Raw genomic sequence first — 57,671 nt, 5'->3', positions numbered from 1 at the left:
GAAAGGATGTTACTGTCTAATTATCAATTTAAGCAATAGTTCAAAAATCAAAATAGGAAAAAAATTAGGTAAAATAGATTTCACTAAAGGACACTATGTTTATGTAGGTTCTGCGATGAATTCACTTGAATCACGAATAAACAGACATTTAAGAGATGAAAAAAAGCTCCATTGGCACATTGATTATTTGTTAAAAGAATCAGAAATTGAAGAAATAATATTCAATGAATCAACTGAAAAGATAGAATGTGAATTATCACAATACATTTCAAACAATGCAAAAGGGATAAAAAATTTCGGATGTTCTGATTGTGACTGTGAAAGCCACCTATATTATTTTAAAAATAGAAATGAAGCTATTGAATCTGTCCAAAATGCATACAAATCAATAGCCATGGATTTTGAATACTTTAAAATATGAAACCTTTCTTTTTCTTATGTTTATATGAAATTTCAAATGAATCTAGAGCCAATTTCCTTAAGACTTCCAAATCATCATCGTTAATGTTTACAACAATTTCCCATTCCTTTTCCAAAGTAGAAATTTCATCCAAAACATCTTTACCTTTAGAAGTTAAAGTGCAGTCATATTCAAGCCCGTTATCAGGATTCAAATCTATTTCAATCAGACCAATTTTTTCCAATTTCTGATATTTCTTAAGATACAAACCCAAATGCATATTAAACAGATCATCTTTTTTAGCTTTTTCAAATTGTTTGACTCTAATGCGTTTGTGATGAGGCTTTTCATGCTTTTTAACTTGCTTCAATAGCTTGATTTGACTTTCATGCAAGAAAATGCTTAAATTTTCACGAACATAAGTCATTTTAGACTCTTCAATAATTCCGATTAAAGATGAAGCAGGCATATTAGCCACTGCTTTTTTGTGAGGATGTACCATATAACCACCTATTTCATTTGTCCAAAGATTCCCCTCATTATTCCTTTTGTAACTTCACGTGCAACAGTATTTGCTGCCTGTGATGCTGCCCTTTCAGCCATTTTTTGAGTTTCAGATTTTTTAGCTCTTTTGCCTTTTGCAGGCTGGCTTCCTCCCATAACGGTTCCGATGATATCTCCCAAACCGAATGCAGGTTTTTCCTGTGGAGTTTCTTGGGCAGGAGCTTCCTCAACTGGAGCTTCATGATTTTGTTCAATGGCTTCTTCAACGGCTTCTTTGGTTTCAGGTGCTACTTCGCTTTCAAGATTTGAATCAGAATCAATTTTGTTTAATAATAATTCGTAAGCAGATTCAGGATCAACCGGTTCGAAGTATTTGCCTTTGAGTTCGGATAAGTTGATTAATTCTTCCCTCATTGCATCATCGATAGCTCCAATATAACTTTGCGGAGGCACAATATCCACCTTTTCAACTATTCCCGGAACACCATTTTCATCCAAAACAGACACCAATGCCTGTCCGATTCCAAGTTCTGAAATGACATCTTCAGTGTTGAACTCTGGGTTTGGTCTGAATGTTTCAGCAGCCACCTTAACCGCCTTTTGGTCTTTTGGAGTGTATGCATGAAGTGCATGCTGAACACGGTTTCCGAGTTGTGCCAAAATATCATCTGGAATATCTGCAGGAGACTGTGAAATGAAATATAATCCTACACCTTTTGATCTTATTAGCCTTACGATTTGCTCAATTTTTTTGCCAAATTCGACAGACATATCATCAAACAACAAGTGTGCTTCATCAAAGAAGAATACAAATTTAGGCTTGTCCATATCGCCCACTTCAGGTAAATTTTCAAATAATTCTGACAACATCCAAAGGAGGAATGTTGAATATAATTCCGGTGAAAGTGACAACTTTTGAGCATCCAAAATGTTAATGATACCTTTTCCATTGTCATTGACTCTAATGAAGTCATTCAAATCAAGTGCCGGTTCAAAGAAAAAGTCGTTACCTCCCTGATCTTCAAGAGCTATTAGACTTCTTAAAATTGTATTTGCTGACTTTTCAGCTATAGCACCATATTCGCTTTCATATTGTGCTTTGTTTTCAACGACATGATTAATCATTGCCTTCAAGTCTTTTAAATCAATGATAGGTAAGGAATTGCTGTCCGCCACTCTGAATACAATATTTAAAACACCAGTCTGTGCTTCAGATAAATTCAATATCTTTGCCAAAAGAGTCGGACCCATTTCAGACAATGTCACTCTTACAGGAAGACCTTTAGCCCCAAATAAATCCCAAAATTCTACAGGATATGCCTGATATTTGAATCCTTTTTCAGCAAGTCCATATTTATCAACATTGGCTTTGATTTTTTCTGTTTCAGAACCTATTTTTGCAAGTCCTGAAATGTCTCCTTTCATATCAGCCAAGAATACTGGAACTCCCAAATCAGAAAATGACTCTGCTAAAGTCTTTAAAGTAATTGTTTTACCTGTTCCAGTTGCTCCAGCTATTAAACCGTGTCTGTTAGCCAGTTTTGGTAATAAACTCACACATGTGTTTTCATTACAACCTATCAATATTTTTTCATCTGCATACATGCATTTTCACCCGTTTTCTATTTTCTTAATTAACCAATTAGTTTTTTTGACAAAATTCTGTCTATTATAAGCTTTAGATATTCTTTTAATTGCATCCAAATTTTTGACAAAGTTGTCCAGCCATGAGAATATGTCTCCAGGATAGACCTGAATTTGATATTTTCTGAATAACTTATTTGATATATCTTGTGGGTCCTTGCCTTTAAGTCTTTCGTGGACAATGACTTCTGAAATTCCCCTTTGCATACAGCTGCAAAACGGCCTGTCCTGACATCTGCATTGCATGAAATCACTTTGAAGTGCAATCAATGCATCCTGGAATTTCTTATCGACCTTTTCAATGGCTTCACCTGAAGATATGATGTCCAAAGTTGATTCGGCAAATAATCTGGTGGAAAATTTAATCTTTAGGGCATTGGAAATTTGATTGTGAATGACATTTGACAGATATGCATTTTCAAACATTTCCAAGTCCAGTGCCATTGCAAGAATCAGCACCTTAAGCTTATCATACTTATCCTTTTTCTTATACATTGGAGAGTGACCAACATAATGTTTCAGATAATTATAATCATTCAAAGTATTTTTGATGAATTCCGCATCTTCAATTGATAAAAATGATACTGATGTTGCCCTTCCATATTTTGTTACTGCCAGTTTATTATTTGGGCTTCTCTCAATCAATCCCAAGTCATCCATTTCATCCACAGCTATCTTAATACTTATCGGAACGTCAATATTCTTATAAAATTTATTTAACTCTTCAAATGATTTGATTGAAGTTGAAGAGATATCCGCAAGAATCTGTTCATAAGATGATTCCTCATCATATTCAATATATACATCCTCACTATTGCTTTCTAAAAGGTCCAATGCCATTGCCTCTTCTGATTCTCCAGCAAAATCATTGCCAATCTCAGGAATCAGATAAACAATACCTCTATCATGATAGGACGGCCTTCCTGCACGACCAAGCATTTGTGCAAATTCATTCGGATTGATCCACTTGTTTCCCATTACCAATGAATCAAATATTACCTGTGAAGCCGGAAAATCCACACCAGCTGCAAGGGCTGCAGTCGTTACAACACATGAAATCTTACCCTTATCAAAGTCCTTTTCAATCTTTTCCTTTTTATAATAGGACAATCCTGCGTGATATGCTCTTGCGTTAACATGCTTATTTGTCAGGAAGTTTGTAATCTGATGAGTTTTTCGTCTTGAATTTGTAAATATTATAGTTTGGCCCCTAAATCCTTTTTTGGATTTGGTATTGTACTCCCTTTTAACCAATCTCTGCATCAGATGACGTTTTTGAGACTCGTTTCTAACATAAACCAGGTGCCTTTCCAAAGGAACCGGCCTCTCGTCATACTTAACAAGCTTCATATTAAATTCATCCGCTAAAAATTCGGGATTTTTAACAGTAGCAGATAAACCAATAATTTGAGTTTTAGGATAAAGATGTTTTAAACGCTTAATCAAGCCATTTAGACGTGTTCCACGGTCTTCATCATCAATCATGTGAATTTCATCTATCAAAACAACACCAAGATTTGATAAACTGCTGGAATTGCCGTTTCTTAAAAGATAATCAATTCCTTCATAGGTCGCAACAACAATGTCTGACTTGGAAACATCTGAATCCGGAAGATTCAACTCACCTTTTGCCTTTACACGATTCCTTCCAACCTTAATGGCTACCTTTAAACCCAATTTAGAGTATTTCTTTTTAAAATCCCTGTATTTTTGGTTTGCAAGGGCAACCAATGGAGTTAAAAATACGAATTTTTTACCTTTCAAGGCCTCCGTAATACCTGCAAGCTCCCCAACCAGAGTCTTACCGGAACCTGTTGCACTTACAACAAGCAAATCATCACCCCTCAGAAGTCCTTCCTTAATGGCCAGATACTGAACAGGCAACAGTTTTGTGTTTCCAGAATCCAAAAGAACCTGCTTAAACTTTTTTGGAATCTTCAATCTTTTCATATCAACAGGAGGGATGATGTGCTTGGATTTTCCGGTCTTGTCAAACAATGTCAGATTTCTATTCTTTATTGCATCAAAGTGAGGAGATAAAACCGATAAGGTTTTTTCCAGACTTCCTGTTTTTTCCAATGTTTTTTTAAGATTTCTAAAAATAGCCCTGTCAAATCCCTGAAGCTTCAATTCTTCCTTTATCGTATCATGAGCACATTCTTTACAGATTAGCTGATTATTATATTTATAAGAGTAGGATGAATTGACAATTGTAATATTTCCTTCAAATGCGCAGAAATCACAAACCTGTGTTTTTCTGACTTTAATGTTATATGATTTTAGGAATTTTTCAACCTTTTCATCAGGTGTTGCAAGAAAAACAGCCTGAGAGCGAAGTAACTTAATGACTTCACCAGGAGGCAGCAATTTTTCATTTAATGTGGAGTTATCCTTAAAGTTATAATCGGCTACAAACCTTGAAATATCAAGAGAATCTCCTTCATGCTTGAACTTGATATTTCCAACAAATTCAGGTTCTCTTTTATGGTTCAGTGCCCCTTTTGGAGAACCGATTGGATATAACTTCCACTGTTTTTTGACTTTCTTTAAAACTAGCATTAATAATATTATATTGTTAATTGTTAATTAAGTTAATCCAGATTTGAATTGAATATCTAAAGATATTCACCATGAGGCCTTGAAACTTTCAATGACAAGTCATCAGACTTCCAACTGCCCCCATCAAAAGCTGGGTCATAACCGCAATTTTCGCAGTAAGGCTCATTATCTGCCAGTATTGAACTGCATTTTGGACAAATTTTCATATTATTCCCTCAAATTAATTATCTTTTTCGTTTATCTATAAGCTCTGGTTTTTCGCCGGATTTATCCCAATATTTATTCAATTCCATTCCACAATTTATGCAACGTGTTGCACTGTCACTGTTCGGATAGCTGCAGTAAAAACATTGCTTTGTCATAATAAACACTCCCACATATTTTTCAGGATTTCTTCCAGTTCATCCTCATCAACAAATCCTGATTTTAAATCATCAAAATCATACCTCAATTCATCCAATGCATATTCCACATCCCTTTTTTTATAATCATAACCGTTAACTGTGATCATATCAGAATCGGAATTAACATCATCTGTTTCACCACTTCCATCGTAACAGCATTCAGGACAGTAAGGTTCGCCTTCATCAACCCAAGAACCGCATCTAGGACAAATCCCCATAACGACCACCATGTAGTAATCTTGTTATTATCTTTGTTGCAACAATATATAATTATTATGGCAACAAAAACAAATTTGTAAAAATAAACCATTTTTACAAGAAATAATCGATGAAATTTCATGAAGAATAAAAATAATAAGTAAATACTTTGAAATATTCTTTGAAATCCAAATATCTCATCAAAAAATCAATAATTGGTCCGAAAAATTCATGACACAACAATAATTAAAAAAAAAATAGGTTTTGAGTTAAAAACTCAAAACATTACAGAAAAATTATTTTTTAACTGTAATAGTTACACTTTTACTTACTGATTTGTAGCAAGCAGTTGCTGCGGATTTAACAGTAGCGCTAAATTTACCAACTTTAGTTAATTTGGTTATTTTAAAGGTTGCTTTTCCTTTACTGTTGGTTTTTGCAGAATAGGTTTTACCTTTAACTTTAATGGTAACTTTAGTGTTTTTAAGAACTTTGTTCTCATTGGTTTTTAAAGTTACAGTGTATTTTTTAGTTTTTGTTTTAACTTTAAAAGCTTTGTTTTTTGCAGCTAATTTAGGAGTTGCTTTTTTAACTGTGATTTTATTTTTAGCTAAAGTTTGACCATATTCTGTAATGATGAAATGATCTCCAGGTTTTAAATTTTTTAAATTCACATAAACAGAACCATCTTTCCAACTGCCCACATATTCCTTATTGTCAACAGTGAATGTAACAGCTCCTGAAGTTAAAGTTTCATTTCCATGTAATATATTGACACTATATTTAGTATTTACAGTGTAAACTTTGCTTACATCAGTGGCATTAATAGAATCCTCTACAGTTTTACCGCCGAAAATATCAATTATGCTTCCTATATCAAAGCTTGTTCCATTACCTCCTATTAAACTTGAGATATTAAAGCTTGTTCCATTACCAAAAGTGAAATTAGCATTTAATAGGCTTGATGTATTGAAGCTTGTTCCATTACCGAAACTTATGGTAGTTCCATTTAATAAACTTGAGAAATCAAAGCTTGTTCCATTACCAAAGCTTATACTAGTTCCATTAAATAAACTTGAGAAATCAAAGCTTGAACCGTTTCCTGATTTAGAACCGATTGATACAACATCATCTTTTTCAACAACATTAGTGCTTACTATTTCGTCTTCACTATCTGCAGAAACTACATCTGAATCATCAGTTCCTACACTTACGATTTTATCTTCATTATTAACTGCAATAACATCTGAATCATCACTAGAAACTGCAACAGTGTCATTTATATTGTCTGCAGCGCTTACTGCACTTATGGCAATTAATGAAACAAAAATTATTGAAATAAATAATAATACTTTATTATTCTTAAAAATAATATTACCTCCATTCTTTAATTATATATTAGTATAAAAATTAACTAGGACATATGAATAAATCATTATTATCCATCTACAGATTTTACAATACTAATTAATTCACTTCTTCTTGACATCAAATGCAATTATTTTCTGTCAATTTCTTGAATTTTTCATATAAATTAATTTATACACTAAATTGATGTAAAAAAATCAATACAATAATATATATGCGACTTTATTAATAATCTTTTGCAAGAATATTTTTTTAGTTTTTTGCATTGATTAAGAAAGAATGAGTTTAATTGTTTAGTTTTTACCATTAATACAGCTTTATTGTAGCTCTACAGATTAAAACTGTTGAAAAAAAGGATATTATTATTATACTATTTTAAATTCACAATATAATAATTCTAGAATGAAAGAATCATCCATTAGCGAAGTCATGTTGTTATTCCAACTTAAATTTAATTTCAATGAGAAAAATACAAAAAAGTTTGGTGAAAAAATGAGATATGGTAAATTACCATACCTCAATATACTAATAATATGCCACGCTTTGAACTATTCAATATAGTCAAATTTTGTTTCTAAAATAATGATTAACGCAAATCCAATTACTGCAACGATTAAACATGGGAAAAGACCTGAAAAATTTAAACCTGTTGAATTCATGATTTCCACTGCAGGAACCTTTAAAGACCCAAGCATAACCCCAATAAGAAATGCCATTGTGACGTGTTCATGGTTTTTAAGCAGATAATTTAAGATTTTTGAAAATCCAAGAATACCTATCAAAGCACCTACAACAAATGTTATGATTTCTGCAAAATGAAACTCATGAAGTGCTGTCAACATGTATTCATATTGCCCTAAAAGCAATAATAAAAATGATCCTGAAACACCAGGCAAAATCATTGCACAGATTGCTATCATACCAGAGAAGAATATGATGATTAAAGAATGATGGGCAGCCATAGGATTTAAACTTACAAAAATATATGTTAAAATAGCACCTATTATGGCAAATAGAATATTTTTTAAGTTAATTTCATTTAATTTTTTAAATAGGATTACTGCTGAAGCTATAATTAAACCTAAGAAAAATGAATAAGTTAAAGCAGTATGCACATCCATACAATAGGTAACAACTTTTGCCAATGTTAAAAAAGCAACTCCAATACCTAAAACCAATGGAATGAAGAATTTGAAATCTATCTCTTCCAATATGCCATTAATAAAACCTCTGCCATCTCCCTTAAGCAGTGGTTTTATAAATCCAAACTTAATATTACTTATCGCTTCCACCAAATGTCCATAAATTCCAGTAATTAATGCAATGGTTCCTCCAGAAACCCCTGGAACAATATCCGCCGAACCCATAAGGACACCACGGATAAAAATTAAAAATGCCTCTTTTAAATCAAAACTCAATTTATCACCTAAAATAATTATTATTATATTTGATTTAATTAATTAAATAATTTATCTAAAAAAGAAAAATCGAATAAACCATTAAGTAACCTAACCACAATGAAAAAGTAGAAAAACAATATAGAAAAAATTATTTTCCTATATCTTCCACCAATTCCTTTGCATAAGGAGTAATATTCTCATCCAGCATGCGCTCCAAGAATTTACCAGTGTAAGTTCCTGCCTCGGCAATCTCTTCAGGTGTTCCAGTAGCGATTACTTCACCGCCACCGTCCCCTCCTTCAGGACCAAGGTCAATGATATGGTCTGCAGTCTTGATAACATCCAAATTATGCTCAATGACCACTACAGAATTGCCCGCATCAGTCAGTCTAGCAAGAACTTCCAGTAATCTTTTGATGTCTGCAAAATGAAGACCAGTAGTAGGTTCATCCAAGATATACAATGTCTTGCCAGTACTGGACCTTGAAAGCTCTTTAGCCAGTTTAATCCTTTGAGCTTCACCACCCGATAATGTTGTAGCAGGCTGACCTATTTTCATATAACCCAAACCAACATCATATAATGTCTGAAGCTTTTTAGTGATTTTTGGAATGTTTTCAAAGAATTCCAATGCCTCTTCAACAGTCATTTCCAAGACTTCATAAATGTTTTTACCTTTATACCGGATATCTAAAGTCTCTTCGTTGTATCTTTTACCGCCACAGACTTCACATGGCACATAAACGTCTGCCAAAAAGTGCATTTCAATCTGAACTATACCATCACCGGAACATGCTTCACATCTTCCACCTTTTACGTTGAATGAGAATCTTCCAGGCTTATATCCTCTTGCCTTTGATTCAGGAGTATTTGCAAACAGATCACGGATATCTGTGAACACACCAGTATATGTTGCAGGATTTGATCTAGGAGTTCTTCCAATCGGTTTTTGGTCAATTGCAATTACCTTATCAATATTTTCCAATCCTTCGATTTTATCGTATTTTCCAGCAAACATGAATTTTTTGGACAATTTGCCGTGTGCTCCCTTGTATAGAATTTCATTGATTAAACTACTTTTACCTGAACCGCTGACTCCTGTAACACAGGTGAATTTACCTAATGGGATTTCAACATCAATGTCTTTAAGGTTATTTTGAGCAGCTCCTTTAATTTCAATGAATTGGCCGTTTCCTTCACGCCTGTCTTTAGGAATATCAATCTTTTTAGCTCTTGAAATATATTGACCCGTAATTGAATCAGGATTATTCATAATCTCCACTGGAGTTCCCTGAGCAACCACCTTACCACCATGCTCACCGGCACCAGGGCCAATGTCAACAACATGGTCTGCAGATAATATAGTTTCTTCGTCATGTTCAACGACAACCAATGTATTTCCCAAGTCTTTGAGTCTTTTTAATGCTTCAATAAGCTTAATATTATCCCTTTGATGGAGTCCTATACTTGGTTCATCCAAAATGTATAAAACACCGACCAGACCTGAACCTATCTGTGTTGCCAAACGAATCCTTTGAGCCTCACCACCAGACAGTGTTCCGGATGACCTAGACATGGACAGATAATCAAGACCAACTTCAACCAAAAAGCTTAAGCGCTCTTTAATCTCTTTTAAGACTTCTTTTGCAATGAAATTTTCCCTTTCAGTCAACTCCAAATCCTGGAAAAATTGATATGAGTCTTTAATCGCCAAATCACACACGTCAATGATTGATTTTCCACCAACAGTAACGGCCAAGACTTCAGGCCTTAATCTCTTTCCGTCACAAACATAACATTTCCTATCAGACATGAATTTGGAGAGGTATTTTCTTGAATAGCTTGATTTGGTTTCAAAATATAATCTTTGCATTCTTGGAACAACGCCTTCAAATCTACGATTCACCATGTAGGATTTATTTCTTCTTTTAAAGTTGAATGGGATTTTTTCATCACAGCCAAAAAGAATTGTATCTTGATATTTCTTATCAAGTTCTTCAAATGGAGTATCCATGCTGAAATTAAAATGTTTTGAAACTGCATCAAGCATTTGGAAATAATAATTTTCCCGTTTAGCTGAACTTGCCCAAGGTACGATTGCACCTTCATTTAAAGACAATGATTTGTCCGGAACAACTAAGTCCGGGTCAATTTCCATTTTAGAACCGATACCATTACATTCAGGACATGCACCCTGTGGAGCATTGAATGAAAACATCCTTGGAGTTAGCTCTTCAAAGTTTATTCCACAATCAACACATGCAAAATGCTCTGAATATTTTTTTTCGTATTCTTTATCGCCATCATCAAATAAGACTGTGATTAAACCTTCTGAAAATTCAGCTGCAGTTTCCAATGAGTCAACTAGCCTTCTTTTAAAATCAACATCCTTACGGATTTTTAATCTATCTACAACAACATCAATATTGTGTCTGTATGTTTTTGCAAGAGATATGTCTTCTTCCAAATCCCTTATTTCATCATCAACGCGAACCCTTACGAAACCTTTGTTTCTCAAATCGTCCAGCACATCTTTGAATTGGCCTTTTTTATCCCTTACGATTGGAGATAAAATTTGGATTTTAATTCCTTCCCCTTCTTCAATTATTGATTCACCAATTTGACCAATGGTTTGATGGGAAACTTCTTTTCCACAATTAGGACAATGTGGAATACCTATTCTTGCAAATAATAATCTTAAATAATCATAAATTTCAGTAATTGTTCCTACAGTGGATCTTGGATTTTCTCTTGTTGTTTTTTGGTCAATTGAAATTGCGGGAGATAATCCTTCAATGGACTCCATTTCAGGCTTTTTCATCTGCCCTAAAAATTGTCTTGCATAAGCTGATAATGACTCAACATATCTGCGCTGTCCTTCAGCATAGATTGTATCAAAAGCCAATGAAGACTTACCTGATCCACTAATACCAGTAATTACAATAAATTCATCTCGGGGAACACTTACATCAATATCTTGCAGATTATGCTCACGTGCACCCTTAATGATAATTTGTTTTTTAGATTCTTCAGCCATAATACACTCCTAAAAAAAATTAGTTATATAATATTAGAACAATCTCATTTATAAAGTATTTTAAAGAGCATATGAAAAGTAATATTTCATCACCCAAAAAAAATGAGATTATTTGTCAAACCCTTTTAAGGCATAAAGTTTGTTTCTTAAATCTGCAGCCCTTTCAAAGTCCAGTCTTGCAGCTGCATCCTTCATGTCTTTTTCCAAATCCTTGATTAACAAACGAAGCTCGTCTTTCGGCATTGTACTAACATCTGCTCCAATGCCTTTGTATTTTTCATCTTCTTCTGCAAGTTTTTCTTTTAAAGTTCTTTGAGTGGACTTTGGAGTGATTCCATGAACTTCATTATATTTCATCTGCAGTTTGCGTCTTTTAAGGGTAATGTCATATGCATTTTTAACCGAATCGGTCATATCATCCACATACATTATTACACGACCATTTACATTTCTTGCTGCACGCCCAATGGTCTGTATCAAGGAAGTCTCATTTCTCAAAAATCCTTCCTTATCTGCATCCAAAATAGCTACCAATGACACTTCAGGAAGATCCAAACCTTCTCTTAAAAGGTTTACGCCAACCAGTACGTCAAATTTACCCCGTCTCAAATCATCAACAATGTCAATCCTTTCCAAGGTATCGATTTCAGAGTGCATATATCTTACCTTGACACCGATTCTTGCATAATAGTCTGTCAAATCTTCCGCCATTCTTTTTGTTAATGTGGTAACCAATACCCTTTCATCCTTTTCGGCGGTTAATTTAACTTCCTTAAGCAAATCCTCTACCTGGCCTGTAACCGGCCTTATCAAGACTTCAGGATCAACCAATCCTGTCGGTCTGATAATCTGTTCTACGACATTTCTTGATTTTGCAAGTTCGTATTGTCCAGGAGTTGCCGATACGTAAATGACCTGATTGACTGATGATTCAAACTCGTCAAATCTCAATGGACGGTTTTCCTTAGCGGAAGGTAATCTGAAACCATGCTCGACCAGAGTTTCCTTACGTGCCCTGTCACCATTATACATCCCCCTGATTTGAGGAACAGTAACATGGGATTCATCAATGATTGTTAAAAAATCATCAGGGAAATATTTTAAAAGAGAATACGGTTTTTCACCCCATTTACGTCCGGACAAGTGCATGGAATAGTTTTCTACACCCGGACAGTACCCCATCTCCTGAAGCATTTCAATGTCAAAACGAGTTCTCTGCTCCAATCTTTGAGCTTCAAGCAATTTTCCCATTGAGTTTAATTCCAAAAGCCTGTCATCTAATTCTTGTCTGATTTTTGAAAGTGCAACATCCATTTTGTCCTGCCCTACTACAAAGTGCTTTGCAGGGAAAATCATGTATCTTTTAAGGCTTTCCTTCTTTTTACCTGTAACATTATCAATTAAGCTAATGGCATCGATTTCATCACCAAACAGCTCAATTCTTATAGGTGGAGTTCCATGAACTGGATTAATTTCTATAACATCTCCCCTAACTCTGAATTGACCTCTGTCAAATTCAATGTCATTTCGCTCATACTGCATAAAAATAAGTTTAGCTATTATTTCAGACCTGTCATAAACATCACCGACAGCTATTCCAAAAGCAAATTCACCATAATCTTCAGGAGAACCGATACCGTAAATGCAACTTACACTACTTACTACAATCACATCATCCCTTGAAAGAAGGGATTGAGTTGCAGAGTGCCTCATTATATCAATATCTTCATTTATTGAAGCTTCCTTATCAATGAATGTATCTGTTCTTGGAACATATGCTTCCGGCTGGTAATAATCATAATAACTAACAAAGTACTCTACTGCATTATCCGGAAAGAATTCCTTAAATTCTTCATATAGTTGTGCTGCTAAAGTTTTGTTATGTGAAATAACAAGGGTTGGTTTTTGAACCTTTTCAATAACATTCGCCATTGTAAATGTCTTACCTGAACCTGTCACTCCCAAAAGAGTCTGTTCTTTTATTCCCTCATTTATTCCATCAGCTAAAGAATTAATTGCTTTTGGTTGATCACCCAATGGCTTATAGGGAGAATTTAATTTGAATTCCTTCATAATATCTAATTTTCAATAGAAATATTAAAACTAATATGGACATATCTTGGAGCACAGCAAGGGATTACCTTTTCATCCCTTATTGTCAAATCACCATAACCTGTCAATTCCTTTTTCAAATCTTTTTTTATATTGGATACAACATCATCATTGTAAACTCTCAGTGAACCTAAAAACACTGTTTTAGCAGCCATATTCATTACTGATACGCTTTCAACAATATCCTTTTCAGCATATTTGGCTAAAATATTATTTGATTTATCTACAAGCTCTTCTTTAATTTTAGCTTTATCAATTGGCATATTATTCCCTCAATGCATCAGCAATACTTTTTGCAATGGAAACACGTGATGTATCTGAAGATAAACTGTTTGTACCAATTATCTTATTAGCTCCGGCCTCATAGATTCTTGTAGCACCATTATTTGTTAAGATCGGGTGTACACAGCATACGTCTACTGAAGATGCCCCATACTGTTTTAGGATATTTATTGCATTTACAATAGTTCCTCCAGTAGCAATTATATCATCCACAATAATCGCATGCATTCCTTTTACGGAATCAATATTAACAGTATTGTCACTTTCACTGTCACATCTGACATCCACAATTCTGGTTTCTACCTTATCGGGACCTAAACGTACTTTAGTTAAATAAGTACAGTCACATCCGATTATTTCAGAAATTTCCTGTGCAAATCCATATGCTCCTTTATCAGGAGCAATAATTAACGGTTTTTCATCAGATTTCTTAAAATATTTTTTATTTAAGTATTCTGCTATAGCAGGCATTGCTGAGACGTTTTTTGCAGGAATATCAAAGAAATTCAAAACACATGCCTCATGAATATTGAATGTGATGAATTCATCTGCACCAGCTGCCTGAATTAAATTACAAATTGTCTTTGCTGAAATTGATTCACCAGGATTAAAACGTTTTTCCTGCCTTGCATATCCCATATATGGAACGACAGCCCTTACTTTTTTAGCTCCCAAATCCTTAAGAGTAGAAATTATAAAGAGCAATTCCATTAAATTTTCATCTTGAGGATATCCTGTTGACTGGATAACAGTCACTTCGTCTTCAATTTCGCCATTAATTCGCAAATATCTTTCTCCATCCGGAAACTTTTTAGTTTCAACATAACTTACTTCCTCGCCAAGTTCACGAGCAACATGAGCTGCCAAATCTTGAGAAGCTGAACCACCAATAATCACAATATCACCAAAATTTTTATATATAAATTAATATGTTTTTGATAATTAAAAAAGTTAAGTATTAATATTTAAAAGAATTATAAAATTAAAACATGAAAATAATACCTTTAATTATATTGGTAATTGTTGCAGTAATATTGGCGGCATTGGCAACAACAATTGTCAGCCCTATTCTGATAGTTGCTGAAGATACAGGAGAAGATGCCAGTATTGATATGGCTGCCAAATTTTCCATTATAGGATATGACTGGGTTTATCCTGGAAGTTCAGTCAATGCTCAAGGTCAAACATTGCATAATGTCCATATAGACAATCCAAAAGACCCTTATGGTGCTGCACGTGATATAATGACTTACAGCTACAATTATACACCCCATATAATTGCCAGCGTAAACAATGATGCTGCAGAGGCAATATTCGGCACTACAATTGTAGATGATATTCGTGCAAATGATGCATACAACGGTTATGCTGGAAACGAAAATGTTCCTGGAACAATGGATAGGGGAGATGCAATGGATACTGCAATGAGCAAGAACGGAATGAACGTATTCCAAGTTCCAATACAAATTTTAATGGGGAATATTAGATTTATTTTCGTATAATTTCCCTTTTTTTAATTTTATTAATGCAACATAATATAAAAAGATAAACCAACACCTACAGCAGAAATAATAAATTGTATTATTCCATGCTTTTTAAGCTCTTTGACAGGTGCCTGAAGCAAATAGAACGGCATGAAAAAACCAAAAAATGCAAATGCACTCAATGAAGTATTTTTAGTTAAAATTCCAAAAACCACACCACTCCATGATAAAAAAATAGTAACAATATAAGAAACTATAACGGCTTTCTTATTGATTTGAGGTTGCTGACCTGTGTAAACATAAACTTGTTTAGGTTTAAGTCCTTCAACCAATGGAGTGCCACATTTAGCACAGAAATCATAATCATCCTGATTTTCAAATTCACATTTTTTACAAATTCTAGTCATTAGTATAAAGTTAATATCTTAAAATATATAAAACTATTTTTCCATAACCATTGCAACTTCCCTAAATGTTTCACCCAAATAATTAACGTTGTCCAGTTCAGTATAATATCTGAAACCAAGCTTTTCTAAGACTCTTTTTGACTGCGTATTTTCAATTCTATATGTTGCATAAATCTGTTTGATATCCAAATCATCAAAAGCATGTCTTATAATAACTTTTGAAGCTTCAACAACTAAACCTTTACCCCAATACGGTTCTGCTATCCAGTATCCAAGTTCAGCTGATCCATCACCCCAATAATGATTTCCATCAGGATGAATCAAAAGACCAACACAACCGATTGGAATTTCATTGAATGTTATGGCATAAGTTTCCTTTTTATTGAAAACTGTATTGATAATGGTCAAACTATGTTCAATACTTTCATGTGGTGGCCAACCTGCTATCGGACCGATTTTAGGATTTTTTGCAAAGTGATATAAATTTTCAGCATCGCCTTCTTCCCAAGGCCTTAAAATTAGATTTTCAGTTTTAAAAATCATAAAAAAAAGATAAATAAGAGATAAACTCTTATTTTTTCATTGCTTTTTCAACAGCTACAGCTACAGCAACACTAGCACCAACCATTGGGTTATTACCCATACCAATCAATCCCATCATTTCCACGTGAGCTGGTACAGATGATGAGCCCGCAAATTGAGCATCAGAATGCATTCTTCCCATGGTGTCAGTCATACCATAAGAAGCAGGACCTGCAGCCATGTTATCCGGATGCAATGTTCTGCCTGTTCCACCACCGGATGCAACAGAGAAGTATTTTTTACCTTGTTCAATGCATTCCTTTTTGTATGTTCCTGCTACAGGATGCTGGAAACGGGTTGGGTTTGTTGAGTTACCAGTGATTGACACATCAACACCTTCCAGATGCATAATAGCAACGCCTTCCCTTACATCATCAGCACCATAACATCTTACTTTTGACCTTTCACCATCAGAGTATGCTTTTTCTCGAACTACTTTAACTTCTCCAGTGAAGTAATCAAATTCAGTTTGAACATAAGTGAATCCATTGATTCTTGAAATGATTAATGCAGCATCCTTTCCAAGACCGTTTAAGATAACTCTTAATGGTTTTTCACGTACTTCATTTGCAGAGTTTGCAATTCCAATAGCTCCTTCTGCCGCTGCAAAACTTTCATGACCTGCAAGAAATGCAAAACATTCACTTTCATCACTTAAAAGCATTGAAGCCAAGTTTCCATGACCTAAACCTACTTTTCTATCATCTGCAACACTTCCAGGAATACAGAATGCTTGTAATCCTTCACCTATGGCCTTAGCAGCATCTGATGCTTTGGTACAGCCTTGTTTTACAGCAATTGCAGCACCAAGAGTATATGCCCAGCAGGCATTTTCAAAACAAATTGGCTGAACGCCTTTGACAATTTCATAAGGGTCGAATCCCTTATCCAAACAGATTTGTTTTGCTTCTTCCATATCTTTAATATCATATTTTTCTAAAACAGGAATGATTTGATCAATTCTTCTTTCATAACTTTCAAATAAACTCATTGTAATCACTCCTTTCTTGGATCTATTTTTTTGGCTGCGTCATCAAATCTTCCATATTGACCGGTTGCCTTTTCAATAGCTTCCAATGGGTCAACACCATCTTTGATTTGGTCTAGCATGACACCCAGGTTAATATATTTATAACCGATTATTTCATCATCTTCATCAAGGCCAATTTCAGTAATGTAACCTTCAGTCAATTCCAAATACCTTGGTCCTTTTTCTTTTGTGGAAAATATTGTTCCTACTTGGCTTCTGTGACCTTTTCCCAAATCTTCAAGTCCAGCACCAATTTGAAGTCCTCCTTCTGAAAATGCAGATTGGGTTCTTCCATAAACAATTTGTAAGAATAATTCACGCATTGCAGTATTTATCGCATCACAAACAAGATCAGTATTTAATGCTTCCAAAATAGTTTTTCCAACCAATATTTCACCAGCCATTGCTGCAGAATGTGTCATTCCAGAACATCCTAAAGTTTCAACAAGAGCTTCTTCAATTATACCATCTTTAACATTTAAAGTTAATTTACAGCATCCTTGTTGTGGTGCGCACCAGCCAATACCATGAGTAAAGCCTGAAATATCTGATACTTCTTTTGCTTTTACCCATTTACCTTCTTCAGGAATTGGAGCTGGTCCGTGATTTGCACCTTTGCGAACAGGACACATATTCTCAATTTCAGTCGAATAAATCATCTTTTTCAATCCTCAAAAATTTTTAAAATTTTAGATATTAATATATTTGTATAATATATAATTTAATATTTTATGATGAGTTTAAAAAGACTCATTCAAAAACTTTGTTGATTTTCTAAATCCTTTTTTGATTGTCATTCAAAATTGGTTCTCTGCAATATATTCCTTTTGAAGCACTCTGTTTGGTCTTGAATGTTCATTTTCTTGATTTTAGCATTGATTTTTGGAAAGCATTTTTAATTTTAGGAAAAGTTATATTACAAATTAAATAAAATACATATTAGTGAAATAAGTTGTGGCATAATATGAATCTCAAGAAAATATTCCTGTTCGTGTGCTTGATTGTTTGTCTGTCTGGCGCTGTAATATGTGCAAGTGATGTAAGTGAAACTGATTTCGATTCAGATTTCAATGAATCACATTTTCAATGCTGTTCATTTGCTATTCAGGAAAAAGATGAAACCGTTTTCGCTTTTAGACAAGATGCTGAATTCAGTGATGACGGTGTGCTTATACATAATGATAAATTGAATAATCAGGAAATTATTGTACAGGAGATAGACACCCCCGATTCTCATTTCATTCATGCAATGATTACTGAAGATGGATGGATTGCAAGCCATGGTGGAGATTCTTCAAATGACACTGAAACCAGAGATATAGAGAATATTGCTTGTGAAATGCTTGCTTCCAAAAATATTTCATCAGATTCCCTTAGCAAGATTCAAAAAATCTTTAACAAATACGGTTATGGTCATTTTTTCATCAAGGCACCTGATGGAAAATACGGTGTGATTTATAATGAAACTGTTTTGGTGGGTAAGTTAAACACTGGTGAATTTTTAGTTATTCCTAATGAGTATTACGGCTTTAGGGGAGGAAACTATACTGATTATGCAACCGACCCTGTTGATGCTATCGTTAAAATCTGTTCTTATGAGGATTCAGGTACAAATAGACGTAATCTTTATTCCTATGATTATAAGTTGCAGGATACTGATAATGGGAAAAAATATGGTGTAAATATTTATGTGACTAATGATAACGGCCATAATGTCGGTTTGAACACTTCCGAATTTGTTAATTATTTCTATTTTAATAATGATTTCTATCCTCCATCAGCAATTCCCGAAAACCCGGACAAGTTATATGTTGGAGATTACATTTTTGAAAATCAATCCATATTTTCCGTCATTAAAAATCAAATCTTTCAAAAATAACTTCAATTAATATATCAAAAAAATCAAACTAAATCATGAAAGTATAGATGGAATCAATGAAATTTATAAACTTGAACATATGCTTTCAATATATGAAAAATACGAGGCTTTTTGTAATGAGAATTAATGAAACTATTAAAAACATTAGGGCTTCCTGCGATAATTATGTGGACAAGGATTTGGTAGCCACCATCATCCATGACAATTACTATATGGGGACAAACAACATTTTGGAATTCGATGATTATGGCATCAAAAAAGACGATACCTACGAAAAAAGAATCCTGAAAATTCTAAAGCATGAAAACATATTTCTTGCAGCTGGAATGTATACTTTCATCCCAGTCATTAATGAATGCGACATCTACTCAGTCAATGACTACAACTTTAAGCTTTCAGAAGATGAATTTGAAAAATATGCAAATGAAAAAGAAAGAATTTTCGGCATTTTGATTAAAAAAGATTCAAATGATTTCATTATCGGCAGTACAGACCTTTGCGGCTGCAGCATTGACGCATCATTTAAAGAAATAGAAAAAAGCGATTTGGACTTTTACAAAAAAATAGAAGAGATAATAGATACCTTAGTTATCTATTAAATTCCTTTTTATTCGCTCCCACATTGCCTGTTCCTCACCACAGCCAGTCATGATTACATAATCATAGTCAGAATTGCGGGCAAGTTCAACTAATTTTTTAATTCTAACATCCATTTCACTATAACTTAACGGATAAAACTCGGCATCAGGATATTCTTCTTTAATTAATTCATAATACTCATGAGCCTTATCAATAGATTCCCTTCCAGGAACAACAATAACATGAGCAGGATTCATGCTTTTTATGACTTCAAAATGATCATCAAAGATTTCCTCCTCATCCACATCAGGAGTTGTGTAAATAAACTCAAGCGGTCCGTCAACATACTGATTCATAAACATCGCATTGATTTTGGCAGCATCACCATTATCTCCCTGACCGAGACCTACGAATTTACCTCCGATGTCAACAACTTCAAATCTTCCAGGCGGAATGAATGACATGTCCAAATTGTTAAATACGCTTTTTGAAGTGGATTTAATGTTTTCAACCTTAGGAGTGAAAGTTGCGTAAGTTGTGATTGAAGCCAATGTATTATAGATGTTATGAAAACCGAATGCAGGCACGGTTATGTCAAAGTTAAATTTAACATTTTTTGAAACAGTGTAATTGAACAAATCTCCGTCTATAGTTAATTTCCATGAATCGGGATTGAATTCGACATCAGTGACTTTTACATTTAATTCAGGTCGTTTAAAACCGCAGCTACATGTATAAACTCCCCTGTGATTTAATATGTATTTAGAATAGTTTAATGTTTCACCACATCTAGGGCATTCAACCGCATTTCCATTGATATCTTCCACATCATCGGTTTCAATACCGTAATAATTAACCTTCACATCATTTTCCTTATCAATTCCAAGTAGTGCAGTTCTTGGATCATCCGCATTAGTTACGATTACTCCCCGTTTCATTCCTTGTGACAATAATCTTTTAGCTTTATAATAATCTTCAAACGGATTTTTAACACCTGCAACCTGCGCATGTTCCGGAGAGATGGTTGTATAAACTACACCGATTGGGTCAACCACCCTTTGAACTGTATCTGGAATTCCATATTTGATATTACGAATACCATATTCAAAAACACCCAAATCTCCTTTTTGTTGAATGAATGCAGAAGCAATAGCATTAATAGTATTGCTCTCAAAACTGCTTCTTATTTGAGTATCAGATGATAATAATTTTATTAAAAGTGAAGAATAATTGAACCAATGCCCATATCTTTGGACAATTCTGAAACTGCATCAACACCAGCTATTCTTGTAAATATAATTCCTGCAAAACTTTTACCGCTACCTGAACCTAATTTTGAAAATGGCCCCCCAACCTTAGCGATTAATTTTGCCGCACTAATTTTAAAACTACTCATAATTTAACCTTTGAAGATAAAAATATATAAAAATTTGTATAAAAAAAATAGAAAAAAAATTAATCCAACTAGTTAGTGGTTGGATTATTGACACTTGTTTGCGGAACTTTTTCAGCTACTTTAGAACCGATGTTTTTCATTTTTTCAATTAGGGAATCTTTTTTAGAACCGCTAATTAAAATATTTTCTAAAACATCACTAAGAGTTTCGGTTGGAATGATTTCAATCATATCTTCGTATTTTTTCTCAATCATAACATCTTTCATGTTAGATTTTGGAATCAATACCTTTTTCATTCCAGCTTCTGCTGCAGCTTCTATTTTAGCTGTTGCTCCACCAATTGGCATTACGTCACCACGTACGTTTAAAGAACCGGTCAACGCTACAGTCTGATCGATTGGTATTTCTTCAACAGCAGAGATTACGGCTGTTGCTATACTTACACTTGCTGAGTCCCCTTCCACACCGTCATAAGTCTGGATGAACTGAACGTGAATGTCATAATCTGAAATGTCCTTGTTGGTGTATTTTTTGATAAGTGCACTTACATTCTGTACGGATTCCTGAGCAATTTCACCCAATTTACCGGTAGCTATGATTTGACCACCGTTCTTGGATTGTGTAGGTGCGGCTTCAGCAGCAATTGGGGAAACGATTCCACTTCTGTCTCCAATAACGGCAAGACCATTAACAAGTCCAACCCTTCCACCTTCAGCGGAAACCATACTGTAATCTTTTCTTTGGATAATTGACCTATCTGCAATTTGCTGTTCTAAGGTTCTTGCAAATCTCTTAGCTTCAAATACATGTTCTGCAGTAACAAGATCAGCTCCTTTTTCAATAGCTACATCTCCAGCAGACCTTACTAATCCACCAAGGTCCCTTAACCTTAAGGTTAAAGAGTTTTGTTTACCTGATCTTCTTTTTGCTTCCATGATAATTTCATCCAATGCATCCGGAGCAAAGTGAGGAATTCTTCCATCATTTTTAACTTCCTGAGCAACGAACTGTACCAACTTTTCTCTGTTTTCAGTGGTATCTTCCATGTAATCCTTCATGAATACTTCATAACCGTATCCTCTGATTCTTGACCTCATTGCTATGTGCATTCCTTCAAGAACTTGCAAGTTACCTGAAGCTACAAGGACAAAATCACATGGAACTGCCTGTGACCTGACCATTGCCCCACTGGAGTTTTCACTTTGACCAGTGATTGAATATTGCTTTTCTTGCATTGCAGATAAGAGTTCTTGTTGAGTTTTCATTGACATTGTACCTATTTCGTCAATGTATAAAACTCCTCTATTAGCCTTATGAATCATTCCAGCTTCCACACGTTCGTGTGCTGGAGTACCAAGACCTCCTGATTGGTATGGGTCGTGGCGAACATCACCTAATAATGCTCCTGCATGAGAACCAGTTGCATCCATAAATGGAGCGAATCTTGACTCTTCATTATTTACCAATAATTTAGGAGACATATTATTTGATTTAGGTTTGATTTGAATTGATATAAGTAAAATTAATGCAGCTGCAATAATGGATTCCAACAATCTTCCATACATGAATCCAATAACCAACACCCCACCAATCGCAAACATTGTAATTATTGTTTTTCTCTCTTCATGACCTTTAACTGAACCTTTAGTGGCTTTTACGATTTTTTTACCTTCACCGGCAGGTACTGTTCTAATCAATGGATGGTTATTGTCTTCCATATTCGGATAAACCAAAATATCCTGTAAAGTTTCATGAGGCAAGATTTGTGCCATTCCCTTAGCAAGCATGGATTTTCCAACACCCGGATCTCCAATTAATAAAACATTTCTCCTTTGTTTAGCAGCTTTTTTAATTGTTTCAATTGATTCTTCATGCCCAATTACCTGATCAATCAATAAAGGAGGGACATCAATATCCTGTGAACTTTTAATATTATCATAATCTAACATAGGTTGAGTTTCATCATCAGAGGTTGATTCATTTACATTATTTTCAACTGTTACTTCGCTAGAAGATTCTTCAATTGATTCTTGTTCTTCACTTTCAACTATAACTTCTTTTGAAGATTCTTCAATTGATTCTTGTTCTTCAAATTTCATAAAATAAACCTCGCTTCTGTTAATAAATTCATCATTAAAAAATTAAGTTTGATATACTATTTAAATATTGTTTATTAAATATATAAAAAGGTTTCTATTTTAGTAAATAAAGGTTAGAAAAATAAAATGGACATAAGAATCCCAATCAAATTCAAGAAAACACATTACCGAACATATGGTTAATTCATATCATTATATTCAAAATTATGAAATTAACTAATTTTTATCAAAATAATAAATTAAAAGTTAAATTTACTAAATTAAAAAATAATTTACAATTAAAAATAATAAATATATACAATAAATAATAATATATAGTATTATAGGATTAAATTACAATATTTAATTTCTGTTAATCGAATTTGATTAATGTGTTAAAAAGTTTTACTCAAAAAGTTTATACTCAGACGTATTAAAACCCCCTGATTATATCAAATTTGCTTTTTTGAAGAAAACGAAAACAACACATTTTTCAAATTAGATTAAACATAAAATGACTTTTTTTCTTTCAAAATTTAAAATTATTTATAACATTAATTCAATACTTTATTACATGACAAAATGTATAATGGTTCAAGGAACATCATCAAATGCAGGAAAAAGCATGCTTGTAGCAGCTTTATGTAGAATATATAAAAATAGGGGATATAAGGTAGCTCCTTTCAAATCACAAAATATGTCTTTAAACTCATACACCACAAAGGAAAACGGTGAAATTGGAATAGCACAAATGTTACAGGCTGAAGCTGCAATGATTGAACCAAGTATACATATGAATCCTGTTTTACTCAAACCAAAAGGAGATTTTACTTCCAATGTGATTATTCAAGGAAAATCAATTGGAGATATGAATTTCTATGACTATCAGCACAAATATCATGATACTGCCTTAAAAGCCATCAAAGAAAGTTTTGATATTTTATCAGCGGATTACGACATCATAGTCATTGAAGGTGCCGGTTCACCTGCTGAAATCAACATGAGAAAACAGGACATTGCAAATATGGAAATAGCCCACATGGCTGATGCCAATGTAATTTTAATTGCAGATATAGAAATGGGCGGTGTTTTTGCAGCCATAGCAGGAACATATGTTTTACTAGATGATTACGACAGGTCCCGTTTAAAGGCAACTGTTATCAACAAATTCAGAGGCAATTTGGATATTTTAAAGCCAGGACTTGATAGAATTGAAGAAATCACAGGAGAACCAGTTTTGGGAGTTCTGCCATATGATGAAACATTAAAATTGCCGGAAGAAGATTCCGCATCATTGACCACACATGTTTTTAGCGAAGACAATGACATATGCATTGGAGTAATCAGACTTCCGAAAATAGCGAATTTCACAGATATTGATCCCTTCGAATATGAAAGCGATGTAAGCCTTAAGATGATTGGAGTTAATGATGAAATTGGTGATGTTGATGCTATTTTAATTCCAGGGACACGTAATTCAACAGAAGACATGTATGCATTACGTGAAAGTGGACTAGCAGACAAAATTATTTCCAAATCATCCGAAATACCAATAATAGGAATTTGTGGTGGTTTGCAGATATTGGGAAAGATAATCCATGATGAAGAGAAAAAAGAATCAAAACATGGAACAATTGAAGGTTTAGGATTGCTTGATATTGAATCAGAATTTTCAAGAGCCGATAAAATAGTTACACAATCCATTGCAACAATACCTGAAAATATTGATGGAATTGCAGGAGAAATATTCAAAAATATTGCTGGTGAAGAAGTCAGAGGTTATGAAATCCATGAAGGTACCACAAAACTGTTAGATTCCTCCCCATTGCTTAACATAAAGCAAGGGCAGGGAAACAATGAAGACGGTATTATTGATGGTGCATCCTTTGGAAACGTTTTTGCAACCTATTTCCATGGAATTTTCCATAATTATAACTTTAGAAGAGAATTTCTAAATTATTTGAGAGTTAAAAAAGGTCTTGAGGCAAAATATGGAGAAGATCCTTACGAAACCCAAAAAGACTATTCATTAAACAGATTGGCCGAAATTATTGAAGAAAACCTGGATATGGAAATAATTGATAAATTAATTTTTGACAAAAAATAAAGTAGTTTAATTCAAAATCATCTAATGAATTCTATCTTTTAAGCATTGATTGTCAACATAAATTGTAACAATTACAACGATAATATTCCTTAAAAAATTCAAAAAGTAATTATTATGGTTAATAAATGTGAAAACAGTTTTAAGCTTAGAATTAGGTCTAAGATTATAATTCATTTATCCACATTCAAATAACCATTTAAAATCACCTATACACTTAATTCAAATCTAAACTAATCCATTTTAAAGATATAACCCGATTTTTTGATTGTGAAACATGAAAAATAATAAACATTAACATGCAAAGTTAATAGAAAATTGTTTTAGAAATTAGTTTATATATATTTAATGTTTGAAAGTAAATTATTTTTATTATTATCTCCATTAATTTAAAGAAACACATTATTAAATTATACATAATTATAATATAATCAATTTAATTAATGGATTTATTAATTATTTTGATAGTTAATCCATATTGAAAATATATGATTATTTTTTGATTTTTTGTATAATGAAGACAAATTCCTTTTCAACGTTAAAATCATGTAATTATATACTGAAATTAAAATTGCCGTAACCTACACGACAATTGAAAAAAAAGTCTGTAAAATACACATATGTTCAAATATACAGACTTAAAGAAGCCCATATATCCCCATACATGCAAATAACAGTTTAAACAATTTTATTACTATTTTGAAGCTTTTGAATCTCTGTCAGTTTTAGCAGTTTCTTTAATATTTGCCAAATTTGTTTTAAGCACCTTGTATATGTTTTCAGCACCTATAATCTCTTCATCAGGAACATTCCAATCTGAAGGATATAAAATAAATGGTTCTGATTGGCTTCCTCCAACACCACCATGGCTTCCAACCAATTCTTCAAAGGCACAAACCTCATCGTTTTCAACATCGTAAAAGCTGTTGACCAAAATGTCTGGAGTGTATTTAAAGGAACTGTTTCTTTTTAAATGGTGAACGATGTTGTCTCCAAAACCTTCAAGAGGATTTTCTCCCTCAATTTCATCATTATCCAAGCAATATGTTCCGTTTTTACCTATTGCCATATCTCCCCTTTGAGATGATCGAACCAAAATAAAGCCGACATATTCATTATTGACTATTTCATCAATCATATCTGGAAACATTTCGTTGATTTCTTCATATGTTAATCTATGGCCCCAACGGGTTAGATAAATCATTGCAAGATTTCCGGATGCAAGCACAACAACTTCAGACTCCAATAGCTTTTTTTCTTTATATTCCTTTCTTCTGTTTTTAAAGTATTTGATTTTATCTGAAAATGGAACATATACTTCCGCAAAGTGGTCTTCGTTTGAAGACATTTCAGCATACATGTTAATATCATGAGGAAGCAGAGATTTGATGAAATCTTCAAATGATTGTCCGTATCTTTGCTTGAATGTTGCACCATTAGTTTGACCATGGTCAGATTGAATCACAAATTGATATTCTCTTGGGGAATATCGGTTCCCATTTAATAAACGTCTTATCTGTCTGACCATCCCTTTAAGGGCAAACCATGCATCTTCATCTCTAACTCCTGAATGGTGGGCAATTTCATCATAACCCAAATATGTGGAATATGCAACATCAATATCTCCAACCATCATATCCCCAATTAGTGTTTCTGTATTGATTTCCCTCATGAATACATTTGTCCCTGCCCTTGTTGGAAAATATAATGGTAGCAAATACTACAAAACAAAAACAGTAAAGGCAAAACTAACCATTAAGTAGATGTATTAACATCTACTGATTTTTTCTTTTTTTAGTGCTTGTCGAATTAGGATTTAATATATAAAAAAATACATAGTATGTGGAATTAAAGGAAAAATAATCAAAAAAAATTAATGAGAACTATATCTCATCATACAATATTAAGAAAAATTATTCATTTTTGTTCAATTAATTTCATGCTTTTACCCATAACAAAAAGGAATACACCTTCTATAATTAATGCGACTCCAATAAGTATAGCTATTAAAATCGGTTGTGATGCTAAAAATGCCGCAAATATAACAACCAAAATGCCTAAAATTAAAACAATGATTGAATAAATTTTATGTTTAGCATCTAAAAAGAACACTCCCATTAATCCATATACCATCATTATAATTCCAACAATATAGAATTGTAGAGATCCAAGGAATGTTAAAGCATTTATAAAGAATATAAACAAAATTCCAAATAACAATGAAATAAATCCAATAGCTATAGCCAAAAATGAATAAGCACTACTTATCTCATTTCTAAAAAGAATACCTTTACTTATTGTCGCAATACCCAAACCTGCTAAAGCAAAACCAATACATATAGAAAGAAATTCAGATGAAAATACTGGACAAATAATCAGCAGTAAACCCAAGATTATATATAATAACCCTGCAATTTTCTCATTAGCCACAAGGTCACCTCCCATTCTGTAATGATTATTAATTTGGTTAAGATATTATTTAAAAATACCTATAACTAACATGAATCCAGAAATGTATCGAACAACATCAACTGCAGAAGAGACTGTTCATGAATTTTAATATGTATAATTTAGATATTTAACCAAGAATACATCCAAAAAAAAGAAAGAAATAAGATGAAGATTATCTTATTCTGTTGTAAACAAATGCTCCAATTGTAATAATCACGAATGTAGTTATTATAATTACTGCACTTTCAATGACATTAATCAAGAAACTGCCAAGTGCTTTCAAGAAGGCTAAAATCGCTTGAATTAATGCTATGAGTTGATTGATTAAATCTATAAGGAACTGTATTAATGCATACAGCCATTCTAAAAGTTCCATTAACAATGCGATAATAGCATCGATAAGTTGCAAAATGAAATCTATTATGGCCTGAATTAAGTCTAAAAGCTGTTGAATGAGATTCATTAGAATAGCTAATAATTTTAAAAGTCCATCAAGTTCTTTCCATAACGATTCAAGCATCTTTAAAAGTTCTCCAAGAGCGTCCATCAAAGACTGAAGGTCACTTAAAAAGTTTGCAAATAGATTTACCAACTCGCCCAGAGCATTGTAAAGCATTAAAAAGTTATTTATTAATGTACTTATAATAGGTTTCCATGCATTAAAGAGTAAATTTGCAAGGAAAGCCAAATAATCATATAATCCTTTTAGAAATGTGGCATTTGTTTGGTTATCCATTGGTTGAGTTAAATTTGTAATGTTGGTTGTATTGGTAACGTTTGTTGTATTTGTTACATTAGTATTATTGGTTTGGTTTTCAATGTTTCTAAATGATACTTTATATGCAAAATAATCTGATACATTACCTGATACAGATGTTAAAACCTCAAAATCAAAAATAGCTTCAGTATGGTCATTTATCTTAACGACATCATGGTCTCCTATTGATCCATATGATGCCGCAGACGATTCACGAGCCTTGGAACTGGAAGATTCGTTTTTTGTAGAATCATTCATTTTTGATTCAATCTGGTCAGTTGAATCATCCATGTAGCTATCTATTATGCCTTTCTTCAGAGTATTCGAATTTCCGGCATGTGATGTAGAGGCACGTTTGAATTCATCTCCGGACTTTGCAGCAGGTTTTGAATGATCAAGAATAAATCCTCTAAACCCATCGCTGAACATGATGTCATTTCCACTTCCCAAAGCTAAAATGAAGTTCCCTTTGGGTTTATTCTTCGTTTTGTTTTTATCGGTTGTCTTGTTCTTGTCCGTTTTTTTATTTTTATCGACTTTTTTATCTTTATCGATTGTTTTGTCATGATTTGTATGGTTATCCTTATGCAGGGCACTGTCGGCAACGACAATGCTTAAAAAACAAAATGAAATAAATATTACAAGAATCAATGCAACTATTTTTTTGTTCATATTATGCCTCTATATCAATAATTTATATTTATTCATCTATATAAGATTATGGCAATTAAGTCGAACATGACTTGTACTATTAGTTTGAATAGTTACATACTTTAAATTTTAAATACTATTATCTAAAGATATATATCTGTCAATCAGTTAAATTATGTGATAAATATGAATTTACGTGAAATTATAATGGACGCTATTAAATTTCCTATTAGCGATACTCGAAAATTTTTAATATTCTGTGCTTTAATTATTATTATGAGTTTATCAACAGTTCTTCCGTCATATGGTGTTAAGGATAGTACTTTATCCCTCATTTTGACCCTTGTTACTTTAATTGTTGCAATTATAGTTTTAGGGTACTGTGTTGAGGTCATTAAAAGTGGAGCTGATGGTGATGATACACTTCCGGATTTTGATTATGTAAAACAATTTGTAAATGGAATTAAAGCATTGATTTTGGATATAATCTATTTCATTATACCTGCGATTATTACCATAATTGTCGCTTCCGCAACCGGACTTTTTACCTCATTCACTAAAATCGTATATATCAGCATTGATGCAATGTCTAAGAATGCAAACAATTTGACTACAATAATGGCTGCAGTTCCGAAAACAACAATGAACACATTCACAAATGCGCTAACCATTACTTTAATTGTTGCAATTATATTATTTATCATATTTTCATTGATGTCATTTACAGGACTTGTAAGATTTGCAAAAACCGGAAGCGGAACTGAAGGTCTGAGATTCAGACAAATACTAAGAGACATGTCAAAAGTCGGTTTGATAAAGATAATAGTTACATTGATTGTAATTTATATAATAGCATTTGTTTTGTCACTTATCATAGGACTAATCGGATTAATTCCATATATTGGCGTTTTCATTGGTATTTTTGTCGGAGTGCCTTTTATGCTGCTTTTCTTATACAGAGCTATCGGTTTATTGTATGCAGATGCATAACATTAAACCATTATTCTTTTTTTATAAATTTTTTTGCATAATGCTATCTATCATTTAACTAGGAATTATTATTTTTAAAAATACTTCTACGGGCAAGACTTTTTCTTTTTAATTTTTTTCATTGAATAAAATATTTAAAATATTCAATGAAAAAAAATAAAGAAAATTAGTTAGCTTCTATTACATATTCTATATTATTAAATCCCATTACTTCACTAACTTTGATGTTATCTTGCGAAAAGGATTTTTCAATACCTTTCATTACTTCGCGATCCCCTTCATCTTTCATATTGATAGTTATCTTATCACCATAGTCAATCAATAATATTTCAACATGCACCTTTCCATTGTTTGAATCAAAAATGGTGTTTATTATCTTATCTAATGTTTCAATAGATGAATTATCCGCATTCAAATTCTCTAAATGACTGAACATTTCAGATTTCTCATCATCATTTTTGCTTTCTAAAGTGTAATTTCTAGTTTTTTCGATTAATCCCTTTCTAATGAAAAACAGACCAAAATATTCATCGTCATTTCTTTCAATTATTTTTACATAAACGGCAACAGCAACTATCGATAGAATAAAACCTAACGGGAAAGATACCCAGACACTGTTGATGCCAATGTAGGGATACAATAAGTAGGTAAACATTAACGGCCCTAGAAATTCTGAAATGATTGTAATGATCCCGGATTCCACAGTTCTTTCAATTCCTTCATAATAAAACAACAACATAGTTGAAAATGCCATAGGTACGAATGCTAATGAGTATAGCCTAATCGCATTTTCCACCAATCCGTCATTAGGCATTTGATGAAGTTTGAAAAACATCAATAATCCATCAGGATATACTAACAGAAATACAGTAAATACCAGTGAACAGACTAATGTTATTATAAGTGAATTTCGCACAATATGATTCAAGTTATAAAAATCATTTTGCGAATAATAAATAGGAACAATGGAAGATAATGTTTCGGCGAATCCCATGATTAAGATACTTATTAACAACAATGCACTCACACATACATTGAATATATCCAAACCCAGTTCTCCTAAAACGCCACTGACAATCAAATTCATGATATAGACCAGTAATACATTAAAAAAACCCATACTTGCGCCTGGAAGACCTATTTTAATTATTTCAATTGTTGAGGCAATCCAAGTCTTGAATTTCAATTTGGATAAAACGAATCTGAAGGTTCTTTTTGAATCAAAATGATATTTTAAAGTGCAAATTGCTCCAATAATATAACCTATCAACATTGCAAGTGATGCTCCTTCAATGCCCATATGAAAGATACCAAGGAACACATAATTTAAAATTATATTGATAATATTTACAAGAATAATTACTCCTGAAGCAAAATTTGGTTGTCCATCAACACGAATAAACTGACATAAAACACCTAATACAGTAGCAATTGGGAAACAAATGAATAAATATACACTATATGCATTTACATAAGGTAGTGATCCGGCAGTTGGATGCAATAGATTAATTAAGGCATCTTTAAATAAAAAACATACTAATAAAATCAAAATTGATAGAACAATTGTTGCAAGCATTGAAGTTGTGAAATAATGATTGCTTCCATCTGCATTAAATTCCGCCTTTTTATTTAAAGCTAAAATTTGACCTCCCAATCCAAATAACCATTCAAATATTGTGATTAACAATACCAAAGGTTCTAAAACCTGTAAAGCTGCTTGTGCATTGTGTCCGATGAATGTTGATACAAAACTTGCATCAACAACTGAAGCTATGTTTAAAGCCATTGCTATAAGCAATGACGGCAACAGCAATTCTCGGAATTTATGAGTAATAATTTCATTTGACATCTATTCACCTTCATTCAAAATAATTGAATTTGTTTAAATAATCGAATAATCTTTTAAGATACATTTTATCAGGTATAGGCCAATCAAATCCTAATGATTGAAGAATATCAACAGTCTGATCAATTTCTACATTCTCTTCGAAATCGTCTTCTTCATCAAAATCATCAATTGAAAAATCGGCAGTTATAATACCTTGTATAGTATCATTAATGTTATGTTCGTAAATCTGTTTAAATATTTCGAAACCCACTTCGGCAATTCCATATCTGAATGTATTTAATACATCGATAATTTCTCTAAGTGAAATATAATGATTATTCATACAATGGAATACTCTGGATTTCTCTGGAGTCTTTGACAATGCAAGTATTCCTTTTGCAACATAATCGATTTGGCTCATGTCAACCTTTTCATTAGCCATTGTAGGATTCATTGCTCCCAGTTTTTTAATGGTCTTTATGTTATTTAAAAATGCATTTGTATCATAGTTTTTCTGGAACATACCATCTGAGTAACGGCTCATCAAGTTTCCTACCCTAATTATTTTTACTGAAAGTCCTTTAGTCGCCGCTTGTAAAACTGACCTTTCAGCTAAAAATTTACTGCATACATATTTATTTTCCAAATCCTGTCCGTAATATAATGTTCTTTCACAATATTCCTGATTTGGATATTCATCTTCATATAAAGAGTATGATGAAAGAACGCTGATTGTTGATATTTGCACATATTTTATGTTATTCCTTGTTTGGGCGAACTTAATTCCATTGATTACACCATCGACATTTACCCGGAATATATAATCATCAGCAGTATAGTGTTTTACAAGTGCCGCTGAATTTATTATTGTATCAATCGGTTCATTCTCAAGTTTTTTAAAGTCATCAATTTCAGTTATGTCTCCTTCGATTATGATGATACGTGACCCTATCAGGTCAGTGAAATCTTCATCAAAGTAATAATTCATCACATCAATTAACCGTTCTTCACATGAATCAAATTTGCCCTTCCTTAACATACAATAGATTTTTCCTTCCTCATTTTTGATGAATTCATATAAAATATGGATTCCTAAAAATCCTGTGGCTCCTGTCAATAGGACATTGCCCAATTCTAAGTTTTCACCACTGAAGAAGCTTTCCAATGTATTTTCTTCAAGAAGTTTATTGATTTCACTGTAATCATAGTTTTTGATGATGTCATCTTCTACATCCAACTCCTCTTCGGAATCGCTTTCTCCAGACAATAATTTCGCTAATGCTCTAGGAGTCTTTTTCTTGAATATATCATCATATCTTACAGTATATCCCTGTTTAAGCAGTTCAATAATTAATTTTGATGCAATAAGTGATGTTCCACCAATTTCAAAGAAATTATCCTCTGCACCAACAGTTTCTAAATTCAATATGGACGAGAATATTGCACAAATTTCCTGTTCAAGTTTTGTTTTTGGTGCCACATAATTCAAATCCAATTTTGGTTCCGGAAGTTTTTTAATATCCGTTTTTCCATTTGGTGTTTGAGGCATTTCATCTAGCTGCATGAACACTGTTGGAATCATATAGTTAGTAAGCCTGTCTTTTAAAAACTCTTTTAAATCATCACTGTCAATTTCACCTTCAGCAGTGTAATATGCACATAAATGATCAACATTGCTAATCTCTTTAATTACAACAACAGCCTGCCTTATATCTGGATATTGACCAATATTGGTTTCAATTTCGCCAATTTCAATTCTTAATCCCCTTAATTTAATTTGGTTGTCAATTCTTCCTTTAATGTCAATTTCACCATTCGGAAGTTCAATAGCATAATCTCCACTCTTGTAATATGGAATGCCATTGATAGTTAAGAATGATTCTTTGGTTTTTTCTGGCATGTTGTAGTATCCTTTTCCAACACTCATACCTCCAATGTATAATTCACCCATTACACCATAAGGTACCAATTTGCCATCAATGTCACGAACATCAGTGACATAATTGGTTAAAGGAGGACCCACAGTCAAATCATTTACATCAGTAATCTCTTTGTTGTTTGAGGTGATTGTTGTTTCTGTTGGACCATAACTATTATAAATAACTGCATCACTGTATTTTCTTAAATCTTCATAAACTTTTGCTGAAAATTGCTCACCACCAAGTAAAATACATTTTAAACAAGAAATCACATTACAGAATTCATCTAATTCAAGATAAGACCCTATTCTTGAAGGAGTAATTTCTAAAACTTCAGGTTTATTTACATCAATCAATTTAATAAGCTCAAGAACATTTTTGATTTGAATATCATCAGCAAGTATCAATTTCAACCCATTTGAAAGAGATGTCAATATGTCATCAACAGACACGTCAAAAGAGATAGTTGTAATACAAAGCAAACTATCATAAGTGGATTTAGGGTTTTGAGCCTGATTACAGATGTTTTTATGACTAATCATTACACCTTTAGGATTACCTGTAGATCCGGAAGTATAAATCATATATGCCAAATCATCTGGAAGAACCTCAACATTCGGATTAACAGCAATACCCTCTTCAAGAAGTTCATTGACATCAATAGAATTATCAGAAGTCTCATAGCTTATGATGTAATCCGCCTGACTGTTTTCATAAATGTAGTTGATTCTTTCCTGAGGATATTCCGGATCAATAGGAACATATGCACAGCCTGCTTTCAGCACACCTAAAATGGAAGCAATTAAATTACTGTCCCTTTTAAGCATTATAAGAACATTACTTTTAGGCTTTACACCTCTCTTGATTAATGCATTTGCAATCTTATTACTTTTCTCATTCAACTCAGCATAAGTTAAAGTAGCATCACTTGCAACCAATGCCACATCTTTAGCTTTTTCAACAACCTGTTTTTCAAAGCGCTTATGTAAAATTGGAGTATCAATTTCTTCAAATTCAGGGATTTCCCTTTCCATCAATTCAATGTCATTTAGTTTTAGCTTATCCATATCGTTAACAAAGAATTGGAATAAAATATATTTAATTGAACGCAGGAAGAGATTGACATACTCTTCAGTATATATTTGGTCATTATATTCCAAATACAGAGTAATAATTTCCCCATCATCATAAATGTCCATGTTTATTTTATAATCAGTTGAAACTGTACCATCAAGGTCAACTGCTTCATAAGATTCATCATTAAGTTCAATATCATTATTTAGGGATTCATGGAACGCATAGAAGAATTCTGGTTTTAATTGATATTCTTCTGAAAGTTTTGTGTATGGATAATCGCTATGAATTAATGCATCTTTCCATGCTTTATCAACTATTTTTATGTAATCCTCAACCAACATGTCACGATTTTCAGCATTTACAATAACTGGTAACGTTTTAACCAACATTCCCTGAGTATTTGAATAATTTGGGTTTGCCCTACCGTTGAATATTGTTGTAATTAATGATTTGTCACTAAATGTAAATTTATTAAGGCTTAAAAGTGTAGCTGCCATAAATAAAACGTTTGAACTTATTGAATGGTCTTTACAGAAGTATTTGACAAAATCAGAACCCAATTGGTCTGAAACAAGTTTAATTTTTCCAATATCTGGATCGCCATTCATATTTGGAGTTAAAACTGTTGATTCAATGTCTTGGCTAAATTGTTTTTTGAAGAATTTCTCAGAAACTTCACTAACAGATGCTTTCTCTTCAATCAAACTATATTCAAATCCATTAATTATTTCAGCTTCGATTTCTTCATTGTTATATGCTTTGGTCAAATCATTGAAGAAAATGCCCAGAGATACCCCATCAGTAATAATATGATGGAAATCAATGAATAATATTGTTTCTGTTGGTGTTTTATAGATTTTAAATCTAAATAATTGATTATTGTCTAATGGAATAGGTTTTATGTCCCTCTCCATTATTTCTTCATTACTAATGGAATCTATTTCAACAATTTCTATTTCTTCAATTTCAGCATCATCGCATCTTTTTTGGAATATTTCTCCGCCATCCCTATTAATAATTCTTGTTTTGAGATATGGATGTGCATCAACAGTTTTAATAACAGCATCTTTAAGTTTACTAGGATCAACACTGCTTTTAAACCTTATTGCAAAAGGCATTGTATATTTGATTTTTTCAGTTTGCAAACACTCATAGTAAATTCCCATTTGGTTTGAGGTCAATGGGAAATATTCCATATCTTTTGCAGTTTCAATAATTTCATCCACATCTATTTCAGATTCTATGTTATTGTCAATTTTATCTGCAAGCGATTTTATTGTTGGATTTGTGAACAATGACGTTACATCAATATTCACATTCATTTCATTGAAAATCATTGAGTTTAATTTCATTAATGTTAAAGAAGAGAAACCCAATTCATATAAATCATCTGTAGTACCAAATTTATTTGTATTGGCAATGGATGCAACAAGCTCAACTAATTTTTCTTCAGTTTCGCCTTCAGCTTCAACATAATCTAGATTTAATTTTGGTTTTGGAAGTCTTTTAATATCTGTTTTACCATTTGGAGATATTGGCATCTCATCAAGCTGCATAAATACAGTTGGAACCATATATTCAGTTAATTTATTTCCCAAATACCTTTTCAATAGATTTATATCTATTTCTTCATCGGCTGTGAAATAAGCACATAAATGTTCAACATTATTGATTTTCTCAATTACAACAGCAATCTGTTTAATATGTGGGAATTTGGCAATATTGGATTCAATTTCACCGAGTTCTATTCTCAATCCTCTCAATTTAATTTGATTGTCAATTCTTCCTTTTATTACTAATTCTTCATTTGGAAGTTCAATAGCATAGTCTCCACTTCTATAATATGGAATATCATTAATATACAGGAATACCTCTTTGGTTTTTTCTTCCATATTATAGTATCCTCTAGATACACCTTTACCCCCAATGTACAATTCCCCCATTACACCATAAGGCAGCAATTTACCGTCAATATCCCTAACTTCAGTTATGCAATTGTGCAGAGCTTTTCCAACAGTTATATTTTCAGCAGTGGTAAGCTTATGAGCATTACATGTTACTGTTGTTTCAGTTGGACCGTAAATATTGTACACTTCTAAATTAGAGTACTCTAAAAGTCGTGAAATTAGGTCTTGAGGTACCATTTCTCCCCCAACACCAATATACTTGAAGTTAGGTACTTGATTGGCAAATTCTTCATATTCCAAATATTGTTTAAATCTTGATGGTGCGGAAAATGTAAGTGAATCCGGTTTTTCTCTTTTAACTAACTCCGCCAATTCCTTAATATTTTTTATTTCACTATCGTTAGCCAACACCATTTCCAAACCGAAGGTTAATGGCATGAAATCAAGTAAAAATGCATCAAAAGATACAGTTGAAAGGGCAAGAGTCTTTTTCATTTTTGAATATGCATTATAAATTACACTATCCTCACTTTTTGAGAACAGATTTGTAATATTCATATGGCTGGTCATTACTCCCTTAGGATTTCCTGTAGAACCTGAAGTGTAAATCATATAAGCCAAATCATCCGGATTAATTTCAACTTGAGGATTTGAGGTATTTGCCTCTTCGAGCAATTCATTAATATCGATTGAATTTTCAATAACTCCATCAGCTATTAAATAATCTGCCTGGCTGTTTTCGAAAATATAATCAATCCTGCCTTTAGGGTAGTTTATATCAATAGGTATGAATGCACATCCTGCCTTTAAAACACCCAAAATGGCTGAAATAAGCTTGCTGTCCCGTGGAAGCATTACCAACACATTACTGTTAGCTTTGATTCCTCTGTCTATAAGGGCATTAGCAACACGATTTGCTTTTTGATTAAGTTCACTATATGTAAATGAACCATCACATGCAGCTAATGCAATGTTTTCAGGAGTTTCATCAACCTGTTTTTCAAAGCGTTTATGGATAAATGGAATTTCCACATCGATAAATTCATGTGATTCAACATCATCTTTTAATTTTACATCACAGATTCTGCAACTGTCAATATCATTTTCTAGGAATTGGACTAAAATGTTTTTCATGGATTGTATGAATGTCCTAACATAATCTTCACTGTATAGCTGGTCATTATATTCCATGATAACATTAAATTCATCACCATTATCATAAATAGCCAAATTGATTTTAGATTCAACTGTAACCATATCAAACCCGGCTAACTCCTGCGGAATGTACTCCCTATTGTTTATTATAATTTCATCTGATTCCAGGAATTCATGATAATTATAGAAGAATTCAGGTTTTAATTGATATTTCTCAGCAATTTTAATATATGGATATGCAGTATTTCTTAAGGTTTCTTTCCAAGTTTTGTCAATAGATCTAATGAAATCTCTGACTGACACATGCCGGTTTTCATTATTGATTATAAACGGAACAGTTTTTACCAAAAATCCTTGAGTATTGAAATAACTTGGACTTGATCTTCCATTGAATATTGTTGTTATTAATGTTTTGTCACTAAATGTGAATTTGTTTAGATTTAAAATGGTAGTTGCGATAAACAAAGCATTTTTACTTATGGAATTATCATTACAGAACTCATCAATTAACTCTGAATCAATAGTATCAGAAACATTTTTTATTTTACCCTCATCAGGATTTCCATTAAGGTCTGGAGTTAGAACTGTGGATTCTATTCCCTGAGTTAACTTATCATCGAAAAATGCCTCTGCTGATTGATATATTTCACTATTTTCAGCATCTTTTTCCAGAATACTGTAAACATAACCATCGATTATTTCTTCAGACATATCTCTATTTTCATAGATATCTGCTATATCTCTAAATAAATTGTTTTGCGATACTCCGTCAGTAATTATATGGTGGAAATCTGTGAATAATACAACTTCATCAGGGGTTTCGTATATTTTGAATTTGAACAATTGATTATCCTCTATTGAGATTGGGCCAACGTCATTTCTAACAATGTCTTCATCACTAATGCTATCGACTTTAACAATTTCAATATCATCTATTGGTGCATCATCACATCTTTTCTGTTTTAATTCACCATCATGATTTACAATTCTTGTTTTAAGATATGGGTGGGCTTCAATAGTATCAACAATTGCTTGTTTAAGTTTATTTGCATCAACATCACTGCCAAATTTTACTGTTGTAGGCATTGTATACTTAATCACATCAGGATTTTGCTTACATTCATAGTAAATACCCAATTGATTTTCAGTCAATGGATAATACTCCATGCCTTTAGCTGATTCAATAATCTTTTGAAGACCTGCCTCTTTTTCAGATGAATTATCAATTTCTATTGCAAAGTTTTTAACTGTTGGCTCATTGAACAATATGGAAACGTCTAAATTAGCACCCATTTTCTCATAGATTATGGAATTTAATTTCATTAAGGTCAATGAAGTAAAACCAATAGCGTATAAATCATCTGTAACACCAAATTCATCAACATCTACAAGGGATGAAACGATATCATATAATTTTTCTTCTGTTTCAGTTTCAGGCATCACCAAAGCCAATTTAAGTTGAGGTTCAGGCAGTTGTTTCAAGTCAGTCTTGCCGTTTGGTGTTTGCGGCATCTCATCAAGTTGCATGAACACGGTCGGAACCATATAATTAGTAAGCCTGTCTTTTAAAAACTCTTTTAAATCATCAGTGTCAATCTCACAATTAGCGGTGTAATATGCACATAAATGATCAGCATTGTTAATCTCTTTAATTACAACAACAGCCTGCATTATATCTTGATATTGACCAATATTGGTTTCAATTTCACCTATTTCAATCCTTAATCCTCTGAGTTTAATCTGATTGTCGATTCTTCCTTTAATATCGATTTCACCATTTGGAAGTTCAATAGCATAGTCCCCACTTCTGTAATATGGAATGCCATTGATAGTCAGGAAAACCTCTTCAGTTTTTTCTGGCAGGTTGTAGTATCCTTTACCTACACCAGTACCACCAATGTATAATTCGCCCATTACACCATTAGGAAGCAATTTGCCATCAATATCACGAACATCAGTAACATAATTGGTTAAAGGAGGACCAACAGTCAAATCATGCATATCAGTGACCTCTTTGTTGTTTGAGGTGATTGTTGTTTCAGTTGGACCATAACTATTATAAATAACCGCATCACAGTATTTTCTCAAATCTTCATAAACTTTAGCTGAAAACTGCTCTCCACCAAGGAAAATACTCTTTAAGCATGATATAACCTTGCAGAAGTCTTTTACCTCAAGATAAGAAGCAAGCCTTGAAGGAGTAATTTCTAAAACTTCAGGTTTATTCTCATCAATCAATTTGATAAGCTCAGGAACATTTTTGATTTGAACATCATCAGCCAATACCAATTTCAACCCATTTGAAAGAGATGTCAATATGTCATCAACAGACACGTCAAAAGAGATAGTTGTAATACAAAGCAAACTATCATAAGTGGATTTAGGATTTTGAGCCTGATTACAGATGTTTTTATGACAAATCATTACACCTTTAGGATTACCTGTGGATCCTGAAGTATAAATCATATATGCCAAATCATCAGAATCAACATTAACATCAGGATTTTCCGAATTACCATCTTTAAGAAGTTCTTCAATATCTAAAGAATTTTCTCCAGATTCATTGGCAATAATATAATCCGCATTACTGTTTTCATAAATATAATTTATTCTCTCCTGAGGATATTCAGGATCAATCGGAATGAATGCACAGCCCGCTTTAAGGATACCCAAAATGGAAGCAATCAAATTACTGTCCCTTGAAAGCATTACCAAAACATTGCTTTTCGGCTTGACTCCTTTATCTATTAAAGCATTTGCAATAACATTTGCTTTTTCATCCAATTGCTTGTAAGTCAATGTAGCATCACTTGCAACAATAGCAGTTTCATCACCTTTGTCAACCACCTGTTTTTCAAAGCGTTTATGTAAAATCGGCATATCGACAGGCGTGAATATAGGTGTCTCTTTACTTTCACCCAATTCTATTTCACCAATGCTTAATTTTTCAATATCCTCTTCAATTAATTGATTTAATACATCAATTATGCAATTTAAGAATGTGTCAATGTAATCATCACTGTACAATTGGTCATTATATTGGATAAACAATTCAATATTATCTTTGGTTTCATTAACATCCAAAGATATTTTATAGTTAACTTCAAGTGAATTCAAATACTTGACTTTATAAGTTTTACCATTAATCTCAATTTCTTCAGCATCAAGATTATTGTATGCATAGAAAAACTCTGGTTTCAATCCAAACTCTTCAGAAATCTTAGTATAAGAATAATCAGAATGATTAATGGTTTCCATCCAGATATCATTGACTGAATTTAAATATTCTTTAAATGATAATGTCCTATCATCATTGATTGAAACAATTGGGAGTGTTTTAACTAGCAATGCCTGTGTGTTGAGGTAGGATGAATTTGATCTTCCATTGAAAATAGTTGTAATCAATGTTTTGTCATTGAATGAATACTTATTCAAGTTCAGCATAGTTATTGCCATGAATAAGACATTAGGAGTTATCCTGTTTTCACTGCAAAACCTATTAACCAATTCAGGGTCGATATTTTTGGAAATTGATTTTAAAATTCCTTCTTCAAAATTACCATTCAAATTAGGAGTCAATACAGTCGAATCAACTTCTTGAGTTAATTTATCCTGGAAGAATTCTCTAGACAATTGATATTTTTCACTGTTTTCATTCTCACTTTCAATTATACTGTTAATGTAACCATTGATTGATTCTTTTTCAATTTCAATTCCCTGATAGGCATTGGAAATATTTGTAAACAACTTATCCAAAGATTCACCATCGGAAATTATATGGTGGACATCTGAGAATAAAATTGTTTCACTAGGAGTTTTATAGATTTTAAATCTAAATAACTGGTCATTATGCAAATCAAAAAGTTTAAGATTTTCTTTTTCGATTTCACTATCAGAAATATTATCAACATCAACAATTGGAATATCATCAATATCTATTGAATCATCACGTTTCAGCATCACTTTACCTTTTTGTGTAACAATTCTGGTTTTAAGATAAGGATATGCATCAATTGTCTTAATGATAGCATCACACAATCTATCCGCATCAACTTCACTGTCAAATCTTATGATTGACGGGAGATTATATTGTGCAACATTACCACTTTGAATGCACTCATAATAGATTCCCATCTGATTTTCTGTCAATGGATAATAAACCATGTCCTTAGATGATTCTATTAGCCTATTCAAATCTAGAATATCATTGTTTTCTATTTCGTTTGCAATATTTTTGATTGTAGGATCATTCAATAATGAAATAATATCTAAATTAACACCCATTTCCTCATAAATCTTTGCATTTAATTTCATCAGTGACAATGAAGTAAATCCGACAGCATACAAATCATCAGTAGTACCGAATTCCTTTGTTTTGCTGATGGATGAAGCAATTTCATGCAAGATTATTTCAGTTTCAGTTTCAGGGAGTGTAAATGACAATCTAAGTTGTGGTGCTGGCAGTTGTTTCAGGTCAGTTTTACCGTTTGGTGTTTGCGGCATTTCATCTAGCTGCATGAACACGGTTGGAACCATATAACGAGTAAGACGATCTTTTAAAAACTCTTTTAAGTCATCACTGTCAATTTCACAGTTAGCAGTGTAATATGCACATAAATGTTCATTATTGTTAATCTCTTTAATTACAACAACCGCCTGCCTTATATCTGGATATTGACCAATATTGGTTTCAATTTCACCAATTTCTATTCTTAAACCTCTGAGTTTAATCTGATTGTCAATTCTTCCTTTAATATCGATTTCACCATTTGGAAGTTCAATAGCATAGTCCCCACTCCTGTAATACGGAATGTCATTGATAGTCAGGAAAACCTCTTCAGTTTTTTCAGGCATGTTGTAATATCCTTTTCCGACACTCACACCTCCAATGTACAATTCACCCATTACACCATTAGGAACCAATTTTCCATCAATATCACGAACATCAGTGACATAATTGGTTAAAGGAGGACCCACAGTCAAATCGTTTACATCTGTGACTTCTTTGTTGTTTGAGGTGATTGTTGTTTCTGTTGGACCGTAACTGTTATAGACAACCGCATCACTGTATTTTCTTAAATCTTCATAAACTTTTGCTGAAAATTTCTCTCCTCCAATGAAAAAACACTTTATGCAGGATATAACATTACAGAATTCTTTAACCTCAAGATAAGAAGCAAGTCTTGAAGGAGTAATATCTAAAATTTCAGGTTGATTTTCATCAATTAACTTGATTAAAGCAGGAATATTTTTGATTTGAACATCATCAGCCAATATCAATTTCAACCCATTTGAGAGAGATGTCAATATGTCATCAACAGACACATCAAAAGAGATAGTTGTAATACAAAGCAAGCTATCATAAGTGGATTTAGGATTTGAAACCTGATTACAAATGTTTTCATGACCGATCATCACACCTTTAGGATTACCGGTTGAGCCTGAAGTATAAATCATATATGCCAAATCATCAGGATCAACATTAACGTTAGGATTTTCTGAATTGCCTTCTTTAAGCAGTTCTTCAATGTCTAAAGATTTTTCTCCAGATTCATTGGCAATAATATAATCCGCCTGACTGTTTTCATAAATATAATTTATTCTCTCCTGAGGATATTCAGGATCAATCGGAATGAAGGCACAACCCGCTTTAAGGATACCCAAAATGGAAGCAATCAAATTACTGTCCCTTGAAAGCATTACTAAAACATTACTTTTCGGTTTGACTCCTTTATCTATTAAAGCATTTGCAATAACATTTGCTTTTTCATCCAATTGCTTGTAAGTCAATGTGGCATCACTTGCAACAAGAGCAGTTTCATCACCATTCTCCATTGCCTGCTTTTCAAAGCGTTTGTGAATCAAAGGCAATTCAACTTCGCTGAAGACAACATTTTCATTTTCGCCTACAATGGCAATGTCGCAGATATTTGTTTTATCAATATTAGCATTAACTATTTCTTCAACGATTTTTTCAAGGCTTGATAAGAATAAATCAATGAATTCCTTTGTATATAATTCATTATTGTAAAATAATGACAACAAAACAGTTTTATCATTTTCAACAATGCTTAAATAATTGGAATAGTCTTCATCTGATTTTAAATCATCACCAAACGAATAATAAAATTCCGGCTTTAAAAGAAAATCATCATTACTGCAATATTCATCGAACTCCAACGTTTTAATATAGTTCTCATGAATATTCTCTAGAAATTCCCTAATGTAAATTTGTCTGTTTTCAAATTTAGCTGCAAATGGAATATTATTTTGATTGAAAATTAAAATTTCATCGGAAAAATTAAATTTATTAAGTGTTAATGTTAAACTTGCCAATAAAATCTCATTGATTGAAATTGAATTGGATTTGGTAAATTCAACTAAATTTTCTTTTTTAAATTCATATTCTGATTTTACGATTATACCTTTTTCTTTTTCTCCATTTTTATTTGAAGAAATTAAAGTTGATTCATCAAAATCCAGACATAATTCTGACAAATATTCACTTAAAAAATCATTTGTTTTATCATCCATTTTATCAAACCTTCAAATTCATTAACTAATAAATATTATTAAAACTATCTAATAAATAATTTATCTAAAAAAAAAATTATTATTATTATTTAGTAAAAAAAGATAGGTGTTATAATGAACAAACTAATATTGGTTCAACTGGAATCACAACCTGTTGCCAAATGATGAAATTTTTCACATCCGCATCTGGTCTAAAGAATATTAAGAATCGCTTGAGCAAACAACAGATGTGAAAGAATTACAAAATGAAACAAGTATTAAAGAAAAAATAGTTGACAAAATCCCACAGATGAAATGAAAAGAGTCATGTACCCGCAATAATAGGCCTTATATTTTCGCTACGACTAAATGATTGAACTAAAACTATTGAAAAAAATAATAATTAATATATGATGTGAGATATAATAAAATTTAACAATTAATGTATGATATTTTGAATCTCAATCTAAACAAAATCATGAATCGAATAATCCATTTCAAAAGAATAGCTAATATGAATCAGGATTTATGAATGAAAATGAAATGGTTCCAAAAACACTCTGTTTAAACAATTTAACCATTTTAAATATTTTTAAGAATTCATAATTCACTAACCAAGACAATAAGAAATATAATTGCTAATCAACAACAATGACTTATATAATGAAATGAGATTCAATTCAAAAACAACCGTATTGATTCGAATTTGCTTAAATATATATCAGCAATCAGAATACAACTGCAAATTAGTGTAACTCAATATAAAAACGGGAAAGTGAACATAATTAAATATTCAAATTGAAAGTAGTATAATGGTGAGTAAATGCTTGGAAAAAAGATGGTAAGAGACATATTCAAACACAAATCCCAATTCATATCTATTTTTTTAATGGCATTTTTAGGAGTTCTTGTTTTTACCGGAATAAGTAGCGAATGCATAGGTCTTGAAGTCAACATAAACGATTATTATGAAGAAACCAACTTGGCAGATGGTTGGATTTATTCACCTTATTTGAATGATTTGTTTCTGGAACAAGTGAATCTTTTAGGCCCAACTACACAAATGGATAGGCAATTGGTTGTTGATTCAGTAGCTGACTTCGAAAATGACCCCGAAATTACGCTGCACTTTGTTGAAAACAATACCATATCCAAATTCTATTTATTGGAAGGCAAACCACTGGACATTAATGACTGTGATGGAGTATGGCTTGATAAAAGCTTTGCAGATGCCAAAGGATTAAAAATCGGAGACCGCATCAGCTTTGAAAGTAAAGGGTATGTAATTGATAAGGAAATTAAAGGATTAGGATATTCACCGGAATACGTTTATCATACATCAGACCATTCTGTGATACAAGATTACAATAAAATCGGCTTTGCTTATATGTCCCATAAAGCATTTCCCGAAGATACAGTCCCATACAATGTTTTAAACGTTAAATTTGAGGGTTCCCCCGATACATATTACAAATTGTTAGATTATCGTTTAAATGGATATTACAGCGCATTTGTTAAGCAATCAGACCATCCAAGTGTTTATCAATTTTCAGAAGAAATTGCCAAACACAAAATGATGGCTGATATTTTCCCGGTTGTGTTCCTCATTGTTTCAATGCTAATCCTCATGACAACAATGACTAGGATAATTTCACATCAAAGAATGCAAATAGGAATATTAAAAGCCAATGGATTTAAAAATAGTACCATAACTCAGCATTATATATCGTATGGATTCTGGTTAGTTTTAACCGGTTCCATTTTGGGTTTGATTTTAGGACCAAAAATAATACCTCCAATATTCTATCCATCAATGATTAAAACATATAAACTACCTTTATGGAGCCCTACCGGAAATATGAATTTTATATATCTAATAGTTTTAATGACCATATTTTCACTTGCAGTTTCATATCGTGCCATTTCAAGCATTTCACAAGAAAAACCTTCCGATGCCATTAAACCCAAAGCGCCTAAAATATCAACTTCAGGATTCATTGAAAGATTAAAGATTTGGAAAAAACTATCATTCAATTTCCGCTGGAATTATAGAGATGCAAAAAGAAACAGATTGAGAAGTGTAATGACCATTATAGGTGTTATGGGTTGTAGTGCACTTTTAATTGGTGCATTTGGATTATATGATGGGCTGAATGATGTAAAAGAATGGGAATATAATCAAATTAATCATTATGATTCAAAATTAATGATTGATGCCAACGCAACAATATCCCAAATTGATAAAGTAGCCAGTGATGTTAACGGAGACAAAATAATGGAGGAGAAAATTGAACTCGAAACAGATGACACGAAAAAAATGGGAAATATTCTGGTTTCAAACAGCACGGATTTAATAACGCCAACAGACAAGTATGAGAATAAAATAGAAATTGGAAATGATGAAGTTTCAATTTCACAAAAAATGGCAGACCAGTTAAATATAGACATTGGAAACACCGTTAAATGGCACATCATGGGATCGAACAAATGGGTCAATACAAAAATTGATAAAATCCATGCAGACCCAATATCACAGGGTTTAATCATGTCCCCAAATAAATTGGAAGAACTTAACCTTAATTACACTCCAACCAGTGTCATAACTTCACAGCACGTTAACAAAACATATGAGGGCTTTAAATCAACCATTACTCTTGATGACATTGAAAAGAGATGGGATGAAATAACCGAAACAGCATGGATGTTAATTTACATATTATCCCTCTTCGCATGTATTTTGGCAGTCATAGTTTTGTATAATTTAGGATTACTCTCATTTACAGAAATTGAAAGGGAAATTGCAACACTTAAAGTACTGGGATTTAAAAGCAATGCATTGAGAAGATTGCTATTAACACAAAACCTAATATTTACAACTATAGGATTTATACTTGGTGTGCCTTTAGGCATCTATGTCCTGGATCTAATGTGGGCCTCTTCAGGAAATTCATTTTATACAATACCCAAATTAACCATTACAAATCTCATATTATCTGCTTCAATTACATTTTCCATATCAATACTTGTAAACCTAATGTTTTCAAATAAAATTAAGAAGTTAGACATGGTAGAATCACTAAAAGCCAGTGAATGACAATATTTTTTAATATTTAATCTAAAAAAAATGAAAAAACATCAACTCTTTTTTAAAACAACAATTAAAATCACACTTAATTGAATAATATCTCATTTATAATTACCCATATATAAAAAATGAGAGAGAGCATTTGAAAAGTAATCGAATAACGAACTCAGAGCAATTTTTCAAACCCAAAACAATTTTTCATACCCAAAGCAATTATTTAATAATACAATAACAAAAAAGTATACTGAATAAAAATTCATGACATAAAATAGCCTCAAAAAAAAACGCAAATAAAATAAAACACAATAAAATTAATTAAAAAAGACAGTACACCCAATAGTGCAATTCATCCACAACTTGCAGAAGTTGTAGTATTCTTGCATTTTAAAGATAAAATATATTACATAATTGTGTACATATTATAACTATTCAATAACAATTAATGAGAAAACAATGATTGAAGATTCCAAGTTAGGTTATGGAAAACATGTTTTAAAAAAATAATAGTTACTATTTAAAGTAACTTACAAGTTTTTATTGAAAAATTCTGCAATCTTTTCAAACGGTATTACATCAGTTTTATAATACAAATCAGTGTGAACAGCATCTGGAATAATCATTAACTCCTTGTTGTCTCCAGTCAATTTTGCAAATTCATCTTCTGAGAAATACCTGGAATGTGCATTTTCCCCATGAATCATTAAAATGGGCGTTCTGATTTCATCAGAATATGCTATAATCGGCTGAGATATGAATGACATGCATCCTATTACATTCCATCCATCATTTGAACCGGGAGATCTTGGATGATACCCTAAAGGTTCAATGTAAAAGTCATGATAATCCTTTACAAACTGTGGCAGGTCATCAGTCACCTCTTTAATAACACCTCCTGCTTTTGCATATTCCCCGTTTTTAAAGTCTTCAGTTCTTTGATTGTTTAGGGCAACTTTCATTTCATATCTTGCATCGGCATTATCATCCGCATCATAATATCCCTTTGCATTAATACGAGTCATATTATACATTGTTGAGGTAACTGTTGCTTTTATACGAGTATCAAGAGACGCAGCATTTAGCGCCATTCCTCCCCATCCGCAGATTCCGCAAATTCCTACCCGGTCACCGTCAACATCATCTGATGTGACAAGATAGTCAACTGCAGCCTGAAAATCTTCAGTATTGATGTCGGGGGATGCCATATCACGAGGTTCGCCTGAACTTTCACCGGTAAATGACGGATCAAAAGCTATTGTCAAAAATCCCATTTCCGCCAATGTTTGTGCATAGAGACCTGAAACCTGTTCTTTTACAGCACCGAATGGTCCTGCACATGCAATAGCAGGCAATTTATCCTTAGAATCTTTTGGTTTGTACAAATCTGCAACCAAAGTTATTCCATACCTATTTTTGAATGTTACCTTTTCATGATTTACCTTTTCGCTTTTGGGAAAAACCTTGTCCCATTCTTTTGTTATCTCAATATTTTCCATAATATCACATTATAAATTAAATTACTTTAAACTAAACTCCAATGTTACATTGCCTGACCCCAGAACTTCCTTTAGTTTATTGGAGTCAACATCATCTATTTTACCAAGTTTTGTATAGCTCCAGGAATGGGAACCGTAAAACAAGGATATTTTGTCTCCCTGATACAATACAATATCTCCAGGAGCAGTACCAATATTTTCATCACTTGTCGGAAGTGAAAAGCCCAAATCCCCAACTTTTTCAAAACCTCCATACTCAGATGCATTAACAGTGACATTTCCTTTTTTCAATTCCTTAATCAATTCCTGTGTGGCGGAATTATTTTCCAATTTAACATCAAATACATCATCATTGATTTTGACTTTAACTAAATCATCCATACTATCATCTCCGCTAACCGCAGTGCAAGCAATTAAACTAAATACGACTATAAAACAAATTTTTTTAATGAAAGACATCATATCACCTAGATACTTGTTATTTTAAACTTAAAACCAATTTTACATCACCATTTCCCAAAATCTTCTTCAAATCTTTAATATTCTGTACTTTACCCAGTTTTGTATAAGACCATGAATTTGAATTATAGAATAGTGATATCTCATTACCGTCATAAAGTACAATGTCCCCTACTGAAGTGGTAATGTATTTATCGCTTCTCGGAAGTGAAAAGCCCAAATCCCCAACTTTTTCAAAGCCTCCGTAATCCTCAGCATGAATGGTAACATCACCCATTTTTAATTTGTCCATAAGTGCTTTTGCTGCGGAATTATCTTCCAGTTTCACATTTAAAACATGACTATTGACTTTAAGCTTTATTATATTTGAACGAACAATAGTCTTAATATATGTTTTTAAAACAGCCGATTTAACCTTAGAGTTTGATTTAATATTAATAACAACATTGTGTTTGCCTTTAGACAATGATTTCATGTTGAAACCCACAATCCCTTTTTTATCCGTTTTCAAAGAGTATTTCTTATATTTTTTGCCTGTGAAAACCTTTATCATTACTTTAATATTCTTCATCGGTTTTTTGGATTCCCTGTTTTTAATAGCAATATTGTACTTTTTAGATTCCTTATAATAAGCTGTGATTTTTGGAGCTGAAATTTTTAGTTTAGCCATTGAGATTTTAATCGAACTATATTTCATCTTTGATGAAAACTTTTTAGAATCTTTGACATTTATTGTCACTTTATGATTGCCAATGCCTAAATTAGATGCATAATATTTTGCAATTCCATTAGAATCAGTTGCTGCAGTGATTTTTTTATATTTTTTACCAGAATATACTTTTAAAATAAGTTTAACATTTGCTACAGGTTTTTTAGCTTTGCTGTCAATCACTTTTACCTTGAAATATTTGCCTGATCCGTATGTTGTTGATAATTTTGAAACAGACAGTGAAATCGATTTAGGTTCAGTTAAATTACTTTTAGTCACTTCTGTTTGGGCGCTTCCATTTGAAACAGCATTAGACTCATTGAATATTGGCATACTGTCTGCTATTGATTCATTATTGACAACAACATCAGTTGAATTATCCCTGTTTTCAGATGCATTGACTGCAGAAATACTCAATATTGCTACAATGAAAATCAGCACCAAAACAATTTTTTTATCCAACATATTATCACCAATCATAAGTCAAGAATATCAACATAAATTTCTTTTATGAACATGATTTCATCATCCGTGTAGAAATCTCCATCGTGAGTATCCAAAGCAAAAATAATCAATTCATATAATACCTTATTTAGTTTCATTCCTTTTGAAGTTAAAAAATATTCTGTTTCATGATTATTAATCTTTTTTTGAATTAGATTGTTGTTTTCCATTGATTTAAGGCATCTTGCAAGAGATTTATTGTCTAGATTTGGACGATTTTCTAGAAATTGTGAAAAACGCTTTTTTCCCAAAAACAAATCCTTTAAAATGTAAAATGTCCATTTATTGCTTATGGATTTAATTGCACTGCCCACAATATTTCTTTCAAATTGATTTGCATACAATTTCTCTTCAAGTGCCATGAGAAATTATTTGTTCATTAATATTTTTAATAGTTATAGTGGCAAAAATGCCACAATATGCATTCTTAAAAAAAAGTAAGGAATAGAAATTATTTCATTTCCTTTTCCCAAATTCTTATTGTATTGACATTGGCCTTATCTGCCAGTTCTTCCATTGTTTTAATTTCATCATCACTTAATTCAATGTTTACTGCATCAGCTGCATCTTCAACATGGTGAACCTTTGTTGCTCCAATAATTGGAAGTGTTCCTTTAGCTATTGCCCATGCAATCGGCAATTGTGCAACTTTTGCATTGTGATTTTCTGCAATTTCTGCAATAGCTTTATTCAATTCCTCAATTTCTGCCAAACTTCCACCATATGCATTTGCTCTGTCTGATCCTTCAGGGAAAGGATGAGCAGTATCATATTTGCCGGACAATGCGCCCTGTTCTAAAACCATGTATGAGAAAAAGATTATGTCATTCTCTTTACAGTACTCAAGGATTCCTGAATCTTCAGATGAACGGTTGAGTAGGCTGTAATGGTTTTGAACAGCTCCAAGCTTTAAGCCCGCCTCTTTTAAAATCTCATTTGCCTCTTCGATTTCTGCAAGATTATGGTTTGAAACACCAATCATTTTAATGTCATGCTCTTTTGCGGTTTCAACCAACTTTTTAGTCCATTCAGGCGCTCCGACAGGATTGTGAATCCAGAAAATGTCAATGTCTTCAACGCCCAATATTTTTGCGCTGTTTTCATACATTGATGTTACCTCATTTGCCTCAAACATTTCGGCAAGCTGAGGTGTGAATTTGGTTGAAATTACAAAATCTTCACGATTGGAAGTTTTTAAGAATTCACCTAAAACCTCTTCAGATTTTCCCATTCCATAGACATATGCAGTATCCCAAAGGTTTAATCCCAATTCCATTGATTTATCATAGATTGGCTTTAAGTCTTCGATTTTATGTTCGTTTCCAAAAGTTCCATCATTACCCCATGCCCAAGCACCAAGGGCAATTTTTGGAAGATTATCTTTTAATGTCATAATTAATTATCTCAATAAATAAATATAAAAAGTCAAAGTGACGGCTATGACACCTAAACATTAAAATAAGACAAAATAGAAACTTTTAAACCATATGACATATTTTGATTTTGAACTTACTCACTGTCCCGTTGAATTGTCCCTCGATATAATCAATAGAAAATGGGTTTTGCAAATTATTTGCGACATGTTCTTTGGAAAAACCAGATTTAGCGAATTTCAAAAGGAAAGACCTGAAATGTCAAACAAGGCATTGTCCAGAAGTTTGAAATTCATGGAAGAACAGGAATTAATTAAAAAAGATGCTGATGAATATTTCTTAACAGACAAAGGCAAATCATTGAATAAAATCATTTATGATTTAGTTGAATTTACTTTAAACAATAATAAAGACTTATACGATGAAAAAACAATAATAAAAGCAAAAGAAGGATTTAAAAAACAATTATTAGAATAACATAGTTGTAAATCAATATAGCTAGATTCACTAACCTCTTTTACAACATCATCATATTAACATCACCAATCAGCAATGGTGAATCCGGATTATGCAACTTTTAGTTCCATTTGACCAGAGCCATATTGGCGTTGGCATAACACACTTCAAATTATCTACTACTATTAGTGAAATTTGTTTTATACAATACACCAGATTATTGTTAAAAAATTAAAATTAAGGTTTGTTCATCTGTAAACAGTTATTATAAAGTTCCTTGTTCAATAATTTCTAACCCCAGTCCTTCCTGAATTTTTTTTAATGTTCCTTTGGCTGATTTTTTAGCAAATATTTGGCTGGAACCTTCTAAACTGGATTCACCAAGGAATCCAAATTCTCTAACCCATGATTCTATTACAATTATATCATCTTTAAATGTGTATTTAATTAACTGTGGAGATGTGACTATTCCGGATCCATGTTGATAAAATTCCTCCCCATGAGATTCTCTTTTTTTGTATTTGTTCTCTTTCAAAATTCTCAATATTGTTTGCTCTTCATCTTCTCTGTTTGTACTTTTAAATTTAAGGTAAGTTCTTGACATGATTATAATTTTTATTGTTAAAAATATTTAAAGTTATAACTATTTGTTTAGTTTATCTATTGATTAGACAATATTTTTACCAATATATGAAAAGCTAACAATTAACTATTGTTTTATCCTTACTTAATGACTTCATTTACAACATCACCAATCAGCAATGTCGAATCCTGATTATGCAACATCTGATTCTTTTTAACCAACATATTGAGGTTGGCATAATTAACGAAATTGTCCAAATACATATTGCATGATTGAAATTCAATTATTCCTCTTTTTGATAGTCAATAATCGCAAATATCCTCTTGATGCTTGAAAATGCAGTTTCAATAGAAGCCATTGAGGCACTTAGTTTCTTAATAGGTTTTGTCATCAATTGTCCATACATAATAACTGCCAATAAGGTTCCCAGCTGTATTTCATTAACTGATAACAAGTAAACACCTGCCATATAAACAGTTATATTACTTACATTTGTTAAAAAGATCGTAATAGGCTCCATAACATTAGTAACATTTCGAGATTTTGCATAATAGTCAATTACAGTTTGGTTGATTTTTTTAAATCCTTTTTCATGGAATGAATCACGATTTGACAGGCCTCTTTCAAAATAGCTCATCAATCGCCCCAAATGCTTTTGATGACCATCGTAATAGTATTTAGATTTATAATCACATAAATAAAAGCAAATCACATAAACAGGCAGTATCATCAGATATATTAAGCTCAATCTAAAGTCTGTCATCACCATCAATACCATTACAAGGACTATCGATAGGATTTGCGCAAAAATTTCAGAAATACGGAAAGAAACGAACTCCCTGATGTTCATCACATCATTGTTTAATCTAGATAGAATCTGACCCTTTGAATTTTCCTGAATGAATCCTGAACCAACAGCATCAAGTTTATCAAATAATTTCATTCTTAAATTATATGCAACCTTTTCACCAATAACTCCCATGATTCTCTTTGGAGGTACTTTAAACAGATACCCTACAGAATATAATGCCAACAACAAGGCAAGATTAGTGTAGATGGCAAAATCGTTAGATGAATTCACGTTAGAACTCAATAAATCAACCGTCTTTCCTGCAACTTTAGGAGCATAAACCATGCACAATGTAGATGCCGTGAGTAAAATCATTGATATTATTGTTTTGGCCTTATCGTCTTTCAATATTCTGCGGAATTTTTGGAAGATATCTTTTCTTTCAGCCCATATGCCCTTATCCTCACAATCAATATCACCCTCAGCGATTTCTATTTCTTTTGGATGGTCATTTGTGTTTTCAGATTTTATGATTTTATCTTCAATGTTCAGGACTTCCTCTAAACGCACGGAAGTGGCATATGCACGTGGCCACCTATCAATTAAAGCTGGAACAAATGTCAATGTAGAAACGAAGTATGCAACATATATCAGAATAATAAATGAATCAATTACACTGTCAGTTTCAAAGCCAATAGTGTACCCGGAATTGATCATTGCAAATGTAATCAGAACAACAGCATATAAACCCCATAATAATACTGGGCCCAGGTAATATTGACTTAAGATATACTTAACGTTTTTATCATATGAATTCTCACATGCCTTTTCAAATTCAACTTCATACTCCTGTTTATTAAATGGAATCTTGAGGGCAATATCGGTGATTTTGGAGAGAAACATCAGGTTTAACTTCCCATATGTCTTTTTAGCTCTGAAAAATATTTTTACAATTTGTTTCATTCTAAAAATTACAAGAAGGGCAATAACACCAACAAATGACAAGAAGAATATCGCATAAGTCCCATCAATCAATGCTATTTCATATATAATTGCTGTGAGTGTAACTGGAATCAGCATTAATTGTGTGAGTATTATCACTATAAATCCCTGTTCTGAGGACATTCCTCTGGTTGACCGTGTGGTTAGCCCTGAAATTTTAAAGTTGGCAATTTCCTCATCAGGCAAGTTCATTAGAATATGAAATATTTTCTCACGTATTGTATATGCTGCTTTTGAAGCCACTCTTGTTGAGAGAAAAGAGACAGCATAAATGGAAATCATCACAAAGGCAGTATACACTAACATGTATAATCCTGATTTGAAAAGCAAGCCTATTTTCTGTTCTTTAACTCCAGTTAAAGCTATGCTGAACAAATCAATTATCTCCATTTGAAAAAATGTCTGAATAATGAGTAATGCAAAAATGATTATTATTGTTTTCCATTGGAATTTTAATGCATCACTTAAAAACTTTTTCATAATACTAAATTAGTTTTAAAATAAAAAAAGTTTTCCATCGCTGTGCCACGAATATATCTCCTATGAATTAAGAAGAAAAATTTAGCCATTACATTAATCTTCGTTGTGAATTAATATAGGCCGCTTCCCTAACCTTTTTTACAACATCACCATCAATAGATATTACCAGACATGTTGAACCCATTCATGCTTAAGACATATATATATTATCAGGAATGTTCAATAACTGTGAAAATCCCTTTCGATTGCATATATTTTAAAAATTTACATGATAGTGAAGTAATTAGAAAATAGCTTCACCATTAATAAGATCAATACTCTAATTAGAAATTACATTAATGAATTATCCAAATATCTGCCAACCTCCCCCTTAAAAAAAAGTAAGTGAGAGATAAACTCTCATTGTTTTTTAATATTTTTATCTTTTATCCGCAGCGTTATAATTAAAATAACTACTAACACGGCAGCTAATGCATACATTACGGATGCCATTGCATTCTGAATAATTATATCTGCAGTATTCACAACAACACTATCTTGTCCCTCTATAGTATCTAATTTTTGGAAGTAATCATAGATCTCCTGATGGAATTGCTCGTTTCCTGAATAATCGGGTGCATAGGTATCGACTGCAGTACTAATACCACCCATAACTCCAAGAATTAGAATTATTCCAATAATTGCTGTACCCATTGATGAACCTAATGTCTCACCAGTTGTAATAATACCTGATGCGTTATTTTGGCTTTCAGCAGGAACATCAAATAATGCAACATCCGCTGCTAAAGCCATCATAAAGCCAAGACCTGTCCCGAGTAAAAACTGTCCTGGAATTAAATCCAGCATGGTTACATTTAATTTAAATTGATAACTTAAAATCAGACATCCGACAATAGATATTATACATCCTATTGCCATGAGTGTCTTATGATTCAGTTTTCCAATTAGTTTTGGTGCTGTCAATGAAAAAATAAGCAAAGCCAGAACAAACGGAAGTGAAGCCAAACCCGTATCGAATGGATTTAACTGCAATACACTTTGGAAAAACAGAACCATTACAAAAAATGTTCCAGTTATTATAATATTATATAATAACTTAATAGATGTACCCACACGCAAATTTTTGTCTCTAAATAAATCAATATCAAGCAATGGCACCTTGCCTGACCTTTTTCTTTTGAGTTCATACCATATAAAGATTGCCAAGACTATTAATCCCAAAATTATCTCAATTATGCTGGTAGTGACCTCCTTAGTCAGAGTCAAAATACCGAGCACAAGCAAAAAAAGACCTATACTGGAAATTATAGCACCAATAATATCAAGATCGTTTTTAGATTCAGTAGGTTTGAAATCAGGTATTTTATTTTGCATTACTAAAATAAATAAAATGAATATTAATTCGAATGCAAAAGTGTATCTCCAACTGAAAAAAGTTGTAATGATTCCACCAAGGAGTGGAGCTAAAGTATCTGCAAGTCCTGCCACTATCCCTAAAGTTGCCAAAGCAATTGTACGTTTTTTACCGGAATATGTTCCGCTTATTATTGAAACTATGGCAGGCAGCATTAATGCCGCAGCAATACCTTTAATCGCTGACCATCCGACAAAAAACATTATAACACTTGAACTTATTACCGCAGCAAATATGCCGATACCAAAAAGTGTAGCGCCAATTAAAAACAGTTTCTTTTTACCTACTATGTCCTGAAGTTTGGTACTGAGAAGTATCAATGCAGCAGTAATAAGAGTACAAAACGACACAATCATTTGAATAGTACTAACATCAGTATTCAAATCAACAACAATTCGAGAAATGCTAACATTCATGAAAAAAGAGTCCAATACTATAATAAATGAAGCACAAGCCACAACTATTAAGGGAATCCAAGAATTTTCGTTAGCCCTTTCATTCATATTTATTAATCCCCCAACATATTAATTTGGCTCTTTCAAAAACTTAATTGATTTTGATCAAAAAAATTTTTGAAGAGAAACATTATTTTCTTTTCTAATTTTTCTTTATTTTTAATTTAAAAGTA

General features: G+C 32.5%; 40 protein-coding genes and 1 pseudogene (1 of these 41 running past the window's edge). 9 read left to right on the top strand and 32 right to left on the bottom strand.

Features of this window, described 5'->3' with window-relative positions; translation table 11 throughout:
• On the top strand, positions 1–421 hold the 3' portion of the coding sequence (locus tag QZN45_RS08085; RefSeq protein ID WP_292608358.1) for a DUF123 domain-containing protein. It extends 2 nt beyond the left edge of the window; only the last 421 of its 423 coding nucleotides appear in the window; the start codon is cut by the window's left edge — 1 of its three bases falls inside, at position 1; its stop codon occupies positions 419–421.
• Here the strand turns inward: QZN45_RS08085 and QZN45_RS08080 are convergent.
• The 7 genes from QZN45_RS08080 to QZN45_RS08050 all read right to left on the bottom strand — a co-directional run bounded on the left by QZN45_RS08080 (position 411) and on the right by QZN45_RS08050 (position 6,413).
• Positions 411–902, bottom strand: a complete 492-nt coding sequence (locus QZN45_RS08080; RefSeq protein ID WP_296812363.1) for a hypothetical protein — start codon at positions 900–902, stop codon at positions 411–413. The two genes, QZN45_RS08085 and QZN45_RS08080, sit on opposite strands and share 11 nt — an antisense overlap.
• 8 nt (positions 903–910) lie before the next feature.
• A complete protein-coding gene (locus tag QZN45_RS08075) occupies positions 911–2,509 on the bottom strand; it encodes a helicase HerA-like domain-containing protein (RefSeq protein WP_296812361.1) in 1,599 nt (532 codons plus the stop codon).
• Positions 2,510–2,515: 6 nt separating this feature from the next.
• Entirely contained in the window at positions 2,516–5,107 is a 2,592-nt protein-coding gene (locus tag QZN45_RS08070) for a DEAD/DEAH box helicase (RefSeq protein ID WP_296812359.1), read from the bottom strand.
• Positions 5,108–5,163: 56 nt separating this feature from the next.
• The gene (locus QZN45_RS08065; RefSeq protein WP_292608339.1) at positions 5,164–5,313 is read right to left on the bottom strand and encodes a hypothetical protein; all 150 of its coding nucleotides are present in this window, start codon (positions 5,311–5,313) and stop codon (positions 5,164–5,166) included.
• 18 nt (positions 5,314–5,331) lie between these two features.
• Positions 5,332–5,469: a hypothetical protein gene (locus QZN45_RS08060; RefSeq protein WP_292608336.1), complete on the bottom strand. Its 138-nt coding sequence runs from the start codon at positions 5,467–5,469 to the stop codon at positions 5,332–5,334.
• Complete coding sequence (locus QZN45_RS08055) at positions 5,466–5,729, bottom strand: hypothetical protein (RefSeq protein WP_292608333.1); 264 nt, start codon at positions 5,727–5,729, stop codon at positions 5,466–5,468. Before QZN45_RS08055 ends, QZN45_RS08060 begins: the two co-directional genes overlap by 4 nt.
• A 276-nt stretch (positions 5,730–6,005) precedes the next feature.
• Positions 6,006–6,413, bottom strand: a complete 408-nt coding sequence (locus QZN45_RS08050; RefSeq protein WP_292608330.1) for a hypothetical protein — start codon at positions 6,411–6,413, stop codon at positions 6,006–6,008.
• Positions 6,414–6,525: 112 nt separating this feature from the next.
• On the opposite strand from QZN45_RS08050, the gene QZN45_RS08045 reads away from it, so the two are divergent.
• Positions 6,526–7,116 (top strand): hypothetical protein, encoded by a 591-nt coding sequence (locus tag QZN45_RS08045; RefSeq protein ID WP_296812358.1) that lies wholly within the window; start codon positions 6,526–6,528, stop codon positions 7,114–7,116.
• A gap of 509 nt (positions 7,117–7,625) precedes the next feature.
• Here QZN45_RS08045 and QZN45_RS08040 read toward each other — a convergent pair.
• The 5 genes from QZN45_RS08040 to QZN45_RS08020 form a co-directional block, all read right to left on the bottom strand.
• Positions 7,626–8,444: a DUF368 domain-containing protein gene (locus QZN45_RS08040; protein ID WP_296812372.1), complete on the bottom strand. Its 819-nt coding sequence runs from the start codon at positions 8,442–8,444 to the stop codon at positions 7,626–7,628.
• A gap of 181 nt (positions 8,445–8,625) precedes the next feature.
• On the bottom strand, positions 8,626–11,514 hold the full coding sequence (gene uvrA / locus QZN45_RS08035) for an excinuclease ABC subunit UvrA (RefSeq protein WP_296812357.1): 2,889 nt from the start codon (positions 11,512–11,514) through the stop codon (positions 8,626–8,628).
• Between the two features lie 108 nt (positions 11,515–11,622).
• On the bottom strand, positions 11,623–13,587 hold the full coding sequence (gene uvrB / locus QZN45_RS08030; RefSeq protein ID WP_292605882.1) for an excinuclease ABC subunit UvrB: 1,965 nt from the start codon (positions 13,585–13,587) through the stop codon (positions 11,623–11,625).
• Positions 13,588–13,592: 5 nt separating this feature from the next.
• A complete protein-coding gene (locus tag QZN45_RS08025) occupies positions 13,593–13,889 on the bottom strand; it encodes a hypothetical protein (protein WP_292605884.1) in 297 nt (98 codons plus the stop codon).
• A gap of 1 nt (position 13,890) precedes the next feature.
• The gene (locus QZN45_RS08020) at positions 13,891–14,805 is read right to left on the bottom strand and encodes a ribose-phosphate diphosphokinase (RefSeq protein WP_292605886.1); all 915 of its coding nucleotides are present in this window, start codon (positions 14,803–14,805) and stop codon (positions 13,891–13,893) included.
• A 92-nt stretch (positions 14,806–14,897) separates the two neighbouring features.
• On the opposite strand from QZN45_RS08020, the gene QZN45_RS08015 reads away from it, so the two are divergent.
• Positions 14,898–15,410 carry a hypothetical protein gene (locus QZN45_RS08015; protein WP_296812355.1) on the top strand — a complete coding sequence of 171 codons (513 nt, stop codon included), beginning with the start codon at positions 14,898–14,900 and terminating at the stop codon, positions 15,408–15,410.
• 20 nt (positions 15,411–15,430) lie between these two features.
• On the opposite strand, the gene QZN45_RS08010 is transcribed toward QZN45_RS08015, so the two are convergent.
• The 4 genes from QZN45_RS08010 to QZN45_RS07995 are packed head-to-tail and all read right to left on the bottom strand — an operon-like array spanning position 15,431 to position 18,070.
• The gene (locus tag QZN45_RS08010) at positions 15,431–15,799 is read right to left on the bottom strand and encodes a zinc-ribbon domain-containing protein (RefSeq protein ID WP_292605890.1); all 369 of its coding nucleotides are present in this window, start codon (positions 15,797–15,799) and stop codon (positions 15,431–15,433) included.
• A gap of 33 nt (positions 15,800–15,832) precedes the next feature.
• A complete protein-coding gene (locus QZN45_RS08005) occupies positions 15,833–16,342 on the bottom strand; it encodes a GNAT family N-acetyltransferase (RefSeq protein ID WP_292605892.1) in 510 nt (169 codons plus the stop codon).
• A 28-nt stretch (positions 16,343–16,370) separates the two neighbouring features.
• Complete coding sequence (locus QZN45_RS08000; protein WP_292605894.1) at positions 16,371–17,372, bottom strand: GGGtGRT protein; 1,002 nt, start codon at positions 17,370–17,372, stop codon at positions 16,371–16,373.
• 5 nt (positions 17,373–17,377) lie between these two features.
• Entirely contained in the window at positions 17,378–18,070 is a 693-nt protein-coding gene (locus QZN45_RS07995; protein WP_296801901.1) for an iron-sulfur cluster assembly scaffold protein, read from the bottom strand.
• Positions 18,071–18,375: 305 nt separating this feature from the next.
• Here QZN45_RS07995 and QZN45_RS07990 point away from each other — a divergent pair, with 305 nt between their 5' ends.
• A complete protein-coding gene (locus QZN45_RS07990) occupies positions 18,376–19,290 on the top strand; it encodes a hypothetical protein (RefSeq protein ID WP_296812353.1) in 915 nt (304 codons plus the stop codon).
• Positions 19,291–19,406: 116 nt separating this feature from the next.
• Positions 19,407–19,889, top strand: a complete 483-nt coding sequence (locus tag QZN45_RS07985) for a hypothetical protein (protein WP_292882843.1) — start codon at positions 19,407–19,409, stop codon at positions 19,887–19,889.
• Here QZN45_RS07985 and QZN45_RS07980 read toward each other — a convergent pair.
• Both QZN45_RS07980 and lonB read right to left on the bottom strand, forming a co-directional pair.
• Positions 19,875–21,268 (bottom strand): annotated as a pseudogene (locus QZN45_RS07980) (Mur ligase family protein). The gene QZN45_RS07985 and the pseudogene QZN45_RS07980 overlap by 15 nt on opposite strands.
• Before the next feature lie 65 nt (positions 21,269–21,333).
• On the bottom strand, positions 21,334–23,214 hold the full coding sequence (gene lonB / locus QZN45_RS07970) for an ATP-dependent protease LonB (protein WP_296812370.1): 1,881 nt from the start codon (positions 23,212–23,214) through the stop codon (positions 21,334–21,336).
• 703 nt (positions 23,215–23,917) lie between these two features.
• Here lonB and cobQ point away from each other — a divergent pair.
• The gene (gene cobQ / locus QZN45_RS07965; protein ID WP_296812347.1) at positions 23,918–25,450 is read left to right on the top strand and encodes a cobyric acid synthase CobQ; all 1,533 of its coding nucleotides are present in this window, start codon (positions 23,918–23,920) and stop codon (positions 25,448–25,450) included.
• Between the two features lie 691 nt (positions 25,451–26,141).
• On the opposite strand, the gene QZN45_RS07960 is transcribed toward cobQ, so the two are convergent.
• The 3 genes from QZN45_RS07960 to QZN45_RS07950 form a co-directional block, all read right to left on the bottom strand.
• Positions 26,142–27,119 (bottom strand): hypothetical protein, encoded by a 978-nt coding sequence (locus tag QZN45_RS07960; RefSeq protein WP_296812346.1) that lies wholly within the window; start codon positions 27,117–27,119, stop codon positions 26,142–26,144.
• A gap of 245 nt (positions 27,120–27,364) precedes the next feature.
• Positions 27,365–27,877: a DUF308 domain-containing protein gene (locus QZN45_RS07955; protein WP_292883365.1), complete on the bottom strand. Its 513-nt coding sequence runs from the start codon at positions 27,875–27,877 to the stop codon at positions 27,365–27,367.
• Between the two features lie 193 nt (positions 27,878–28,070).
• Complete coding sequence (locus tag QZN45_RS07950; RefSeq protein ID WP_296812344.1) at positions 28,071–29,327, bottom strand: hypothetical protein; 1,257 nt, start codon at positions 29,325–29,327, stop codon at positions 28,071–28,073.
• A gap of 165 nt (positions 29,328–29,492) precedes the next feature.
• Between QZN45_RS07950 and QZN45_RS07945 the strand changes: the two genes are divergently transcribed.
• Entirely contained in the window at positions 29,493–30,296 is an 804-nt protein-coding gene (locus tag QZN45_RS07945) for a DUF4013 domain-containing protein (RefSeq protein WP_296812342.1), read from the top strand.
• A gap of 166 nt (positions 30,297–30,462) precedes the next feature.
• On the opposite strand, the gene QZN45_RS07940 is transcribed toward QZN45_RS07945, so the two are convergent.
• Together QZN45_RS07940 and QZN45_RS07935 are read right to left on the bottom strand one after the other, a co-directional pair.
• Entirely contained in the window at positions 30,463–32,145 is a 1,683-nt protein-coding gene (locus QZN45_RS07940; RefSeq protein WP_296812340.1) for an MATE family efflux transporter, read from the bottom strand.
• Positions 32,146–32,155: 10 nt separating this feature from the next.
• Positions 32,156–44,716: a non-ribosomal peptide synthetase gene (locus tag QZN45_RS07935; protein WP_296812338.1), complete on the bottom strand. Its 12,561-nt coding sequence runs from the start codon at positions 44,714–44,716 to the stop codon at positions 32,156–32,158.
• An 802-nt stretch (positions 44,717–45,518) separates the two neighbouring features.
• Between QZN45_RS07935 and QZN45_RS07930 the strand changes: the two genes are divergently transcribed.
• Positions 45,519–47,789, top strand: a complete 2,271-nt coding sequence (locus QZN45_RS07930) for an ABC transporter permease (RefSeq protein WP_296812336.1) — start codon at positions 45,519–45,521, stop codon at positions 47,787–47,789.
• A gap of 515 nt (positions 47,790–48,304) precedes the next feature.
• On the opposite strand, the gene QZN45_RS07925 is transcribed toward QZN45_RS07930, so the two are convergent.
• The 5 genes from QZN45_RS07925 to QZN45_RS07905 form a co-directional block, all read right to left on the bottom strand.
• A complete protein-coding gene (locus QZN45_RS07925) occupies positions 48,305–49,273 on the bottom strand; it encodes an alpha/beta hydrolase (protein WP_292605323.1) in 969 nt (322 codons plus the stop codon).
• Between the two features lie 21 nt (positions 49,274–49,294).
• Entirely contained in the window at positions 49,295–49,732 is a 438-nt protein-coding gene (locus tag QZN45_RS07920) for a cyclophilin-like fold protein (RefSeq protein WP_292605325.1), read from the bottom strand.
• A 19-nt stretch (positions 49,733–49,751) separates the two neighbouring features.
• Entirely contained in the window at positions 49,752–50,906 is a 1,155-nt protein-coding gene (locus QZN45_RS07915; protein ID WP_296812334.1) for a cyclophilin-like fold protein, read from the bottom strand.
• 11 nt (positions 50,907–50,917) lie between these two features.
• On the bottom strand, positions 50,918–51,307 hold the full coding sequence (locus QZN45_RS07910; protein ID WP_292605329.1) for a helix-turn-helix domain-containing protein: 390 nt from the start codon (positions 51,305–51,307) through the stop codon (positions 50,918–50,920).
• An 89-nt stretch (positions 51,308–51,396) separates the two neighbouring features.
• Complete coding sequence (locus QZN45_RS07905) at positions 51,397–52,338, bottom strand: aldo/keto reductase (protein WP_296812332.1); 942 nt, start codon at positions 52,336–52,338, stop codon at positions 51,397–51,399.
• Positions 52,339–52,432: 94 nt separating this feature from the next.
• Between QZN45_RS07905 and QZN45_RS07900 the strand changes: the two genes are divergently transcribed.
• Entirely contained in the window at positions 52,433–52,795 is a 363-nt protein-coding gene (locus QZN45_RS07900; RefSeq protein ID WP_296812330.1) for a helix-turn-helix domain-containing protein, read from the top strand.
• A gap of 244 nt (positions 52,796–53,039) precedes the next feature.
• Here QZN45_RS07900 and QZN45_RS07895 read toward each other — a convergent pair whose 3' ends face one another.
• The 4 genes from QZN45_RS07895 to QZN45_RS07880 form a co-directional block, all read right to left on the bottom strand.
• Positions 53,040–53,378: a hypothetical protein gene (locus QZN45_RS07895; protein WP_296812328.1), complete on the bottom strand. Its 339-nt coding sequence runs from the start codon at positions 53,376–53,378 to the stop codon at positions 53,040–53,042.
• Positions 53,379–53,497: 119 nt separating this feature from the next.
• Positions 53,498–53,620, bottom strand: coding sequence for a hypothetical protein (locus QZN45_RS07890; protein ID WP_296812326.1), 123 nt, complete (start codon positions 53,618–53,620; stop codon positions 53,498–53,500).
• A 20-nt stretch (positions 53,621–53,640) separates the two neighbouring features.
• Entirely contained in the window at positions 53,641–55,629 is a 1,989-nt protein-coding gene (locus QZN45_RS07885; RefSeq protein ID WP_296812324.1) for an ABC transporter transmembrane domain-containing protein, read from the bottom strand.
• Positions 55,630–56,028: 399 nt separating this feature from the next.
• Positions 56,029–57,546, bottom strand: coding sequence for an MFS transporter (locus tag QZN45_RS07880; protein WP_296812322.1), 1,518 nt, complete (start codon positions 57,544–57,546; stop codon positions 56,029–56,031).
• Positions 57,547–57,671: the final 125 nt, after the last annotated feature.

The organism is uncultured Methanobrevibacter sp., assembly GCF_900314695.1.
GTDB lineage: Archaea > Methanobacteriota > Methanobacteria > Methanobacteriales > Methanobacteriaceae > Methanocatella.
This window is presented reverse-complemented; position numbering and strand designations above follow the sequence as displayed.

Coding starts and splice junctions, on each gene's coding strand:
- QZN45_RS08080 (WP_296812363.1), bottom strand. CDS start 902: ATGGTACATCCTCACAAAAAAGCAGTGGCTAATATGCCTGCTTCATCT.
- QZN45_RS08075 (WP_296812361.1), bottom strand. CDS start 2,509: ATGTATGCAGATGAAAAAATATTGATAGGTTGTAATGAAAACACATGT.
- QZN45_RS08070 (WP_296812359.1), bottom strand. CDS start 5,107: ATGCTAGTTTTAAAGAAAGTCAAAAAACAGTGGAAGTTATATCCAATC.
- QZN45_RS08065 (WP_292608339.1), bottom strand. CDS start 5,313: ATGAAAATTTGTCCAAAATGCAGTTCAATACTGGCAGATAATGAGCCT.
- QZN45_RS08060 (WP_292608336.1), bottom strand. CDS start 5,469: ATGACAAAGCAATGTTTTTACTGCAGCTATCCGAACAGTGACAGTGCA.
- QZN45_RS08055 (WP_292608333.1), bottom strand. CDS start 5,729: ATGGGGATTTGTCCTAGATGCGGTTCTTGGGTTGATGAAGGCGAACCT.
- QZN45_RS08040 (WP_296812372.1), bottom strand. CDS start 8,444: ATGGGTTCGGCGGATATTGTTCCAGGGGTTTCTGGAGGAACCATTGCA.
- uvrA (WP_296812357.1), bottom strand. CDS start 11,514: ATGGCTGAAGAATCTAAAAAACAAATTATCATTAAGGGTGCACGTGAG.
- uvrB (WP_292605882.1), bottom strand. CDS start 13,587: ATGAAGGAATTCAAATTAAATTCTCCCTATAAGCCATTGGGTGATCAA.
- QZN45_RS08025 (WP_292605884.1), bottom strand. CDS start 13,889: ATGCCAATTGATAAAGCTAAAATTAAAGAAGAGCTTGTAGATAAATCA.
- QZN45_RS08015 (WP_296812355.1), top strand. CDS start 14,898: ATGAAAATAATACCTTTAATTATATTGGTAATTGTTGCAGTAATATTG.
- QZN45_RS08010 (WP_292605890.1), bottom strand. CDS start 15,799: ATGACTAGAATTTGTAAAAAATGTGAATTTGAAAATCAGGATGATTAT.
- QZN45_RS08005 (WP_292605892.1), bottom strand. CDS start 16,342: ATGATTTTTAAAACTGAAAATCTAATTTTAAGGCCTTGGGAAGAAGGC.
- QZN45_RS08000 (WP_292605894.1), bottom strand. CDS start 17,372: ATGAGTTTATTTGAAAGTTATGAAAGAAGAATTGATCAAATCATTCCT.
- QZN45_RS07995 (WP_296801901.1), bottom strand. CDS start 18,070: ATGATTTATTCGACTGAAATTGAGAATATGTGTCCTGTTCGCAAAGGT.
- QZN45_RS07990 (WP_296812353.1), top strand. CDS start 18,376: ATGAATCTCAAGAAAATATTCCTGTTCGTGTGCTTGATTGTTTGTCTG.
- QZN45_RS07985 (WP_292882843.1), top strand. CDS start 19,407: ATGAGAATTAATGAAACTATTAAAAACATTAGGGCTTCCTGCGATAAT.
- lonB (WP_296812370.1), bottom strand. CDS start 23,214: ATGTTAGATTATGATAATATTAAAAGTTCACAGGATATTGATGTCCCT.
- cobQ (WP_296812347.1), top strand. CDS start 23,918: ATGACAAAATGTATAATGGTTCAAGGAACATCATCAAATGCAGGAAAA.
- QZN45_RS07960 (WP_296812346.1), bottom strand. CDS start 27,119: ATGAGGGAAATCAATACAGAAACACTAATTGGGGATATGATGGTTGGA.
- QZN45_RS07950 (WP_296812344.1), bottom strand. CDS start 29,327: ATGAACAAAAAAATAGTTGCATTGATTCTTGTAATATTTATTTCATTT.
- QZN45_RS07945 (WP_296812342.1), top strand. CDS start 29,493: ATGAATTTACGTGAAATTATAATGGACGCTATTAAATTTCCTATTAGC.
- QZN45_RS07940 (WP_296812340.1), bottom strand. CDS start 32,145: ATGTCAAATGAAATTATTACTCATAAATTCCGAGAATTGCTGTTGCCG.
- QZN45_RS07935 (WP_296812338.1), bottom strand. CDS start 44,716: ATGGATGATAAAACAAATGATTTTTTAAGTGAATATTTGTCAGAATTA.
- QZN45_RS07930 (WP_296812336.1), top strand. CDS start 45,519: ATGCTTGGAAAAAAGATGGTAAGAGACATATTCAAACACAAATCCCAA.
- QZN45_RS07925 (WP_292605323.1), bottom strand. CDS start 49,273: ATGGAAAATATTGAGATAACAAAAGAATGGGACAAGGTTTTTCCCAAA.
- QZN45_RS07920 (WP_292605325.1), bottom strand. CDS start 49,732: ATGTCTTTCATTAAAAAAATTTGTTTTATAGTCGTATTTAGTTTAATT.
- QZN45_RS07915 (WP_296812334.1), bottom strand. CDS start 50,906: ATGTTGGATAAAAAAATTGTTTTGGTGCTGATTTTCATTGTAGCAATA.
- QZN45_RS07910 (WP_292605329.1), bottom strand. CDS start 51,307: ATGGCACTTGAAGAGAAATTGTATGCAAATCAATTTGAAAGAAATATT.
- QZN45_RS07905 (WP_296812332.1), bottom strand. CDS start 52,338: ATGACATTAAAAGATAATCTTCCAAAAATTGCCCTTGGTGCTTGGGCA.
- QZN45_RS07900 (WP_296812330.1), top strand. CDS start 52,433: ATGACATATTTTGATTTTGAACTTACTCACTGTCCCGTTGAATTGTCC.
- QZN45_RS07895 (WP_296812328.1), bottom strand. CDS start 53,378: ATGTCAAGAACTTACCTTAAATTTAAAAGTACAAACAGAGAAGATGAA.
- QZN45_RS07890 (WP_296812326.1), bottom strand. CDS start 53,620: ATGTATTTGGACAATTTCGTTAATTATGCCAACCTCAATATGTTGGTT.
- QZN45_RS07885 (WP_296812324.1), bottom strand. CDS start 55,629: ATGAAAAAGTTTTTAAGTGATGCATTAAAATTCCAATGGAAAACAATA.
- QZN45_RS07880 (WP_296812322.1), bottom strand. CDS start 57,546: ATGAATGAAAGGGCTAACGAAAATTCTTGGATTCCCTTAATAGTTGTG.